Origin of the sequence: Pseudomonas sp. NPDC089547, assembly GCF_050280665.1 — a bacterium.
GTDB lineage: Bacteria > Pseudomonadota > Gammaproteobacteria > Pseudomonadales > Pseudomonadaceae > Aquipseudomonas.
Genome location: NZ_JBNNVS010000033.1, coordinates 1 through 55,463, shown reverse-complemented (window position 1 = coordinate 55,463; position 55,463 = coordinate 1). Strand labels below are relative to the sequence as shown.

The following is a 55,463-nucleotide window of genomic DNA, read 5'->3' as shown; positions in this document are numbered from 1 at the left end:
CCGTTGCTGGTGATGGGCGCCCGCACCTGGAAATTCATCTGCTGGACTATGCCGGCGACCTTTACGGCCGGCGCCTGACGGTGGAGTTCCACCACAAGCTGCGTGAAGAGCAGCGATTCGCCTCCCTGGAGGCGCTGAAGTCGGCGATCGATGCGGATATCGCCGCCGCACGTGCACATTGGCACGCTCAACCGCTAACGAAGAGCCTGAAATGACCGACTACAAAGCCACGCTTAACCTTCCGGACACCGCCTTCCCCATGAAGGCCGGCCTGCCTCAGCGCGAACCGCAGATCCTGCAGCGCTGGGACAGCATTGGCCTGTACCAGAAGCTGCGCGAAATTGGCAAGGATCGTCCCAAGTTCGTCCTGCACGACGGCCCGCCCTATGCCAACGGCAAGATTCACATCGGTCATGCGCTGAACAAGATCCTCAAGGACATGATCGTCCGTTCCAAGACCCTGGCCGGCTTCGACGCGCCGTATGTACCGGGCTGGGACTGCCATGGCCTGCCGATCGAGCACAAGGTCGAGGTAACCCACGGCAAGCACCTGTCTGCCGACCGCACCCGCGAGCTGTGCCGCGAGTATGCCGCCGAGCAGATCGAAGGGCAGAAGACCGAGTTCATCCGCCTGGGCGTGCTGGGTGACTGGGACAACCCGTACAAGACCATGAACTTTGCCAACGAGGCCGGCGAAATCCGCGCCCTGGCCGAAATGGTCAAGCAAGGCTTCGTGTTCAAGGGCCTCAAGCCTGTGAACTGGTGCTTCGATTGCGGTTCGGCGCTGGCTGAAGCCGAAGTCGAGTACGCCGACAAGAAATCGCAGACCATCGACGTGGCCTTCCCGGTTGCCGACGAGGCCAAGCTGGCTGCCGCCTTCGGCCTGGCTTCGCTGGCCAAGCCTGCTGCCATCGTGATCTGGACCACCACCCCGTGGACCATCCCGGCCAACCAGGCGCTGAACATCCACCCGGAGTTCAAATACGCCCTGGTCGACACTGGCGAGCGCCTGCTGGTGCTGGCCGAAGAGCTGGTCGAGTCGTGCCTCAAGCGCTACAACCTGGAAGGCTCGGTCATCGCCACCGCCCAGGGTTCGGCGCTGGAGCTGATCAATTTCCGCCACCCGTTCTACGATCGCCTGTCGCCGCTCTACCTGGCCGACTACGTCGAACTGGGCGCCGGTACCGGCGTAGTGCACTCGGCGCCTGCCTACGGTGAAGACGACTTCGTCACCTGCAAGCGCTATGGCATGGTCAACGACGACATCCTTACCCCGGTGCAGAGCAACGGCGTGTATGTCGAGTCGCTGGAGTTCTTCGGCGGCCAGTTCATCTGGAAGGCCAACCCGGCCATCGTCGAGAAGCTGAGCGAAGTCGGTGCGCTGATGCACACCGAAACCATCAGCCACAGCTACATGCACTGCTGGCGCCACAAGACCCCGCTGATCTACCGCGCCACCGCGCAGTGGTTCGTGGGCATGGACAAGCAGCCAAGCACTGGCGAGCCGCTGCGTGAGCGCGCGCTGAAAGCCATCGAAGAGACCAAGTTCGTGCCGGCCTGGGGCCAGGCGCGCCTGCATTCGATGATCGCCAACCGCCCGGACTGGTGCATCTCGCGTCAGCGCAACTGGGGCGTGCCGATTCCGTTCTTCCTGCACAAGCAGACCGGCGAGCTGCACCCGCGCACCGTCGAGTTGATGGAAGCGGTGGCCAAGCGCGTCGAACAGGAAGGCATCGAAGCCTGGTTCAAGCTGGACGCCGCCGAGCTGCTGGGCGCTGAAGCCGACCAGTACGACAAGATCGCCGACACCCTCGACGTGTGGTTCGACTCGGGTACCACCCACTGGCACGTGCTGCGCGGCTCGCACGACATCGGCCACGCCACCGGCCCACGCGCCGACCTGTACCTGGAAGGCTCCGACCAGCACCGCGGCTGGTTCCACTCTTCCTTGCTGACCGGTTGCGCCATCGACAACCATGCGCCTTACCGCGAGCTGCTGACCCACGGCTTCACCGTGGACGAAAACGGCCGCAAGATGTCCAAGTCGCTGGGTAACACCATCGAGCCGGAGAAGGTCAACAACACCCTGGGTGCCGACATCCTGCGCCTGTGGGTTTCCGCTACCGACTATTCCGGTGAAATGGCGGTTTCCGAGCAGATCCTGCAGCGCAGCGCCGACGCCTACCGCCGTATCCGCAATACCGCACGCTTCCTGCTGTCCAACCTGTCCGGCTTCGACCCGGCCCGCGACCTGCTGGCCCCGCAAGACATGCTGGCACTGGACCGCTGGGCGGTGGACCGTACCCTGCTGCTGCAGCGCGAGCTGGAAGAGCATTACAGCGAGTACCGGTTCTGGAACGTCTACTCCAAGGTGCACAACTTCTGCGTGCAGGAGCTGGGCGGCTTCTACCTTGACATCATCAAGGACCGCCAGTACACCACTGGCGCCAACAGTGTCGCCCGCCGTTCCTGCCAGACCGCGCTGTACCACATCAGCGAAGCGCTGGTGCGCTGGATTGCGCCGATCCTGGCGTTCACTGCCGATGAAATCTGGCAGTACCTGCCGGGCGAGCGCAACGAGTCGGTGATGCTCAACGGCTGGTACCAGGGCCTGAGCGAGCTGCCGGAAGGCACCGAGCTGGACCGCGGCTACTGGGACCGCGTGATGGCCGTGAAGGCATCGGTCAACAAGGAGCTGGAAAACCAGCGTACCGCCAAGGTCATCGGTGGCAACCTGCAGGCCGAAGTTACCCTGTACGCCGACGAAGGCCTGAGCGCCGACCTGGGCAAGCTGGGCGACGAGCTGCGCTTCGTGCTGATCACCTCGGCCGCCAGCGTGGTGCCGTTCGTACAGGCACCGGCTGATGCCGTGGCCACCGAAGTCGAAGGCCTCAAGCTGAAAGTGGTCAAGTCCGGCCACGCCAAGTGCGGCCGTTGCTGGCACTTCCGCGCCGACGTTGGCAGCCACCCGGAGCACCCGGAAATCTGCAGCCGTTGCGTCGACAACCTGACCGGCTCGGGCGAGGTGCGTCACTATGCCTAACCCGGCAGTGGGGCGCTTCGGGCGCCTTGCATGGCTTTGGCTGAGCTTGCTGGTCCTGGTCGTTGACCAGGCCACCAAGCTGTATTTCAACAACGCCCTGACCATGTACCAGCAGATTGTGGTCATCCCTGACTACTTCAGCTGGACCTTGGCCTACAACACCGGCGCAGCCTTCAGCTTCCTGGCTGATGGTGCTGGCTGGCAGCGCTGGCTGTTCGCCCTGATCGCCGTGGTGGTCAGTGCCGTACTGGTGGTGTGGCTCAAGCGCCTGGGGCGCAACGAGACGTGGCTGGCCGTGGCGCTGGCGCTGGTGCTGGGTGGCGCCATTGGCAACCTGTACGATCGCATCGTGCTGGGCCATGTGGTCGACTTCATCCTGGTGCACTGGCAGAACCGCCATTATTTCCCGGCCTTCAACGTGGCCGACAGCGCCATCACCGTTGGTGCGGTGATGCTGGCGCTGGATATGTTCAAGAGCAAGAAGTCCGAGGATCCGGTCCATGACTGACACCCGTATCGGCCAGAACACCGAAGTCACCCTGCACTTCGCGCTGCACCTGGAAAACGGCGATACCGTCGACAGCACGTTCGACAAGGCCCCTGCCACCTTCAAGGTGGGCGACGGCAACCTGCTGCCAGGCTTTGAAAGCGCGCTGTTCGGCTTCAAGGCCGGTGACAAGCGCACTGTGGTGGTGGCCCCGGAGAACGCCTTCGGCCAGCCCAACCCACAAAATGTGCAAGTCATGCCGCGGTCCAATTTCGAAGGCATGGAGCTGTCCGAAGGGCTGCTGATCATTTTCAACGACGCCGCCAACACCGAGCTGCCGGGTGTGGTCAAAGCGTTCGATGACGACCAGGTCACCATCGACTTCAATCACCCACTGGCTGGCAAGACCCTGACCTTCGAGGTGGAGATCCTCGAGGTGAAGGCCCTGTAAGCCTGGAGCCGAGCATGCAAATCAAACTCGCCAACCCTCGCGGCTTCTGCGCGGGGGTCGACCGGGCGATCGAGATCGTCAACCGCGCGCTGGAAGTCTTCGGCCCGCCGATCTATGTGCGTCACGAAGTGGTGCACAACAAGTTCGTGGTGGAAGACCTGCGCAACCGCGGTGCCATCTTTGTCGAAGAGCTGGACCAGGTGCCGGACGACGTCATCGTCATCTTCAGTGCCCACGGTGTTTCCCAGGCCGTGCGCCAGGAAGCTGCTGGCCGTGGCCTGAAAGTGTTCGATGCCACCTGCCCGCTGGTGACCAAGGTGCATATCGAGGTGGCCAAGTACAGCCGCGACGGCCGTGAGTGCATTCTCATTGGCCACGAGGGGCACCCGGAAGTCGAAGGCACCATGGGCCAGTACGACGCCAGCAACGGTGGTTCCATCTACCTCGTCGAAGACGAAGAGGATGTTGCCAAGCTGCAGGTGCGTGACCCGGACCATCTGGCTTTCGTGACCCAGACCACGCTGTCGATGGACGACACCAGCCGCGTCATCGACGCCCTGCGCGCACGCTTCCCGAACATCGGTGGCCCGCGCAAGGACGACATCTGCTACGCCACCCAGAACCGCCAGGACGCCGTGAAGCAACTGGCCGGTGAGTGCGACGTGGTGTTGGTGGTGGGCAGCCCGAACAGCTCCAACTCCAACCGCCTGCGCGAGCTGGCCGAACGCATGGGCACCCCGGCCTACCTGATCGACGGTGCCGAGGACCTGCAGCAGGGCTGGTTCGAGCAGGCCGCGCGGATTGGCATCACCGCTGGCGCTTCGGCCCCCGAAGTGCTGGTGCGTGGCGTGATCGAGCAGCTCAAGGCCTGGGGCGCTACCGGCGCTGAAGAGCTGGACGGGCGTGAAGAGAACATCACCTTCTCGATGCCCAAAGAGCTGCGGGTTCGTTCGCTGATCTGATCAGAATCCTGCGCACAGGGAGCCTTTATCGGGTTCACCTGTGCGCAGCCTGATTCGCCCGGTGGACGCCATCACCACCTGAGTAAAACTGGTGGCGGCGTTTTTCTCGCAGAGCTCCAGCGTGCCACCTGTCTTGCCCAGTGGGACACCCAGTCCGCTGAACCTGATCTGATCGCCTGTATTGGCCATGATCCTTATGGGCCTCGAAAGACGTTGCTCACGCAATACCTGCTCATTGTGCTCCAGCAACACTCGCCACCCTTTTCCCCAATCGCTCTCAACTCCCTGGACCAGCACGTTCTGGCCCTGCAGCAGCGCATGGCTGCGAGCACTGCGCAGTGCCTGTGCCAAATCTCGGGCAGCTGCTGCCCTGTGTAGGTCATCAGTCATTCTGGCGTAAGCCGGCATACCGAGCTGTGTCAGCAAGACGGCCACGGCCAAGGCCGACAACATTTGAATCAGTGTTACGCCTCGTTGCTTCACCGTGCATTCCTCCCTGGAAGTGCTTGGCTATAGCTTCACGTTCATCGGCCAAGCCGTCTAGTCGGCCGGGTTCAGGGCTATTGCAGGAAAGGTCGCGGGAGGTGTAGGGATGCGCGCAAGGCAACGGGGCATGACGCTCCTGGAAGTGTTGTTGGCAGTCGTGGTTGTGGCCGTGGGCATGTTCGCAACGGCAGCGATGCAGTTGCAGGCATTGCAGGCTGCGGACGGCGCACGTCGTGATGGGCAGGCCGCGATGGCGGTGCACAGCGAGCATGAGCGGAGGCGGCGATGAGGCGCCGCCAGATTGGGTTCGGTCTTGTCGAGATGGTGATGGCGCTGGCCATCGGGTTGATGCTACTGGCCGCGGCCAGCCAGCTCTTTACCTCCGCACACCAGACCTGGCGTCTGCAAAGTACGGCAGTGCGCATGCAGGATGAGGCACGGCTTGCTTTGCTGCGCATGGCGCAGGATATCCGCATGGCAGGGATGTTTGGTTGCCTGCGGATTAAACCTGACGACTTTGAGGACCCGGCTGCGCGGCAGGCTTTTGCCCGCCCCTTAGAGGTTGAAGCCTCTACCCTCAGCCTGGTTGTGGCGGAGTTGTCCGCAAAGGCTGGCAAAGGTGACTGGGTTTTGCAGACGGACTGTATCGAAAAAGTGCGTGTGGATGAAAAGCCAGTAGAGGGTTACCCACTGACGTTCCCCATCAGCCAGTACGTTTATCAGTTCCATGACAATAAGCTGAGGTTCAAGCGAAAAGGCAACTTCCAACCGCTGGTCGAGAATGTGCGAGAGGCGCGCTTCAAACGTGTGCAAACGCCGCAAGGGGAGAGGGTAGACATCACGCTGATGTTGTACGAGCCCACGCTTAAACTCGAACAGCGCCATGAACTGAGCGTGGCGCTGCGCAATCGGGTGCCGGGGCCATGAAGCGTCAACGCGGTGTCGTGTTGCTGTTGGCGTTGGTACTGAGCCTGCTGCTCGGCTTGCTGACTGCCTCCGCCCTGCGTGATGCCTTGATGGAGACGCGAATGGCTGGTTACCTGCGCGATGGCCTGCTGGCGTTTGAAGAGGCAGAGGCCACATTGCAGGCCGGGGCAGATGAACTGCTGCGGGCACCTCCAGGCAAATGTCAGATGTGCCTGCCCCCGCCACACCCGCACGATTTGACTGGGCAGTGGCAGGGCAGCAAAAGCGGCTACTTCCAGATCCAGCATCTAGGCATGAGCGAGCGCGCTGCGCACATGCCGGAAGGGCCGCACGTTGCTCTGTACCGGGTGACTGCCGTCAGCCAGCAAGCACAAGCCCGGCAGGTACTGGAAGCCGTCTACGCCGTAGCCGGCGACACAGTCCAACGCATCACCTGGCGCCAAAGACTGAGAGGAGACTGACATGCAGCAAGGCTTGAGCCTGATCGAGTTGTTGATTGTGCTGGCCGTGACCGGCATTCTGGCAGCCATTGCCTACCCCAGTTACAGCGACCAGCTTCGGCGAGCCGCACGCAGCGAAGTGGTTGGCCTGCTGCATGATGCCGCCCTGCGCCTGGAGCGCCACCGCGTGCGCACCGGCCAATACGCCGAGGGCGACCCGGCCTTGCCCGACGGTACCCGCTTTTACAGCCTGCAGGCCCAACGCGACAGCGACACCTTCACGCTGCGCGCACGGCGGCTGCCGCATGGGCTGATGGCACAGGATGGCTGTGGCGACTTCCAGCTCGACCAGGCCGGCGTGCGCAGCAATCCCGGTGCCGTTGGTGGCAGCGGGCACTGCTGGGGAAGCTGAAGGTTGAATGATGCCCGGTGCATCGCGGTTTTACTTCAGGTGTTGGATCGACAGATGAGCAAGCAAGTAGTGGTGGTCGGTGGCGGGGTGATCGGCCTGCTGACGGCGTTCAACCTGGCGGCCAAGGTCGGCCAGGTGGTGGTGTGTGACCAGGGTGAAGTCGGCCGTGAGTCGTCGTGGGCCGGTGGTGGCATTGTTTCGCCGCTGTACCCGTGGCGCTACAGCCCGGCAGTGACCGCCCTGGCGCACTGGTCGCAGGATTTTTATCCACAGCTGGGCGAGCGCTTGTTCGCCAGCACCGGCGTCGACCCCGAAGTGCACACCACGGGCCTGTACTGGCTTGACCTGGATGACGAAGCCGAAGCGCTGGCCTGGGCCGAGCGTGAGCAGCGGCCACTGAGTGCAGTGGATATCTCGGCGGCCTACGACGCGGTGCCGGTTCTGGGCCCTGGCTTCAAGCGCGCCATCTACATGGCTGGTGTGGCCAACGTGCGCAACCCGCGCCTGGTGAAGTCGCTGAAAGCGGCGCTGCTGGCATTGCCGAACGTGACATTGCGCGAGCATTGCCAGATTACCGGCTTCGTTCAGCAGGGCGGGCGTGTGACCGGTGTGCAGATGGCCGATGGCGTGCTGGCGGCGGATGAGGTGGTGCTCAGTGCGGGGGCCTGGAGTGGCGACCTGCTGAAAACCCTTGGTCTTGAACTGCCGGTTGAGCCGGTGAAGGGCCAGATGATCCTGTTCAAGTGCGCCGAGGACTTTTTGCCGAGCATGGTGCTGGCCAAGGGGCGTTATGCGATCCCACGGCGTGATGGGCACATTCTGGTGGGCAGCACGCTGGAGCATGCCGGGTATGACAAGACCCCGACCGGTGATGCGCTGGAAAGCCTGAAGGCATCGGCGGTGGAATTGTTGCCAGAGCTTGAAGGGGCCACGGTGGTGGGGCATTGGGCCGGGCTGCGGCCGGGGTCGCCGGAGGGTATTCCTTATATAGGGCCGGTGCCGGGGCATGCGGGGTTGTGGCTGAACTGCGGGCATTACCGCAACGGCCTGGTGCTGGCGCCGGCTTCGTGCCAGCTGTTTACCGATTTGCTGACCGGCGCCGAGCCGATCATCGACCCGGCGCCCTATGCCCCAGCGGGGCGCCTGGGCTGAGAATGCCGGGGCCGCTTTGCGGCCCTATCGCGACACAAGGCCGCTCCTACAAAGAATACGCGATCCCCTGTAGGAGCGGCCTTGTGTCGCGATAGGGCTGCAAAGCAGCCCCAGCATGTCAACGCGGTGCCTGCAGGTGCCGGCTTGGGTAATGCTGCTCATACACCTTGCACACCCGCAGCACCTGCTGATCGGCAAAGCGCCCGGCCACCACTTGCAGCCCCACCGGCAACCCCTCGCGAGTGAACCCGCACGGCACCGAAGCTGCCGGCTGCTGGGTGAGATTGAAGGGGTAACTGAACGGCGTCCACTCCATCCACTGCGCCATCCCCGACCCAGGCGGCACATTGTGGCCTGCCTCGAACGCCGCCAACGGCAACATCGGCGACACCAGCACGTCATAGCGCTGGTGGAAGGCATTCATCTTCGCGATCAGATCTGCCCGAGCCTCCAGCGCCTGGGTGTATTCGCTCAGGCTGATCTGTGCACCTTGCTCCGCAATCCAGCGCAACCCTGGGTCGAGCACTGCCCGTTGTTCACCGCTGAGTGCACTGGCCAGCCGCGCCGCGCCCGCAAACCACAGGGTATTGAAGGCTTCCAGCGGGTCGCCGAAGCCGGGGTCGACTTCCTCAACCTGCGCGCCCAGCCGCGCCAGGCGCTGCACTGCCTGGGCCACCAGTGCCTGGACCTGCGGGTCGACTTGCACGTAACCGAAGTTGGCGCTGTAGGCGATCCGCAGGCCGCTCAGGTCTTGCTCCTGACCCAGCCACGGCGCTTGCCGTGGCGCCCCGGCCAGGCCGTCTCGTGCGTCGGGCCGGGCCACGCAGTCGAGCATCAGCACCGAGTCGTCCACGGTGCGCGTCATCGGCCCCAGATGCGACAACACCGTCATGGCGCTGGCTGGCCATTGCGGTACGTAACCGAAGGTTGGTTTGATCCCGAAGGTGCCGGTAAAGGCACAGGGGATGCGGATCGAGCCACCCGCATCGCTGCCCTGGTGCAGCACGCCCAGGTTCAGCGCGGCGGCGGCGGCCGCGCCACCTGACGAGCCGCCTGCGGTCAGGCGGGTATCCCAGGGGTTGCGGGTAATGCCATACAGCGGGTTGTCTGTCACGCCTTTCCAGCCGAACTCCGGCGTGGTGGTCTTGCCCACCAGCACCGCGCCGGCTTCGCGCATGAAGGCGCTGAAGGGCGCATCAATGTCCCAAGGGCCTGCACCCGAGGTCGTACGCGAACCTTTGCGTGTGGGCATGCCGCGGGTCAGGGTCAGGTCCTTGATCGAGGCCGGTACGCCGTCCAGCCGGCCACAGGGCTCGCCACGTTGCCAGCGCTGTTCGCTGGCGCGGGCGGCGGCGCGGGCACCTTCGCCGTCGACATGGCAGTAGGCGTTGACTGCCGGGTTGTGCAGGTCGATGCGCGCCAGCACATCGTCCACGACTTCTACCGGGGACAGTTGGCGCCGCTGGTAGAGGTCGAGCAGTTCGACGGCGGTGAACTCGCCAATCGCGGTTTTCTGGGTCATCTCAACGGGCTCCCGGGTTGGCGGCCTGGAACATGGCGCGCAGCAGCACGTCGCAGCCATCGGCCAAGTCCTGTGGCGCTGCGTTTTCGATTTCGTTGTGGCTGATGCCACCCTCGCACGGCACGAATATCATCCCGGCCGGGCCCAGTTCGGCAAGGAAGATAGCGTCGTGGCCGGCGCCGCTGACAATGTCCATGTGGCTCAGGCCCAGCTCGCGCGCGCCCTGACGCACGGCGTCCACGCATTGCTCGGCGAAGTACAGGGGTGGGAAGTCGGCGGTCGGCGTCAGCTCAAAACTCAGCCCGTGCTTTATCGTGCTGGCCTCGATGGCTGCGCGCACTTCGCTGACCATGGCAGCGAGGTGCTCGGGGTCGAGGTGGCGCAGGTCGATGGTCATGTGTACCTGGCCGGGGATGACGTTGCGCGAACCCGGGTGCAGCGTCAGGCAGCCGACCGTGCCGCAGGCGTGCGGCTGGTGGGCGTGGGCCACGCGGTTGATGGCTACCACTACCTCGGCCGCGCCGACCAGGGCGTCTTTGCGCAGGTGCATCGGAGTAGGGCCGGCGTGCGCCTCGACACCGCTCAGCACCAGGTCGAACCATTTCTGCCCTAGGCAGCCTTGTACCACGCCGATGGTGGTGCGCTGGTCCTCCAGTACCGGGCCTTGCTCGATGTGCGCTTCAAAGTAGGCACCCACAGCATGCCCGGTGGGCACACGCGGGCCGGCGTAGCCGATGCGTTGCAGCTCGGCGCCGACCGACAGGCCCTGGTCGTCGACCTTGTCCAGGGTTTCCTGCAGGCCGAACTTACCGGCGAACACGCCCGAACCCATCATGCAGGGCGGGAAGCGCGAGCCTTCTTCGTTGGTCCACACCACCACTTCCAGCGGGGCCTCTGTGGTCAGCTTGAGGTCGTTGAGGGTGCGGATCACCTCCAGGCCGGCCATGACGCCGTAGCAGCCATCGAACTTGCCACCGGTAGGTTGGGTATCGATGTGGCTGCCGGTCATTACCGGTGGCAGGGCAGGGTTGCGACCGGGGCGGCGGGCGAAGATGTTGCCGATGGCGTCGATGCTGACGGTGCAGCCGGCTTCTTCGCACCAGCGCACGAACAGGTCGCGGGCCTGGCGGTCGAGGTCGGTCAGGGCAAGGCGGCACACGCCGCCCTTGGCGGTGGCGCCGAGCCGGGCCAGGTCCATCAGTGATTGCCACAGGCGTTCGCGGCTGACCAGTGAGCCTTGGCCTAGCATGTGCTGCGATGGATCGATGCGGGTGTTCATGGTTCATCTCTCCTGAAATTACTGGGTTGCTTGTGCCGGCCTCTTCGCGGGCTTGCCCGCTCCCACAGGTACTGCGCAGTTCTGAGGGAATTGATGCCCCTGTGGGAGCGGGCGAGCCCGCGAAGAGGCCGGCGCAGGTAAACAAGCTCGCTATCAGGCGCTAAGGGCCAGGTAACGGTTCTTGATCCTCGGGTCCTCACGGAACTGCGCCGCACTGCCCTGATAGGCAACCCGACCCTGCTCCAGCACGTAATGGCGGTCAGCAAGTGCATCGCAGACCATCAGGTTCTGCTCCACCAGCAGGATCGACAGGCCTTCCTCCTTGATCCGCCGCAAGATCTTCACCAGTTCATCAACAATGACCGGTGCCAGGCCTTCGGTCGGTTCGTCGAGAATCAACAGCTTGGGGTCATTGAGCAGGGCACGGGCGATGGCCAGCATCTGCTGCTCGCCGCCGGATAACGCGAAGCCGCCGTTGCTGCGCCTTTCCTGAAGCCTTGGAAACATGGCGTACACGTCCCCCAGCTGCCAGCGGCTACCCTTGCGCAGGGCAATCTTCAGGTTTTCCTCCACGCTGAGCTGGCGGAAGATGCCGCGGTGCTCCGGCACCAAGGCAATGCCCAGCCGGGCGATATCGAATATTTCGCGGCCGACCAGTTGCTGGCCGTTGAAGCTGATTTGCCCCTGACGAGGTCGGACAATGCCGAGGATGCTGCGCAGGGTGGTGGTCTTGCCGGCACCGTTGCGCCCCAGCAGGGTCACCAGCTCGCCGCTTTCAACCTTCAGCGACACGCCTTCGAGCACGTGGCTTTTGTCGTAGTAGGAGTGGATCGAATCGACGTTGAGCATCAGGCGGCCTCTCCAAGGTAGGCGGTGCGCACGCGCTCGTCGTTGCGCACCTGTTCAGGGGTACCTTCAACCAGGATCTGGCCGTGGCTCATCACGGTGATGCGCTGGCTGATCGACATGACGATGCTCATGTTGTGCTCGATCAGCAGCACGGTATGGTCGCGACCCAGGTCGCTGATCAGGTCGGTCATCACCGGAATGTCGTCGATGCCCATACCCGAGGTGGGCTCGTCGAGCATCAACAAGGTGGGTTGCGCACAGATCGACATGCCCACCTCCAGCACCCGTTGCTGGCCGTGCGACAGCTCGCCAGCCAGGGTGTCGGCACGGGCGGTGAGCTTGAGGCGCTCCAGTACCTGGTCGGCGGTGTTCCAGTGGCTGCGCTTGTGCTCTACGCTGCGCCAGAAGTTCAGCGCGCCCAGGCCATCGCGGCCCTGGGCGGCCAGGCGCAGGTTTTCGCGTACCGACAGGTTCTGGAACAGGCTGGTCAGCTGAAACGACCGCGCCATGCCCAGCGCCACTCGCCCATGGGAAGGTTTGCGAATGATGTCCTTGCCGTTGAACAGGATCTTGCCGCCAGTGGCCTGGCGCTCGCCGGTCAGGCAGTGGAACAGGCTGGTCTTGCCGGCGCCATTAGGGCCGATGACCGTGTGGATGGTGCCGGCGCGGACTTTCAGGTCCACACCTGCAACCGCCTTGAACGGCCCGTAGGCCAGTTCCAGCTGACGGGTTTCCAGGAGGTAGTCGCTCATCACAGGGTCTCCTTGGCTTTGGCCTGGGGCTTGTCGTTGGTGTTGCGCATTGCCAGCAGGCGCTTGCCCAGTTCAGCCAGGCCACCCCACAGGCCACCACGCATGAACACCACCACCAGGATCAGGATCACCCCCAGCAGCATCAGCCAGCGCGGCCATAGCTCAGACAGCACATCGCCGAGCATCACGATGGCACCGGCCCCCAGCAGCGAGCCGAACAGCGAGCCTGTACCGCCGACAATGGTCATGATCAGGATGTTTTCACTCATCATCAGGTCGATGTTCGACAGCGGCGCAAAGTGCAGCAGCATGGCGTACAGCGCCCCGGCGATACCGGTGATGGCGCCCGACAGCATGAACACCAGGATCTTGAAGTGGCGGGTGTCGTAGCCGATGGCGGCAGCGCGGGTTTCGTTTTCACGGATCGCCAGCAGCGTGCTGCCGAACGGCGAGCGGATCACCCGCAGGGCACCGGCGAAGATCAGCAGGAACAGCACCGCGACAAACACGTAGAAGTGCCGCGGATCGGCCAGGTCGACCAGCACGTGGCCGGCGATTTCGATATTTGGCCGCGGTACGTCGAGCAGGCCGTTGTCACCGCCGGTCCAGCCGCTGAGGGTGTAGGCCAGGAAGTAGGCCATCTGGCTGAAGGCCAGGGTCAGCATGACGAAGTAGATGCCCGTGCGGCGGATCGCCAGGGCGCCTACCAACAGCGCAAGGAAGGCGCCGAACACGGCTGCGCCCAGCAGTGCGGCGAACATGCCCCACTGCAGGTGGATCATCAGCAGCGCTGCGCCATAGGCGCCCACGCCAAAGAAGATACCCTGGCCGAACGACAGCAGGCCGGTGTAGCCCAGCAGCAGGTTGCAGGCCAGCGCCGCCAGGGCAAAGATCAGGATCTCGGTGGCCAGGGTGGCCGACGGTAGCACCAGCGGCAGCGCCACCAGGCTGGCGACAACCAGCAACAGCAGCGCTGGTGCGCGGCCCTTGGCCAGGGGCAATGGGTTTTTATCGCTCATCTCAAGCTCTCCCGAACAGGCCATAGGGGCGGACCAGAATCACCGCAGCCATGGCGCCGTAGATCATCAGGCTGGCGCCTTGCGGCCAGAGGCTGGTCATCATGCTTTGCACCACACCCACCAAAAGCCCGCCGACCAGTGCGCCGCCGAACGAGCCCATGCCGCCGATCACCACCACCACGAAGGCTATGCCGAGGATTTCCGGGCCGACGAACGGCTGGGCACCGCGCAGTGGCGCGAACAGCACACCGGCTACGCCGGCCAGGCCTACGCCCAAGGCGAAAGTCAGGGAGAACAGGCGGAAGATATTGGTGCCCAGCAGCGACACGGTTTCGGTGCTTTCGCTGCCGGCCCGCACCAAAGCGCCGAAGCGGGTGCGCTCCAGCAGCAGCCACAGGCCAAGGCCGATCAACGCGGCGAAACCGATCAGGAACAGGCGGTAATAGGGGTAGATGAAGTCACCAAGTATCAGCACCCCGCGCAGCTCCGGCGGTACGGCAATGTTCTTGCCCACCGGCCCCCAGATCAGCACCGAGGCTTCCTGGATGATCAGCGCGATGCCGAGGGTGACCAGGATCTGGAAGGTGTGTGGCAGGTGGTAGATGCGCTTGATCAACAGGCGCTCCACCACCCAGGCCAGCGCGGCCACCACCAGGGGTGCTATGAGCAGTGCCAGCCAGAAGTTGCCGGTGATGGCCACGGCGGTGTAGCACAGGTAGGCCCCCAGCAAGAAGAACGCGCCGTGGGCGAAGTTGACGAAGTTGAGCAGGCCGAAAATGATTGTGAGGCCCACGGCGATGAGGAAGTAGATCATCCCCAGGCCCAGGCCGTTGAGCAATTGGAACAGGTACAAATCGAGCATGAGCGTGCCCTCGACAGCGCGCGGCGCGGCTGCCTGTACGAGTGTCTGTTTTCAGCGCCGGGGCTTCAGGCCAGGGCGCAACCGGTGTGGTCGACCTCTACGAACGAACGGCCCGAGCTGATGACTTCGGCCAGGTCGTCCTCGTCGCGCATCTGCCCCTGGGGCTTGCCGCGCAGCAGGTAGTAATCCTTGAGCACCTGGTGGTCGCCCGGGCGGATCAGCTCTTCGCCGGTCGGGCCCTGGAAGCGCATGCCCTGCAACGCCGCAGACACGGCGGCGCCGTCCAGGCTGCCGGCCTTGACGATGGCTTCGAGCATGACCTTGGTGCCGATGTAGTCAGCGGCCAGCGGGTAGTTGGGGTTGATGCCGTAGGCTTTGCGGGTGGCGGCAACCAGTTGCTGGTTCAGCGGGGTATCGACCTGGTGCCAGTACTGTGCGCCCAGATACACGCCTTCGAGCACGTCGCTGCCCAGCTCCTGGAACTGGTCGAGGCCGGCCGACCACACCATCAGCACTTTCATGCGGTCCTTGATACCGAAGTTGACCGCCTGGCGCAGGGCGTTGGAGGCCTGGCTGCCGAAGTTGAGCAGTACCAGCACGTCCGGTTTGGCGGCGATGGCGTTGGTCAGGTAGCCGGAGAACTCCTGCTCTTGCAGCGAGTGGTAGCTGTTGCCGATGTGTTCCACGCCCAGTTCGGTGAACACCTTGCGTGCGTTGTCCAGCAGGGCATCGCCGAACACATATTGCGGGGTGATGGTGTACCAGCGCTTGGCCTGCGGCAGCTGGCGGATCATCGGCACCAGGGTTTCGCGGATGGCGCCGTAAGTGGGCACCGACCAGCGGAAGGTCGAGGCGTTGCAGTCCTTGCCGGTGATTTCGTCGGCGCCGACCGGGGTCATGAACACGCCGCCGGCCTTGTGGATTTCCTTCGACACCGCCAGTGCCGAGGACGACAAGGTGCAGCCCTGGAAGAAGCGTGCGCCATCCTGGCCGATGGCTTCCTGCACCTTGCGCACGGCCTTGCCGGCGTTGCCTTCGGTGTCGATGACTTTGTACTTGAGCGGCTGGCCGAGCAGTTGTGGGTACTCGGCAATGGCCAGGCGCGAGCCCATGTCGGCGTACCTGCCGTAGCTGGCGAAGGCGCCCGACATGGACTTGAGGCCATAGAAGGTCAGCGGTTGGTCGGCGAATGCCCGGTGCGCTCCCAGCGGGAGGCTACCTAGGGCACCCAGGGCAAGGCCTGCCTTGAGCAGGGTACGTCTTTGCATGAGTAACTCCTTGGTTGTGGTTATTAGGCAGGAGTGGCAATGACAAAGCGGGTACGGCCGGGCCTGTGTGCAGGCCTCTTTCCAGGCGCATCAGTGGTGGTGGTTGAACTCCAGCAGGAAGTTACGGGCAACCTCGCCTTCCAGCGCGGTCATGTGGTGTTCGGCGTCGCACATGTGCTCGTGCATCAACCGGCGTACGGCGGGTTCGTCGCTGGCGCGCAAGGCCGTCAGCAGTTGCTTGTGGTAATCGATGTTGGCGGCCGCGAATTGCTGGCGCTTGGGCAGGTAGGCCTTTTTCAGCACCACCAGGTCGCGCAGCAGGTCGTTGAGGAACACCGCCATGAAGCGCAGCAACGGGTTGGGGCAACGGTCGGCCAGCAGGGTGTGGAACTCCAGTTCGGCCAAGCGCTGCTCGCGCTGGCCTTCTTCGCTGTCTTCCGGCGCGCTGCAGAAATCGATATTGGCTTGCAGCGCGGCATAGTCGGCTTCGCTCAGCTTGCCCATGACCGATACCGCCAGCTCAACCTCGATGACCTTGCGCAGCTGGTACACCTGCTCGCCATCCAGGTGCTGGAAGTGCAGGTAGTTGCGTAGCGCGCGGCTGGCCGGCTCGGTGCCCACTTCATTGAGATAGGCACCGCCTGTCGGCCCGGTGCGTGTGCTGACCAGGCCCTCGACTTCAAGCGCCTTGAGCGCTTCGCGGGCAGTGCCCTTGGAGCATTCGAAGTGCTCCATCAGTTCGCGTTCGGTGGGTAGGCGATCGCCCGGGTGCAGCGCCTCGGTGACGATCGAGCGCTTGACCGATTCGACGATCAGATCGGACAGCTTCTGGCGCTTGCGTTTGGGTTTGAGCATTTCGCTATTTTTCATATTTATGCGGATAAATAGGATTTAGCGAGTTTTGGTGGGAGGGGTCAATGCTGGAGGAGGGGGAGAGGTCGTAAATGATGCGAAAGGGTCGGGGAGGGATAAGCAGGCTGGTACATCTGTGGGAGCGGGCGTGCCCGCGAACACCGGCGCAGCCGGTGCCATTCACCGCGTTGAATTCTTCGCGGGCACGCCCGCTCCCACAGAGACCGTGTCGCTCTTACAAGTTCAGTTTTGGCGGCCGGGGCCTTGCTGAAGGTGGGCCTGGCTGCAATACCACTCTTTGCCCTGCTGCAGCGCCCGGTCGTTGGGCAGGTGCACGCCGCAATGAGCGCAGCGCACCATCTGCAGCGGCGCATCCAGCTTTGCCTCGGGGTGTGACTGTTGGCTGACTTTGAACTTGCGCCACAGCCAGAACGCGGCGGCGATCAGGGCGATCCAGAAAAGTAGGCGAACCATGGTGTCCAGCTTGTCGGTTGAATAAACCGACAGTCTAGGGCGCGGCCAATAAAAAAGGGAGGCCCATGGCCTCCCTTTCATTCACCGCTGTGTATCAGTCAAACATGCCAAAGGTCATGTAGCTGAACCAGGAGCGGTCTTTCTCGGCTTCTTTCGGGCCTTCCGGCACGATCGGGTCGCCATTCTCGTCCTTCGGCAGCAGCTCTTGCGGCATCTCGTCACGCGCGTCCTGGAACTGCTTGACCACGTCCTGGTTGGCGCGGGTTTCGCCCGGCGGCAGCGGGGTATCAGTCTCGATCAGGCCCAGAGTGGCCTTGGACAGCCAGCCGCGGCCGTCAGACTCGGTCTGCTTGGGCTGGAACTCGCCATCGACCAGGCTTGGGTGGTCCGGGTAGTTGAGCTTGAGGGTTTCCAGGCTGCTGGCGGCCAGTTCGTCCAGGTGCATCTTCTGGTACGACTCGACCATCACCGCCAGGCCGTCGCCGACCGATGGGGTTTCCTGGAAGTTTTCGACCACGTAGCGGCCACGGTTGGCGGCGGCCACATAAGCCTGGCGGCTCAGGTAGTAGTCGGCCACGTGGATTTCATACGAGGCCAGCAGGTTGCGCAGGTAGATCATGCGCTGCTTGGCGTCTGGCGCGTAGCGGCTGTTGGGGAAGCGGCTGGTCAGCTGGGCAAACTCGTTGTACGAGTCGCGGGCGGCACCCGGGTCACGCTTGGTCATGTCCAGCGGCAGGAAGCGCGCCAGCAGGCCACGGTCCTGGTCGAACGAGGTCAGGCCTTTGAGGTAGTAGGCGTAGTCGACGTTCGGGTGCTGCGGGTGCAGGCGGATGAAGCGCTCGGCCGCCGACTTGGCAGCCTCGGGCTCGGAGTTCTTGTAGTTGGCGTAGATCAGCTCGAGCTGCGCCTGGTCGGCATAGCGGCCGAACGGGTAGCGCGACTCCAGGGCCTTGAGCTTGTTCACGGCGCTGGTGTAGCTGGAGTTGTCCAGGTCAGCTTGCGCCTGCTGGTACAGCTCGGCTTCGCTGAGGTTCTCGTCAATGACCTCTTTATTGGAGGAACAGGCCGCGGTAAGCCCGAGGATGGCGATCAGCAGCAGGTGTTTCACTTGCATGGCGGCTTGCGTCCCTTTGACGGCCGCTGTCTTGGGCGGTGCCGTCCTGTTATGATGAGCGCCCCGGCCAACCCCGGGACAAAAGAAGCCGTATTTAACCACAAGCTCGCAGCCGAAACCAAAGGCTGTGCGCCCGCCGAATCGAGCATGTCCGAGATCATTCAACTTAGCGCAGAGGTACCGTCCGATCTGGGCGGTCAACGCCTCGACCAGGTCGCCGCCCAATTGTTCGCCGAGTACTCGCGTTCGCGGCTTACTACGTGGATCAAAGAAGGCCGCCTGACGGTCGATGGCGCCGTCGTGCGCCCTCGCGATACCGTCTATGGTGGCTCTGTCCTGGCTCTGCAGGCCGAACAGGAAGCCCAGGGCGAGTGGATCGCAGAAGACATCGAGCTGGATATCGTCTTTGAGGACGAGCATATCCTGGTGATCAACAAGCCAGCAGGCCTGGTTGTACACCCGGCCGCCGGCCATGCCAGCGGTACCCTGCTCAATGCGCTGCTGCACCACGTGCCAGACATCATCAACGTACCGCGTGCCGGTATCGTTCATCGCCTGGATAAAGACACCACGGGCCTGATGGTAGTGGCCAAGACCTTGCAGGCGCAGACCAAGCTGGTTGAGCAAATGCAAGCCCGCAAGGTCAGCCGCATCTACGAGTGCATCGTGATTGGCGTGGTGACCTCCGGTGGCAAGATCGATGCACCTATCGGGCGCCACGGCGGCATGCGCCAGCGCATGGCCGTTACCGACGGCGGCAAGCCGGCGGTCAGCCATTACCGCGTCCTCAAGCGCTTCCGCTCGCACACGCACGTGCGGGTCAAGCTGGAAACCGGCCGTACCCACCAGATTCGCGTGCACATGGCCCATGTTGGTTTCCCGCTGGTCGGCGACCAGACGTACGGTGGGCGCTTCCGCATTCCGCCGGCTGCCAGCCCAACCATGGTCGAGGCGGTGAAGACCTTCCCTCGCCAGGCACTGCACGCGCGTTTCCTTGCGTTGGCCCACCCGATTACCGGTGAAGTCATGAAGTGGGAGTCGCCACTGCCGGATGACTTCCTCTGGCTGCTGACGCTGCTGAACGAAGACCGCGAGAGCTTTATCGGATGAGCGGCCTGACGCAGTCGCTGCTGTTCCCCGACTGGCCGGCCCCGGCCTCGGTTCGCGCCTGCGTCACCACCCGTCAGGGCGGCGTCAGCCTGCCGCCCTACCAAACCTTCAACCTTGGCGACCATGTAGGGGATGACCCCGCAGCAGTGGCCGAGAACCGTCTACGACTGAGCAGCGAATTCGACATCCAGCCGGCCTGGCTCAAGCAGGTGCATGGGCTGGTAGTGGCCGATGCCGACCCGGCCGTGGTGGCCGAGGCCGACGCCAGCTGGACCGACCAGCCGGGCATTGCCTGCACTGTGATGACTGCCGATTGCCTGCCTGCGCTGTTCTGCGACCGGGCGGGCACTCGTGTGGCAGCGGCGCATGCCGGCTGGCGCGGGTTGGCCGGTGGCGTGCTGGAAGCCACGCTGGACCGCCTGGCGCTGGCGCCAGAAGAGGTGCTGGTGTGGCTGGGCCCGGCCATCGGCCCGCAGGCTTTCGAAGTAGGGCTGGAGGTGCGTGATGCCTTTACGGCAGTGCACCCTGAAGCGGCACGGGCCTTTGTCGAAGGTGAGCGGCCGGGCAAGCTGATGGCCGACATCTATGAGCTGGCGCGCATTCGCCTGGCGGCCCGTGGGGTGACGGCTGTTTATGGCTGTGGCTTGTGCACGGTCAGCGACGAGCGGTTCTTCTCCTATCGCCGTACCCCGCAGGGTGGGCGGTTTGCTTCCCTGGTGTGGCTGGATCCTCGCTAGCCTGTACCGGCCCTTTCGCGGGCTCGCCCGCTCCCACACGTACTGCATCGCTCTCAGGGCCTGTGACGATCCTGTGGGAGCGGGCATGCCCGCGAACGGCCCCCCGCCAATCCAACAGGTTGACCCCGGTCAACCCCGCTACGCTTGAATCTTCCAGAATCAGCCTTATCTATAAGGTCATCTCAGGCAGGTTTCTTTATAAACAGGCGCTGTCCATCGCTCCGACCTGCCCTTTAAAGGAAGGTACACCATGCGAATAGACCGTTTGACCAGCAAGCTGCAACTTGCAATATCCGATGCTCAATCCCTGGCCGTAGGCATGGACCACCCTGCCATCGAGCCCGTGCACCTGCTACAGGCACTGCTTGAACAGCAGGGCGGTTCGATCAAGCCGCTGCTGATGCAGGTAGGCTTCGACATCAACAGCCTGCGCCAGGCACTGGTGAAAGAACTCGACCAGCTGCCAAAAATCCAGAACCCCACCGGCGACGTGAACATGTCGCAGGACCTGGCGCGCCTGCTTAACCAGGCCGACCGACTGGCCCAGCAGAAGGGCGACCAGTTCATTTCCAGCGAACTGGTAGTGCTGGCCGCCATGGACGAGAACAGCAAGCTCGGCAAACTGCTGCTGAGCCAGGGCGTGACCAAGAAGGCCCTGGAAAACGCCATCAACAACCTGCGTGGCGGTGCGGCAGTGAATGACGCCAATGCAGAAGAGTCGCGCCAGGCCCTGGACAAATACACCGTCGACCTGACCAAGCGTGCCGAAGAAGGCAAGCTGGACCCGGTGATCGGCCGTGACGACGAAATCCGCCGTACCGTGCAGGTGCTGCAACGCCGTACCAAGAACAACCCGGTGCTGATCGGTGAACCTGGCGTGGGTAAAACCGCCATCGCCGAAGGCCTGGCCCAGCGCATCATCAATGGTGAAGTGCCCGATGGCCTCAAAGGCAAGCGCCTGCTGGCGCTGGACATGGGGGCGCTGATTGCCGGTGCCAAGTACCGTGGCGAGTTCGAAGAGCGCCTGAAGTCGCTGCTGAACGAACTGTCCAAGCAGGAAGGCCAGATCATCCTGTTCATCGACGAACTGCACACCATGGTCGGCGCCGGCAAAGGCGAGGGCGCCATGGACGCCGGCAACATGCTCAAGCCGGCCCTGGCTCGCGGTGAGCTGCACTGTGTGGGTGCTACCACGCTGAACGAGTACCGCCAGTTCATCGAGAAGGACGCCGCCCTGGAGCGCCGCTTCCAGAAAGTGCTGGTAGAAGAGCCGAGCGAAGAAGACACCATCGCCATCCTGCGTGGCCTGAAAGAGCGTTATGAAGTGCACCACAAGGTGGCCATCACCGACGGCGCCATTATCGCTGCGGCCAAGCTCAGCCACCGCTACATCACCGACCGCCAGCTGCCGGACAAGGCAATTGACCTGATCGACGAAGCGGCCAGCCGCATCCGCATGGAGATCGACTCCAAGCCCGAGGTGCTGGACCGCCTTGATCGCCGCCTGATCCAGCTGAAGGTGGAGTCGCAGGCGCTGAAGAAAGAAGAAGACGAAGCGGCAAAAAAACGCCTTGAGAAGCTGACCGAGGAAATCGAGCGGCTGGAGCGTGAATATTCCGACCTGGAAGAGATCTGGGCTTCGGAAAAGGCCGAAGTGCAGGGCTCTGCGCAGATCCAGCAAAAGATCGAGCAGGCCCGTCAGGAGCTGGAAGCTGCCCGTCGCAAAGGCGACCTGAGCCGCATGGCCGAGCTGCAGTACGGGGTAATCCCGGACCTGGAGCGCAGCCTGCAGATGGTCGACCAGCACGGCAAGACCGACAACCAGTTGCTGCGCAACAAGGTGACCGAGGAAGAAATTGCCGAAGTGGTGTCGAAGTGGACCGGCATCCCCGTGGCCAAGATGCTTGAAGGCGAGCGCGAAAAACTGCTGAAGATGGAAGAACTGCTGCACCAGCGCGTGATCGGCCAGGGCGAGGCGGTAACCGCCGTAGCCAACGCCGTACGCCGCTCGCGTGCCGGGCTGTCCGACCCGAACCGGCCAAGTGGTTCGTTCCTGTTCCTCGGCCCGACCGGCGTGGGCAAGACCGAGCTGTGCAAGGCGCTGGCCGAGTTCCTGTTCGACACCGAAGAGGCGATGGTGCGCATCGACATGTCCGAGTTCATGGAGAAACACTCCGTGGCTCGCCTGATCGGTGCCCCACCAGGGTATGTAGGGTATGAAGAGGGCGGTTACCTGACCGAGGCCGTACGGCGCAAGCCTTACTCGGTGGTGCTGCTGGACGAGGTGGAGAAGGCCCACCCGGATGTGTTCAACGTGCTGTTGCAGGTGCTGGAAGACGGCCGCCTGACTGACAGCCACGGGCGCACGGTGGACTTCCGCAACACCGTGATCGTGATGACTTCCAACCTGGGGTCGGCGCAGATCCAGGAACTGGTGGGTGACCGCGAGGCGCAACGCGCGGCGGTGATGGATGCGGTGGGTGCGCACTTCCGTCCGGAGTTCATCAACCGTATCGACGAAGTGGTGGTGTTCGAGCCACTGGGCCGCGAGCAGATTGCCGGCATTACCGAAATCCAGCTGGGCCGCCTGCGCAGCCGTTTGCTGGAACGCGAACTGTCGCTGAGCTTGAGCCCTGAGGCGTTGGACAAGCTGATTGCCGTGGGTTACGACCCGGTTTACGGCGCACGGCCGCTGAAACGGGCCATCCAGCGCTGGATTGAAAACCCGCTGGCGCAGCTGATTCTGGCAGGCAAGTTCCTGCCGGGTTCGGCGATCACCGCCAAGGTGGAAGGCGACGAAATCGTCTTTGGCTGATCTGCTTCACCAAGAGCCCCGCATTTGCGGGGCTTTTTTATGCCTGGTTGCCTGCACTGGCTTCTTCGCGGGCATGCCCGCTCCCACAGGGTTTGTGCAAATTTCGAGGGCAACACCGTACCTGTGGGAGCGGGCGAGCCCGCGAAGAGGCCTGCACAGCCCCAGCAATTCCGGGCCTTTGCAGGCTATCTTGATAACTCGCTGAAATTTTTGAAATTTTTGCTTGCATCAAAAAACGAGTGCCCCTAATATACGCCGCGTTGTCAGGCACTAAGCGAATCACCAGCAATATCGGTGACCGCAAAACAACTTACAAATCAGTAAGTTGAATGAAAAAAAGTGGTTGACAAGCAAAACGAAGAATGTAGAATAGCCGGCCTCAGCAGCGACAACGCGAAAGCAGCGAAGCTAAAGAGTCCGAAGCGAACACACTCTTCGGAGTAGCAAATCGGAAAGTAGTACCGAAGTTCAGTTCCGCGATAGCTCAGTCGGTAGAGCAAATGACTGTTAATCATTGGGTCCCTGGTTCGAGTCCAGGTCGCGGAGCCATCTCGGGGTGTAGCGCAGTCCGGTAGCGCGCCTGCTTTGGGAGCAGGATGTCAGGAGTTCGAATCCCCTCACCCCGACCATTTTCCGGGTCGTTAGCTCAGTTGGTAGAGCAGTTGGCTTTTAACCAATTGGTCGTAGGTTCGAATCCTACACGACCCACCATGTAGAAAAGGGCATCTCCAGTTGAGATGCCCTTTTTTTTGAAAGACCCGGGGTGTAGCGCAGTCCGGTAGCGCGCCTGCTTTGGGAGCAGGATGTCAGGAGTTCGAATCCCCTCACCCCGACCATTTTTGGGTCGTTAGCTCAGTTGGTAGAGCAGTTGGCTTTTAACCAATTGGTCGTAGGTTCGAATCCTACACGACCCACCATGAACAAAGGGCATCTCGCATGAGATGCCCTTTTTCTTTGCCTCGGATTTATCCTGGCAGATCCTTGGGCCTGCTTCGCAGGCCTTTCGCGACACAAGGCCGCTCCTACAGGTGTCGGCGCATGGCAAATACTGCGCGGTCTCGTGTAGGAGCGGCCTTGTGTCGCGAAAGGGGCGCAAAGCGCCCCCAGCAATCTTCAGTGCAGCTTCAATCGCGGCTCAGTGCCCCGGCCAATCTTGCTCCCCAGCATCATCAACGCCGTGCGGAAGAACCCGTACAACGCCATCTGGTGCATGCGGTACAGCGACACGTAGAACATCCGCGCCAGCCAGCCTTCCAGCTTAACGCTGCCCATCAAGTTACCCATCAGGTTGCCCACCGCCGAGAAGCGCGACAGCGACACCAGCGAGCCGTAGTCCTTGTACTCGTAAGTTGGCAGCGCCTTGTTCTCCAGGCGCGCCTTCAGGCTTTGCGCCAGCATCGAAGCCTGCTGGTGCGCGGCTTGGGCGCGTGGCGGCACGTTGCGGTCGCTGCCTGGTTGCGGGCAAGCGGCGCAATCGCCAAAGGCAAAGATGTTGTCATCGCGGGTGGTCTGCAGGGTAGGGCGCACGACCAGCTGGTTGATGCGGTTGGTTTCCAGGCCATCGATGTCCTTCAGGAAACCCGGCGCGCGAATACCAGCCGCCCACACTTTCAGGCTGGCCTGGATCACTTCACCATCCTTGGTTTTCAGGCCATCCTCGGTCACTTCACTGACCGCAGCGTTGGTCATCACCTTCACGCCGAGTTTTTCCAGGGTCTTGTGCACCGGCACGCTGATGCGCTCTGGCAGCGCTGGCAGCACGCGAGGGCCCGCCTCGATGATAGTGATGTGCATGTCCTTGGGCTGGATGCGGTCCAGGCCATAGGCTGCCAGCTCGTGTGCGGCGTGGTGCAGTTCGGCCGCCAGTTCCACACCGGTGGCACCGGCGCCGACGATGGCGACGCTGATTTTTTCGCTGGCCACGTCGCCGGCATGGGCGCGCAGGTAGTGGTTCAGCAGCTGCTGGTGGAAACGCTCGGCCTGCTTGCGGGTGTCCAGGAACAGGCAGTGCTGCGCCGCGCCCAGGGTACCGAAGTCGTTGGTGTTGGAGCCCACGGCAATGACCAGGGTGTCGTAACCCAAGGTGCGCGCAGGCAGCAGTTCGCGGCCATCTTCATCGAGGGTGGCGGCCAGCTGGATCTGCTTGCCTTCACGGTCCAGGCCGCTCATGCGCCCCAGCTGGAAATTGAAATGGTTCCACTTGGCCTGGGCCACGTAGTTCAGTTCGTCTTCCGAGGAGTTCAGCGAGCCGGCAGCCACTTCGTGCAGCAGGGGCTTCCAGATGTGCGTGAGGTTGGCGTCGACCAGGGTGATTTCGGCCTGCTTGCGCTTGCCCAGGCTTTTACCCAGGCGGGTCGCCAGTTCCAGGCCGCCGGCGCCGCCGCCGACAATCACGATGCGATGAGTCATGGGGATATCTCATAAGGTTTACGGAATTCGTGGCCCAGGGGGCCGGCCGCAAACTGCACGAGGGGAGGGCGAGCGCAAAGCAGCTCATAGCACCAGTCCACTCAGCAGGCGGCTGATAAGACCCAACCCGATGGTTACGGCCACCACCAGCGCAAGGAGCAGCCACGGCCGGAAGGGCCTGCGCTCGACCTGGTGCTGGGGGGCTCGCAGATACTCATCGACACGACGCTGATCTTCAGGATTCAGGCGGCTGGTCATGGTGGGGCCTCGTCAGGTAGACGTCTGTGACTGCGCAAACGCTACAGCGTTCGCGCAAGGGCTTGAAACAAATGATAATGCTTTCTATCCCCGGCGCCGAGTGTACGCCATCGCAAACACTCGGTGCAGTGGATCAAAGACTGATGCCTACATCAAATACAATGCTGCGCCCCAGGTTGCCGCGCAGAAAATCCGAGGCGTCGGGGTGGGCAAACAGCACCCGGGCAAAGGTCGGCCCCACCAGCGACAACGAGCGCCAGCCCTGGCGCAGGTATTCGGTGGGCGGGGGGAAATGGGTGTTGAGGTCGAGCACTTCGCGCTTCAGGCTGGAAAAGGCGATGATGTCCAGCTCATTCAGCTCCAGGCCGCGTTCCCGGTAATTGTGCGCCTTTTTACGCAAGGTCGGCGCCAGGCGCCCCAGCAGCTCGGTGGCACTGATGCGCCGCGGGCGTGCTTCACGGCGCACCAGTTGCGCCAGGGAAAACGCACTGCGCCGGCGCTGCAACTCTTCGCGCCATTCATCGTTGAGCCGGCGGCCCTCGTCCAGCACAAAAAACACCTCGAACGCTGCGTCGCGGAACAACACGTCTGGCGGCTCTTGCCCGGCCGGGGTGAAGTCTTCGCTGCGATAGGGAATGTTCAACCCCTGCAAAAGGCGCTGGCACACCCAACGCTCCCGTTCCCACTTGCGGGCGTTGGAGAGAAAGGCATTGGCTTGTTCGGCCTGGATGGTAAGCAGGCGCAGGTAGTCTGAGTCATCCATGCCAAGAAGCTTAGCCGCTAATCGATGACGGTAAGATGCTGTTCAAGCGTGGGAATCAGCCAGCACCGGCCATCACTGCTTCCTGCATCGTACGAGGGCGCCAGCCTGACGCAGCCGAAGCAATGGCAGAATGGGTATAGACTTGATTTAACCCACATGGCAGCAAGGGGTATTGTTCAGGTGATCAGCGCGCAGGTGTTGTCCGGCACCACCCTTACCCTTGGCTGGCTGGGTTATGTGCCGCTGTTGGTGTGGGCGGTCAGCCGCGTGCGCTGGGTTGAGCTGTTTACCGACCGCCGCCGCCAGCACCTGTTGTTTGGCACCGTGTTTTGCCTGTTTGCGCTGTGGTTGGTCAGGCGTGATTTCGATACCGGGGTGTCGTACCACTTTATCGGCATGACGGCGGTTACCCTGTTGCTGGACTGGCCGTTGGCGGTGCTGGGTGGGTTCATGGCCCAGCTCGGTTTGCTGGCATTGGGGCGGCAGGACCTGGCGGCGCTAGGGGTGAATGGCTTGTTGCTGGTGGGCTTGCCGGTGCTGGTTACCGAGGTGTGCGCGATAGTGGTCGAACGGGCGCAGCCGCGGAACCTGTTCGTTTATATCTTCTGTTCGGGGTTCTTCCCCGCAGCGCTGACCGTGCTGGTTTGCGTGCCTGCGGCGCTAGGGTTGCTGTGGCTGGATGGGCGCTTTGCCATGCCGGAGTGGCTCAGCGACTTTGTCGGTTACCTGTGGCTGATGATGTTCCCCGAGGCGTTCATCAACGGCATGGTGATCAGTGCGCTGGTGGTGTTTTGCCCGGAGTGGCTGGAAACGTTCAACCGCACGCGGTATTTGCAGGCGCCTTGGAAGGAAGATGAGAGGTAAAGCCCTGCAGGTTACGGGGGCCTTGTAGGAGCGGCCTTGTGTCGCGAAAGGGCTGCGCAGCAGCCCCGGCGATCTCTGCATTGGCGCTAAAATCGGGGGCCGCGTTGCGGCCCATCGCGACACAAGGCCGCTCCTACAGGTACCACGTCAGTCTTGAGGTTTGTGAAGGACATTGCAGGAGCGGTTTTATCCGCGAGGCGGCCAGCACAGCCACTGTGTCAATGGATCAATGCCGCGGTTCCAGGTCCCCCGAATACAGCTCATCCTCAGACTCTTCAGCCCCCGGAATCTTGTGTTCCTCAGCCGCCCAGGCCCCCAGGTCGATCAGCTTGCAACGGTCTGAACAAAACGGCCGGAACGCGCTTTTTTCGCTCCATTCCACAGGTGCGCCACAAGTCGGGCAGTCGACGGTCAATGGCTGGCTCATGGCTGGCCTCCTTTCAATGTCAGGTAAAAGTGGTGCAGGCGATCAATCTGCTCGTGCAGCGCGGCCAGGTCGCCGTCATTGACCACCACATCATCGGCATGACGCAGGCGCTCATCACGGGCCAACTGGGCCTGCAAAATGGCCTGCACCTGCTCGGCACTGGTGTTGTCCCGCGCCAGGGTACGGGCTATTTGCAGCTCCTGCGGCGCATCGATCACCAGCACGCGCTGGGTCTTATGGTATTGCCCCGACTCGATCAGCAACGGCGACACATATACCGCGTATGGCGACTGTGCCTTGGCCAGATAGCTGAAAATCTCCTGCCCGATCAGCGGGTGCAGCAGTTGCTCCAGCCATTTGCGGTGCGCCGGGTCGGCGAAGATCAGCTGGCGCAGGGCGGCGCGGTCGAGCTGGCCGTCCGCCTGCAGCACGCCAGGGCCGAAACGCTCGACGATGCTGGCCAAGGCCGGGCGGCCAGGTTCAACCACCCAACGGGCTGCCTGGTCGGCGTCGACCAGGTGCACGCCAAGCTCGACAAAGCGCTCGGCAGCGGCGCTCTTGCCGCTACCAATGCCGCCGGTGAGGCCGAGAATCCACGGGGTAAAGGCTGCAGTGGCCATCAGTATCCAAGCAGTTGCATGTAAGAGGCGACTATTTCATCACCCCAGAGCACAGCAATCCACCCCGCAATCGCCAGATAAGGCCCGAACGGCATCGCAGTGCCCATGGCATGCCGACGTAAACGCAGCAGGCACAGGCCAACCAGCGCCCCCACCACCGACGACAACAGCAGCGTCAACGGCAACACCTGCCAGCCACCCCAGGCCCCGATCAGCGCCATCAACTTGAAGTCGCCATAGCCCATGCCTTCCTTGCCGGTGACCAGCTTGAACAGCCAGTACACCGACCACAGGCTGAGGTACCCGGCCACCGCGCCCCACAACGCGTCGGTCAACGGCACATAAAGGCCGAAGGCGTTCACGATCAGCCCCAGCCACAGCATCGGCAGCACTAGCACATCCGGTAACAGCTGGTGCTCGGCATCGATCAGGCTCAGCGCCAGCAGGCACCAGGTGAGCGGCAGTGCCAGCAAGGCCTCGGCCGAAGCGCCAAAGCGCCACGCCACCACCAGCGAAAGAAGCGCGCTGGCGACTTCGACCACCGGGTAGCGCGGGCTGATGCGGGTTTTGCAGGATGAACAGCGCCCTCGCAACGCCAGGTAACTAATGACCGGAATATTCTCCCAGGCGCGAATCTGATGCGCACACTGCGGGCAGCGGGAGGCCGGCAGGCACAGGTCGAACCGTTCATGTTGCGCAACCGGCAGCCCCAGTACCTCCTGGGCCTCACGCTGCCATTGCCGTTCCAGCATGATCGGCAGCCGATACACCAACACATTGAGAAAGCTGCCCACCAGCAGGCCCAGCAGCGTGGCCAAGGTGAGGAAGTACGCCGGCTGCTCAGCCAGCAAAGTCCATAAAGTCATGTTCAGATCAAACTACCCAACTGGAAGATCGGCAGGTACATCGCCACCACCAGGCCACCGACCAGCACGCCCAGGATCAGCACGATGGCCGGCTCCAGCAGGCTGGTCAACTGGTCCAGCGCCTGGCTGACCTGTTCCTCGTAATGGCTGGCGGCCTTTTCCAGCATCTGGTCCAGTGTGCCGCTGGATTCACCGATGGCGGTCAGTTGCACCAGCAGCGGCGGAAACAGCGGCTCAGCCGCCATCGCCACGTTCAGCCCCTGCCCATTGGCCATGCCCTGGCGCAAGCGCAACACCGCCTGCTCGTGCAGGTCGCCCCCGGTTACACCAGCCACCGTACCCAGTGCATCAAGCAACGGCACCCCGGCACCGTAGGCGGTTGCCAGGCTGCGCGCGAACCGCGCCAGTGCTGCCTGCCCCAGCAACTTGCCGAACACAGGTAATGCCAGCACGCGTCGAGATACCCACAGCCGTGCTGGCGCATGCTGCCGGTAAAGCTGGCGCACGGCAAAACCTAGCACCACCCCCATCGCCAGCAACAGCGGCGCAAACCGACTCAGCCCTGTGGACAAGTCGATCACCCACTGGGTAAAGGCTGGCAACGCAGCGCCCAGGCCCGAGAACATGCTCTCGAATTTGGGGATAACCTCCAGCAACAAGATCGCCGACACCCCCAACCCGGTAAGCAACAACAGCAGCGGGTAGATCATCGCCTTGCGCACCTTCTTGTGCAGCGCCCGCCGGTTTTCCAGCATGTCCGCCAGTTGCTCCAGCTGCCGATCAAGCGTGCCAGACTGCTCGCCCACCCGCACCTGGTTGCAATACAACGCATCGAACCACGCGGGGTGACGCTGCAACGCATCCGCCAGCCCCAGGCCCGAAGCCACATCCTGTTTCAATCTTTGCAGCAACGCCGCCTGCGCCGCATCGCAGCCACTGCGCCCCATCACCTCGAACGCCTGCAACAGCGGCACCCCGGCCTTGAGCAAGGTCGCCAATTGCCGGCTGAACCCCGCCGGGTCAGCCTTCGCCCGTTGCTTGGGCAGGCTGAGTTTCAGCCCACTGGCCGGGCGCAAACTGGCCACCGTGATGCCCTGGCGAATCAGCCCCGCACGCACATAAGCCGGGCTGCGCCCGGGTGTTTGGCCACTGACCGGCGTGCCGTTGGCGTCAGTGCCGTGCCAGCTGTAAAGGTGTGTGGATGAAGTCATGCAAAGGTCCTTTTTGTGCCCGTACGACAAGCCTGGAAACAGCTTGCCGCGTCCATGCAGGGGCGTACGTCCGTGATGCTCACTAGAGTAGTTCAGCGAAGATGACGCCCAAGCGGGCAGGGGTGACAAAAGGTGTCTGTTCAGGCCTACTGCGCCGCTGCCGCATGGGGCGCGACCGACCTCAATGCGTAAGCGAACACACAAGGGAAATACGTTCATGAAAGGGCAACGCGGTATCACCCTGATCGAACTGATGATCGCCATCGCGATCATCGGCATTCTGACCACCATCGCCTTACCGATGTACACCAACCACCAGGCCCGCGCGAAAGCCGCGGCAGGGTTGCTGGAGATCAGCGCGCTGAAGACGGCGATGGATTTGCGGTTGAATGACGGGAAAGACGTGGCGGATGTGGCAGCGCTGGGTGGCCAGCCGAAGACGACGCATTGTGCGATTACCGCGAGCGGCAAGGCGGCGGATGGCACCGCAAGCATTGCGTGCACGCTGGTGGACGCGCCGGCCAATGTGATGGGCAAGTCACTGACCCTGACGCGCTCGGCCAGCGGGTGGGCGTGTACTACCGATATTGAGGAAGACCTGGCGCCCAAGGGGTGCAAAGGGGCCTGAGGGTAGGGCATTACACTAGTGGAAACAGGGGTTTGCGTTGCGGGTGTGAGCAGTGGTACGTTGCGCTACACGCCGGTGTAGCTCAGTCGGTAGAGCAGCGCACTCGTAACGCGAAGGTCGCAGGTTCGATTCCTGTCTCCGGCACCAGTTCAGGTTCCAGCGAAGGCTACCAAAATCTCTGGAACCCCCGTAAAACCCGCCTTCTGGCGGGTTTTTTCGTTATGGCGTTCCGTCGGATTCCGACAGCTGCCAGCCGATTTAGGGGTAACGTTTGGGATAAAGTCGATTCGATAAAGGGGTTTACCCTTATGGCTCGTACTACTGCTCCCCTGACCGACACCGCATGCCGTTCGGCCAAACCTACTGACCGCCCCTACAAGCTTTTTGACGGTGACGGTCTTTACCTCCTCGTTTACCCCAATGGACGCAAAGGCTGGCGCTTTCGGTATGTGAAACCGGATGGGCGAGAGGGGCTGACCTCGTTTGGCAACTATCCCGTCATTGGTCTCGCAGATGCTCGGCAGAAGCGTCTGGAGACCAAGCGGATGCTGGCTGAGGGCATCGATCCGATTGAATCCAAGCAACAGGCCAAGGCCGAGGCGGTTGTCAGAGGCCACACATTCGAGCGCGTTGCCTTGGACTGGCATAAGGAAATGTCCGTGAAGTGGGCGCCTGGCCATTCCAGGACCGTGCTGAGTCGTTTGAAGACTCACGTATTCCCGCTGCTAGGCGCACGCGCCATCGTTGATCTGGATACCTTCGATCTCATGCAGCCGCTTGAGGCAATCAAGAAGCGCGGCACGATCGATGTGGCGTTAAGGGTACAAAACTACCTTCAGAGCATCATGCGTGAGGCGAAGCGGCTACGGCTGATCACGGTGAACCCAGCATATGACCTTGAAGGCTTCATCAGCGCGCCACGGGTTACGCACCGGCCTGCACTCCCGCTGTCACGTCTGCCTGAGTTGATGGACCGCATCGAGAACTACAAAGGGCGCACGCTCACTCGGCTGACAGTCATGCTGTCGCTGCATGTGTTCGTACGCTCCAGCGAATTGCGCTTCGCACGTTGGAGTGAGTTCGACCTGAAGCGCGGTATCTGGGAAATACCTGACACGCGGCCCGCGTTGGACGGTGTTCCGTATTCGACCAGAGGAACGAAGATGGCAGGCGACATCCATCTGGTTCCCCTATCACCACAAGCGGTGGCGTTGCTCGAACAGATTCATGCGATCACGGGATACTTCGATTTGGTATTCACCAGTGACGCTCGCTCGTGGAAGCCTATGTCCGAGAACACGGTCAACAGCGCTTTGCGGAACATGGGCTACGACACCAAGACCGAAATCTGCGGGCATGGCTTCCGGTCCATGGCTTGCAGTGCCTTGGTTGAATCCGGGCTGTGGTCGGAGACGGCTATCGAGCGGCAGATGAGCCACAGGGAGCGCAACAACGTTCGAGCGGCGTATATCCACAAGGCCGAGTTCCTGGAGGAACGTCGAATGATCATGAGTTGGTGGAGCCGCTACCTCGAAGCGAATCGGCAGGAGCATATCTCGCCGCATGAGTTCGCGAATCAGACCGGGGCAAACGTTTCTAGCCTAAGAGCAAGGCGTGGCGCAGTCGAGTGAGCGCACGGCTTTGAAATTTCGATGATCCGCTTTTCATGCAGGTCCATCCAAACAGGGCTGCAAAGCCGCCCTGTTTGGATGGACCTCACCTAAAAAATCAAAAGCACCCAATTGGCCACTGGAAACCACGTGATTCCGTACACGCCCAATGCCATTTTTAGTCGAAAATTCCAGCGGGCGTGTCGCTTGACCCTCTCGGATTGCGGGCGTAGAAAAGACAGTGCAAAGGCTGTCGTTGACAGCACCCCAGGTGACCCGAACCTTCAAGGTCACGCCGCTCCCGCGGTGGTTCTCCCCAAGGGCGATTCGCATCCGGCAGCTCGCCCGGTCACTACCCATGTGATGGATGCTCTTACACATATGGCGCTCGTGCGCCAGACACAACGTACCTCGCTGCCCTGCAGCAACCTATCCGCTTGGCCGAATCTTGCGCCAAGCTGTGCCCGTCTCTTTTCCTGAAAAGAGACGGGCACTTCTACCACTGCTGCAGCCCTGATAGCACATGGCTTTGCGGCAATCCCCCTCGTGACAATCGGTGCGACAAACGCCGATGTCACCAGCAACAGCGATGCAGATGATGGTGCTGCAGACCACGGAATGGACTGCACCTGACTGACAGTCAGGCATGCCCCAGTCATCGCATTGCTGCTTGCACTTGGCTCAGGATCTTCAGGCGCTGGTCTCGTCAGCTAGTGCTGCCTCCACCCGCCCACCGGTAACGGTGTTCAGGAGGCCAGATCATGAGATGCCCTTGCTCCCGGTTGTAAGGAGCCGCCAGTCCCGCGTAGTGGACATTCCCCACAGGCCGCAGGGGCCTTGATCCCTGATAACACTCAGCATTCTTGGCGGGATGACGTGGGGCAAGGACTGGAGAGCAGTAGGTGAGGTGATCGATATGGCATTGGTGGGTAGACGCGATGGCCGCAATTTCGGCTACGGTAGGCAGTTGAGCTACGCGGGGCCGCAAGCGTTGAAAGTTATGTTTGGCGGCGGTCACTACGGCACGGTCAAGGCGCACAGTGATAGGTGGTTGGCATTCGTGAACTGGTGCCGCTCCAAGTAGGGGCCCGGCATTAATGATGCGCGGCAGATTGATCGGAAGGTGTTGGCCGACTATGCGGCGTATCTGCGCGACGTGGTTGGGCGCGGTGACGTCGCCGTCAGCGCCGTACAAAATCGGCTATCCAGCGTTAACAGGGCCATGGCGGCGCGCCAAAAGATGGCCCAAACTAGAGGCGATTCTTCCCACCATATGACTCTCATCGATGTCACCCAGGTTTGATAGCTACTCTTCGCTTTAGTTTTTTTGAGATCTGCATGCCCAATATACAAAAATCTTACTTTTGTGTTGAGGAGGCACGAGCGGCTCCTTCATGACCTCAGTCGGAGCCGAACGGGCTGATAAATTGCTGTTTTCACGAGTTCCTTCTCGCAGCCCTCTGCAGTTGCTCCGAAGCGAGCATGGAACATGTTGAGTTCTGCGCGATAAACATTTAAATGTCAAGAAAAATACAGAGCACTCTTCACTAGCGACGTCTCAAATTCCGTCAGATAAGGAAGGTCCCCTCCTAAAGCCGTCTTAATTTCTTCCAAGTACTGATCTATGTTCATGCCATCAAAGTCATTGTGCGTTAATATTTTTTTTGTGATCTGATTAGGAATCCCAAACTCTTCCAAAGAACTTACGGGCGCTGGGAAGTAGAAATTTTCTAATGTTGAGGCAAAAGACTTATAGTCGCCAAAAGGATAAGAAAACCGCTTAAATATCAGTTCCTGAACGTCACTAATTGCGTAAATCAATTTTGGCAGGTTGTAGCTTACTAAATTTTTCTTGAAATTAAATACAGACTGTATTGCGTCATCAATGTTGTAGTTGCTTGTACCTTTCCTCCAGAATTCATAATCCTGCAGGATCAGGGCTTTGTCGTCTACCTTGTTTATGACATCAATCAGTTTTCTGTTAAGTTGCTTCTGAGTGCGTACAGTTCCGCCGCCCATTGCAGACACATTGAAGTACTCAAATAGTATCATCGACAAATGCTGCAGTTGATATTGGTCTGGATAAATACCATCCCAGCACATGAGTCTGTTCCAAGCACCGCATTTATCAATCAAGCTGCTGGCAAAGTTAATTAGCTTGCTTGGATTTATTCCTTGATGCTTTAGAAGTAATGGGACTGGAATGACATCCTGTTCATAATATCTTCTAATTTTCTCTCTGTTTGGCTCGTTTACTTCTGCTCCCATGTGGAGCAAGAGGGAGTCAGATGCATTATCACTTTGTGTGACAATAGGCATGTCTATAAAAGGTAATTCAGTTTGTGGTTTGTCACCAAGAATGTATACATTTCCTACGAAATGCTCAAACATCCTGCCGGATCTTCCAGATATGTTGTTGAATGTGAACATGTCAAGCTTGGTTCTTTTTGTTATGCAGTCATCGTATATTATGATATTTTTTGCGTTGGTATTCACACCTTCAATTAGTGTGGATGTGCAGATAAGAATGTTGATTTTTGAATCGTTGAAGTAATCAACTATCAGAGCTGCTACCGCTCTGGGTAATTGAGCATGGTGATAAGCAATGCCATGGTTAAGCCCATCAATCAGCGACCATTCATGATGAAAGTTTTCTGCAAGCCAAGTTGAAAATTCTTTGTTGCTTGGGGTGGGGGCAAATAAGTCGGAATCGAGCAGCTTTACCAACAAAGAACTCGCCCTTTTTGGTGACTTGCAGTAAATTACAGTTTGCTCATTACGCGCTTTTGACTTCAAAATTTTTAAAAGAATTTCGTCTCTTTCTAAGTCTACTTCCGAGTCTTTGCCCTTGGTGTTCAGCGGATAGAAAAACTCGTTGGTTGCTACCGTAGCATACGAGTCAAACTTCAAGAATGTGCATCTAAGCTCCTCTTCAATCCCAGATGCCAGGCCATTTATCCTGGGCCCAAGCATGTAGAAACGCTTGCATCTAGCGTAGAGTTTTTTGAATGCCAAGTTCAAGCGATCACATCTTTCATCATTGCTACTAGTTGGCGCTAGTTTGTAAAATTCGTCTACGATGAAGAAGTCAGTCGAGCTTAAATCGTTATGTTCAAGCACTCGTTCCTGGGTCAGGATATAGATGTTTTTTAAGCTTGCTTCTTGTGCTACTTGAGTAATAATTTTGTAATGGTCGCAGTATTTGTGCAGCTTTTTCTTTAATTCATCCATTAATGCGATGGTAGGTACGACAACTACAATATTGTCGAACTCGTGAGTGGCAACCAAAGCTTCAATGATTAAGCTTTTCCCAAAGCTGGTTGGCGCACTCAGAATAATGTTCTCACCATTGATTATTCTGTGGAAAACCTCGGCCTGACGAATATGAAACGTCTTGCTTTCGTCTTGAGGTGTAGTAAACAGAAGGCGTCGCAGCTTATCTTTGCTAGAATTTTTTTTGTCATCAATGTATGGGTAGAGCCCTAACTCACCTAATAGGTGATCTAGGATGAAGGCATTTTGTATTTCATCCTTTCTTTCTAAAGCTCTGATGACAATGTCTTGAACGAGATGGATATGCTTGTGACCATTATATTCATTTACAAGAGATGCAAGGAAGCTATCCCACTGGTTGTAGTTAGGGTCGTCGATCTTAGATTTTGATTCTTGGTACCAGGTGCTCATGAGTTTAGCTCCTGCAACAGCGCGGAATGCACGATAGAAATATCTGACACAGGAAAATAAAAAATCCTTAAATCTATCAGGTCTATTAAGTTGGGGTTTATGCCGTCCGCAAGAATACTTCTGCAATACTGTATTTTTCTGTTAAATAGTTCGATAAATAAGCTTTTGTCGTATTCTTTTATTATCAAGCTATCATGCATGAGGAAGACCGGTATAATTATTTTATCGAAGCGGTCGTCTAGGCTTAGATTTGAGTTTGCCAGTCTTTTCAGTTTATCAACGTGCGGCCATGAGTCATCAATTTCTGCCGTGAGTGTGTATAATCGGTGCTTTAAAGTTGTTATGTTTGCAATGTATTCTATGTTCTCAATAGCAATCTTTACTGCATCTTCAATATTCGTACTAACTGATGATGCACCGATCCATAGCTCTATGGTGTCAAGGTTTAATACTGCATGCGTGCATGAAAATGTTTTATTGTTGGCGTCAAAAACTTTATTCATGACAGGGATGGTTTTATACGAGTCCCGGATAGCGATATGTAAGAAAAGATCGCCAAGAGCATTTATGTCGTGACTGGGGTAATTGGCTCTGGCATACTTAAATAGGCTTCTCTTGGCTCCAGTGAAGTTGGCTTTCTCTTTGTGTGATAAGCAGTAGTCTATTATCCAATCGTATACTGCTTCTGTAAGGTTATTTATGTTCCAAGTTTTCATAGTAAACCCAATATCAACTCCTTTGATATTTGGCTGTTCTACATTGCAATTTATGCAGTATTTGAATGGGGAGGGAGGGTGCTTAGGAGGCTCATAATTTATGCCATCTTGGATTTTTATGTTGGTTATTGATTTTGTTATTATTTTGTGTGCGGAAGTATCGCTAAGGATATCTTTAAGTGATACTGCGTAAAGCGTGTTGGTACCTTGCTGCACCAACAAAACGCCAATGCATGATCCATCGTATAATACAGGTGATCCCGACATTCCTCGATACGCGCTAATGGTATCGGACTGAGAGACCTCGAAGCTATACTCCCTGCTAGTTATGTTTTCAAATGAATTGGTAATTCTAACTTTTATTGGCGCGTGATAGTGTTCTTTCTCAATTGGGTATCCACAAGATTTGACTTCGGTATCTAAATTAACGCTGGCTGAATATAGGTCGATAAAACTACCTGCAGAGCTCTCTATTTCCAGAATGGCAAAGTCGCTATTCTCATTCCAGTGAATGCATTTTGCGCAAATGTATTGTCCACGAGCATAGTCATCACTTGAGAAGTATATTTTTATCTTGCCTTCGTTGGAGATGACATGGTACGCAGTAAGAAGTAGGCTTGGAGAGATCGAGAAACAAGTTCCTCTCGCCACTTTTCTTGTTTGCTCTTCATCGCTTTCGACAGATTCGATGATATAAATTGAGCTTAAGTTGTATTCGCTAGGAATTCCGGTGCTCATAACTCAATCTCGTAGATGTCCATTTCAAGAGTTATATTTGAATAATTTGCCTTGAGCTGCTCTGTAAACCATGCTGGAATGTTGTCAAGGTTATAGTTGACCATGATTGTTGTGTTTCTTGCTCTATTTTCCTCAGCAATTCTAGCTAACGTTTCTAAATTCGGGTGCCCATGTGATTTACCGTTAGTGCTAATCATATACCTAGGGCTGTCGATTCTTTTTAGTAACGTCCTGCTGGTGTTATTCTTGCTACCATGATGAGATATTTTCACAGCATCTACTTTTATTGTTTCTATCCCGCAACTGTCTAGCCAAGAAATAACAGTCTCTGCATGGCAGTCCCCAAGATATAAAATTCTTTTCCCTTGGTGCTCTATTAAAAACGAAAAGCTACTTCGGTTGGTCGCTGACGTATCCTCTGCAAACGGCTCATTGGCTAATGATTCGATGGTATATAAATCTGTGTTTGATATTTTGCTAATGGGCGCCAAGTCTTTAATGCTGGTAATATACGTTTCAAATGCGTCATAATACACCTTGTTTATTATTTTTGGCTTGATTCGTCTTTCGTTTAGTTTATTCTCCCAGCTTTCTGTGATTTCAGGTAGTGAGGACTTTTCTGGGCCGATGGTGGTGAATTTAATATCCCCTGTTTCGAAGCTTTTCAGGTTCTCTCTGTAAATGGCTTGTCCTCCGACTATATGATTGCACTTTAAGTTCTTAGAGCTAAGCAGATAGGATAGTGATGTTCCTTCAGCATATCCTATTTTCGTCTTATCATCGGATACAGATAATTCACTAGCTAGAGCTTGCAGCTTCCGGTCTATATGAGGGGTCGTGGGGTTGTTAATTTCCAGGCTACCGATCAATTGCTCGGCGCCGTTGAATAAGATGCTTTCAATCTCAGGGCACTGCGCATGCTCGAGAAGTTTGATTACCCCATTTACATGGTCGTTATCTATGTGCGTGACAATTAGCTTTGTTATTTTGGTTGTCTGTCCAATAACTTGATCTTTCCAGTTGTCAAATGATTGTGCAGTACCACCATCAATCAAAATAAATTCAGATTCGGTAATTATAGAGATGCAGTCTCCATTTCCCGCCTTATGCATTCTTAGTTTTAACATTTTCGCCATTCGTGATGCCTTGGTGCCATCATTGTAGCACTACGGGCATTGAATTTGTTGTGATGACGAGCCAGCTCTGGATGCCGCAAGATCTGTGATGATCTCGTTGAGGTTGATCAGAGTCGTGGTCACGACCCGGTGGCGGCGACCTAACAATAGGGTGTCGAGATCACCTAGATTAGAACGTATGAGGCGGGTGTTTGGCTATATTAGATAAGTTGTTAATACGTCATGTTCAATCATAAGTTACAAGCAGCATGGCCATCGATGCATTGCTGAAGCGGTGTAGAGACGCAAGTCGACAGGAGCTAATGGTTCGATTGAAACTTCTGCCAACGCAGCGCTCCTGTTATAAACTTAATAAGAATTCAGTTGGTCATTCCGGTTATTGCTCCTGCCGCCCCCATTTGGTGTGCGGACACATGACCTTATGGAGGCGGGTTAGTTATTTTTTGTCAGATATTGCATTAATTGGGCGGATTTGGAACTTCTTGCTGTAGCGCGGAGACTCGAAGTAACGGCCAGCCTTCACAGCTGTATCGATCAAAGCATCCATTGCTTCCTCTAGGCCCTCTTCCTTGTACGCAATCGACTCTTCGTTAGAGTGAATGCCAATATCGTCGTTGATTGTCCTGCACGGTACAAACGGATGAGCAATCTCTTCTAAATAGCTATAGAACGCACCTTTGGCTATGACCAGCCCGAATCGTCGCCAAGCGTATTTTCGCCCCCAATAATATCCATCGGTTGCCCTATGTCTTACGCGATCGTCATTCTTACCCTTGTTCTCTACCAACTTATCTTGCGAAAAGTGTTTGGCCGCAGAATAGCTAAGTAGCTTGTTCACGGTGTCCGCTCTTCCGAGGGCAGAAGGCTCGATGATATTTCTTCCATCAGTGTCAGTGGTGAATCCAATATTGTAGCGGTCGCCATTGACTAGCTCGACATTACTGCTGTTGGTTTCAAACTGGTAAAGAGTATCTGTCGTCTGAGGCTTGAACTGGTGCAGAAATTTTCCAGTTGGAAGCTGGCTAACCGAATAGTCTCGGACGATCACATCATGGATTGTGTATAGGTTTCTAGATTTCACTATGCTGTCCTTGTTTGAGAAATTCGTGACTGTCTAAGGTAGTGGCAAATTGCCTTTTCCACAAGCCGTACGAAAAACCCTCTTGTCGGCGTCATAGGTGTACGGTCACGGAATTAGATGATGCAGATTCATAGTGATTCGCTCGGAACTTTTCGTTCAGGCCTACAGATAACCTTGACGGGAGTGCTCCATCGCAAGACCCTGAGGTGTCTGGCGAAGTTGGAAGCTGTCATGGAGGCCAGCATGCTCGCCCTCAGCGCAGCGAAGTCAGGATAGTGGACGATTCTTAATCGTGGCGTCCTTGATCGTGCGGTTCAAGCACTCGACCTGGCCAGTGGTGCAAGGGTGGTAGGCTTTGGTCAGTCGATGTGATGGCGTGTTGCGTGGTAAACGCGATCAAAAATGATAGCTACGGGGTAATTTTAGAGATAAAGAATTTTAACCCACTAGATAATATCTAATAAATTCAGTATGTTTTGTTCTGATACGACTCCTGTCTCCGCAACGCTCAAATTGTCAATTTTGGCACCTCAGCATGCACTCCCTTCGACTGTCTTTTGCCTACAGATCTCCACGACCATTCACACAACACGAACCTTGCATCAGAGCTCTCACAGCGATACCTTTCTACAGTCGCGGCCAATTCCGCGACCGGGTTTGGCGACCCGAACGAAAAGGCGCATCGGCGCCCCCGACCACGATTGCAGGCGCTTTTTTTGCGTCCGCAGTTTCGTGTAATGGCGGCTGTGCGTGGGAGACCTTCGGGTCTGCCGAGTTCCTTTTCCTCGGTTCGCCAACCTGCGTACAGCTGCCACCCTAACCGTTTGGCGACGGTCAGCGTGGTGCTTCAATCGAAAAGGACCGCATGCATGCTCACTTCAAGTCTGTTCGGGATCCCCGCATTCGTTCTCCACCGTCGTTTTTCGGCGGCCCTCAGTGACGTCACCATCAGCAACCCGCGCCTTGTCTCCACAAAACCGGAGGCCCGCCATGTCTGACCAAGAACGCCTATCCACGATCCAAAGCTACGCCTGGACCCTAGAACTGCTAGGCGAAGCCCTGGTCCAGCACGATGAAATGCTGGAATGCGAACACAACCCGCGGCTGAGCTTTCGCAACACGGCCGGGATTCATCAGGCGATACGGATCATCAGCCGGTTGGCCAGTGAGCAGTGCGGGAAGGTGATGGAGCGGCACGGTCAAGAGTTGGAGGGGTAGGCGAAGACCGTCGATGGAGGGGCCAGATATCGGAGTTCCGATTGGCCCGTTCCTGTTGAGGGCCGCTAGCGGGTTCTTCCTGCCGGCTCGGAGTACGGGGCTGCTGCGCAGCCCATCGCAGGCAAGCCAGCTCCTACACCAACCGCGTATGTCTGGGCGGGGCGTTACCTGTGGCAGGTCGTTTCCTACGGCGCGGGCAGCCCTTTCATACCTTGAGAAACTTGCGAAAACGGCCACCCAGGAATAAAGTCCCTCCGTCGCCGAAGCATCGGTGATGCGACCTTGGCCGGTCGGAATCGAAAGGCGCATCAGCTCCCCATCTTCATCGCAGGCGCTTTTTTTGTGCCCGCGATGTCGCGTTATGGCGGTGGTGCGCGGGACACCTTCGGGTGTGCCGGGCTCCTTTCGTCCCGGTCGGCCAACCCGCGTACTGCTGCCACCTTAACTTGCTTGGCCGCGAGCGGTGGCAGTTCCATCACGAAAGGAACTCATGCATGACCACCGTAAATCCGTTACAGATCCTCGCATCCGTTCTCCTCCGTCGTTACTCGGCGGTCCCCAGTGGTTTCACTATCAGTGAACCCCACGCTGTCTCCGCCCAACCGGAGGCCCGCCATGTCTGACCAAGAACGCCTATCCACCATCCAAAGCTACGCCTGGACCCTAGAACTGCTAGGCGAGGCCCTGGTCCAGCACGACGAAATGCTGGAATGCGAACACAACCCGCGGCTGAGCTTTCGCAACACGGCTGGTATCCATCAGGCAATCCGGATCATCAGCCGGTTGGCCAGTGAGCAGTGTGGGAAGGTGATGGAGCGCAATGGCCAGGCGACGGAGAGTTAGGCGCTGGTGTTGATGAGCGATGGGCCAGAGAGCACTGTTGCAGCTGGCCCGTTTTGCTGTAGGCCGCTATAGGGGATTTCTGTCAGGGCGGGGAATGGGGCTGCTGCGCAGCCCATCGCGACGCAAGGCCGCTCCCACAGGGACCGTGCAGGTCATCATCAGCGTCCACTTGAAAATGGCCCAAGTGCGTTGATGCATGGCGTATCGAGAGCGGGTGGCCTTTATGGGCGAAGCTTCATGAGCATTTAGGTTGGCTGGCCCAAGGCCCTGTATTGGCGCCTCGCAACCCGCACAACGCCAGGCTGCAATCCTGCACGCTCAAACCGCAACGACCTCGGCAAGGTTGCGGTATTGGCCCTTGAAGTACAGCAATGGCTGCGAATCAGCTGCTTTCTGCAAGTTGAACGCCTTCACCTCACCAATCACGATCAGGTGGTCGCCCGCTTCGTGCTCAGCGTGAATTTCGCAATCGAGCCAGTACAAGCTGCCAGCGATTACCGGATTACCCAAAGGCGATTGCTGCCACTCCACGCCGTGCCACTTGTCCGTGCCTCGCCGGGCGAATTGGTTGGAGACATTGACCTGTTCACCGGACAGGATGTTGACCGCGAACCGACCGGCCTGGCGAATTCGAGGGTAGCTGGCCGAGCTGCGCATGACGCTGAATGACACCAACGGTGGGCTCATCGACACGCTGTAGAACGACTGGCAAGTAAAGCCAATCGGCTCGTCGTCGATGTGCGTTGTAATCACCGTGATGCCAGAGGCGTAGTGCCCAAGCGCTTCGCGGAAGCTCAACGGCTCGATAGCAGTACTGGGGAGTGACATAGTGGGTCCTGGGTATTGATTACCGCTCGAAAGTGCAGGGGTAAGCCAAGTCAGCCCGATCACTCGGGCTGTACTTCATCTGAACCTTCGCTGCTTTAGGCTCAGCGCTTGTTCAGTAGCTCTTGACGGACAATCTCTGCGCCGGCGCTCAGCGCGTTGAGCTTGCCTCTTGCCACGTGACGCGGCAGGGGCGCCATACCGCAGTTGGTGCATGGGTAGAGCTTGTCGGCGTCTACAAATTGCAGGGCCTTGCGAAGTGTGTTTGCCACTTCTTCCGGGGTTTCGATGCCGTGGTTGGCCACATCGATGGCGCCGACCATCACTTTCTTGCCACGGATCAGCTCGATCAGGTCCATGGGCACGTGGGAGTTGTGGCACTCCAGCGAGACGATATCAATGCTGGACTTCTGCAGCTTGGGGAAGGCTTCTTCGTATTGACGCCATTCCGAGCCCAAGGTCTTTTTCCAGTCGGTATTGGCCTTGATGCCGTAGCCGTAGCAGATGTGCACGGCGGTTTCGCACTTGAGGCCTTCGATGGCGCGCTCCAGCGTAGCGACACCCCACTCGTTCACTTCGTCGAAGAAGACGTTAAAGGCAGGTTCGTCGAACTGGATGATGTCGACACCGGCCGCTTCGAGTTCGCGAGCTTCCTGGTTGAGGATCTTGGCGAACTCCCAGGCCAGCTTTTCGCGGCTTTTGTAGTGCGCGTCATACAGCGTGTCGATCATGGTCATGGGACCTGGCAGTGCCCATTTGATCGGTTGCGAGGTTTGCTGCCGCAGGAACTTGGCGTCTTCGACGAACACGGGCTTGCGACGGGCAACGGCGCCCACCACCGTTGGCACGCTGGCATCGTAGCGATCGCGAATCCTGACGGTTTCACGTTTTTCAAAATCCACGCCATTGAGGTGTTCGATGAAGGTGGTGACGAAATGCTGACGTGTTTGCTCGCCATCGCTGACGATGTCGATACCGGCGTGTTGTTGCTCTTGCAAGGCCAAGCGCAGCGCGTCTTGCTTGCCTTCGATCAGTTCATCACCTTGCAGTTTCCACGGTGACCAAAGTTTTTCAGGTTCTGCGAGCCAGGAAGGTTTAGGCAAGCTGCCAGCAGTGGACGTGGGGAGCAATTTTTTCACAATAAAAGACCTTGTACGTGGGCGATTCAGGCGGCGTAACGGGTAGACCACTGCTCAAGGATGGCGTGGTAAGGTTTGATGAAGTGCTCTTCGGCAAACTTCCCCTGCTCAATAGCGAGCCGGCCACGTTCTTCTCGATCATAAACAATTCGCGTCAGCGAATAATCCTGGTGTTGCAAGCTGGGCTGATAGGACTTACCAGCTACGGAGTTCGCATTGTAGATTTCAGGGCGGTAAATTTTCTGGAACGTGTCCATCGTGCTGATGGTGCTGATCAGTTCCAGGTTGGTGTAGTCACCCAGCAAGTCACCGGCAAAGTAGAAGGCCAGGGGGGCAACACTGTTCGGTGGCATGAAGTAACGCACCTTCAGGCCCATCTTCTTGAAATACTCATCCGTCAGGGAGTATTCATCCTGCTGGTATTCAGCACCGAGTACCGGATGCTGGTTCTCCGTGCGCTGATAGGTCTTGGCACTGGAGACACTCAGGCAGATTACAGGCGGCTTGTTGAAGTGCGCCTTGTAAGCGTCCGAGCTGACAAAAGACTTGAACAGCTTGCCGTGCAGGTCGCCAAAGTTATCCGGTGTGCTGAAATCAGCCTGCCCCTTGTTATGGCCCAGCAACAGCACGCTGAAGTCATAGTCCCGTACGTACGATGAGAAGTTGTTACCCACCATTCCGGCGATGCGCTCGTTGGTTTGACGGTCAACCACGGTGGTTTTCAGGATTTCAATCAAGGGTAGGGCATGATCGCTGTGTTCGGCAGCAATATTCATTTCGACAGAGATGATTTCAAGCTCGACCGAGTACCGGTCAGCCTTGGGGTTGTCCCAGTGCGCCAGCGCATTGAAGCGGTTATCAATCATGTTCAATGTGTTGCGCAAATTCTCCTGGCGGCTGGCCCCTCTCGCCAAGTTGGCGAAGTTGGTGGTTATGCGCGTATTGTTCGATGGTTGATAGTTTTCATCGAAACAAATGCTCTTAATGGCAAATGCAAAGTCATTGCTCATTTTGGCCTGTTACCCTGATCTCGTAATGGATTCAGTGCGTCTTGTAGCGCTATTGTTCAGCTAACCAGAACTACACTGCCTATTTGAGATACATTTTAGGAGGCGCTATAGAGCGATAGCTAATGAATTGAATTCAGAGATTTTTTAGCGCTGCTCATGATGAGGCTAGGTTTGATTGAAAAATTCTCACCACCCTGTGCGGGGGGGCCTGAAAGAGCGTTCATTCGTGCTGGAGGCTGGCGCCACCAAGAAATACCGTATCTCGATTGATACCAGCATGAGCATGGATCTCTCGCCTACAGCTATCTAGCCAGTCAGCGCCTTTCGCTGCCTCGCGTCACGAATCCAACCTTGTGCCGGCGGGTGGTTTTTCCTGTCGGGCAGGTTTATCGGGGCTGCTTTGCAGCCCTTCGCGGGCTTGCCTGCTCCCACAGGGACAAGCTTTGGTGGCACCTATGCGGGCAGGCTCAGTCGCAACGCCAGGGCGGCCAGGGTCACAAGCAGGATCGGCAGGGTAAGCAGGGTGCCCACCTTGAAGTAGTAACCCCAGGTGATGCGGATGTTCTTCTGCGCCAGTACGTGCAACCACAGCAAGGTGGCGAGGCTGCCGATGGGCGTGAATTTCGGGCCCAGGTCGCAGCCGATCACGTTGGCGTACACCATCGCGTCATGGATCACGCCTGTGGCATTGCTGCCCTGGATTGAAAGCGCGCCGATAAGCACGCTGGGCAGGTTGTTCATGACCGAGGACAGCAACGCTGCCGTAATACCGGTGCCCAGCGTGGCAGCCCACAGGCCCTGCCCGGCGAAGTAGCTGAACAGTGTGGAAAGGGCATCGGTAAGGCCTGCGTTTCGCAAACCGTACACGACCAGGTACATCCCCAGCGAGAACACCACGATGTGCCAGGGGGCGTGCCTGATGACCTTGCGTGTAGAGATGATGTGGCCCTTGCCAGCGATGACCAGAAGGATGACGGCACACAGCGTCGCGACAACGCTGACGGGTACACCGAGCGGCTCCAGCGCAAACAGGCCGGCCAACAACAGGGCCAGCACCCACCACCCCGCAAGGAATGTGGCCTGGTCCCGAATGGCCCGCTTGGGGGCGGCCAGTTGTTCTGGGTCGTACTGGGCGGGGATGGCCTTGCGGTAGAACAGCCACAGCATCAGCAAGGTGGCGGCCACGCTCACCAGGTTCACTGGCCACATGACAGCGGCGTACGCACCAAAGCCCACCCCGAAGAAGTCGGCAGAGACGATGTTCACCAGGTTGGACACCACCATGGGCAGGCTTGCCGTGTCAGCGATAAAGCCCGCAGCCATGACAAAGGCGAGTGTGGCAGCAGGGCTGAAGCGCAGGGCGGTGAGCATTGCGATAACGATGGGGGTGAGGATCAGCGCCGCGCCGTCGTTGGCGAACAGTGCCGATACCGCAGCGCCCAGCAGCACCATCAGCGCGAACAAGCGCCCGCCGTTGCCCCGGCCCCAGCGGGCCATGTGCAAGGCCGCCCATGCGAAAAACCCGGCCTCGTCCAGCAACAGGCTGATGATGATGATCGCGATGAAGGTGGCCGTGGCATTCCACACCACGTGCCATACCACTGGCACATCACCCAGGCTGACCACACCGGTGAGCAGCGCCAGGGTTGCGCCTGCAGCAGCACTCCAGCCAACGCCAAGGCCTTTGGGTTGCCAGATGACCAGTGTGAGGGTGAACACGAAGATCAGGGCAGCGATGAGCATGTGTGACCCTCAGCAGCACGAAGCCTGGCGGATGGGGCGGTCTTGCGTGCAGGCAAGCCGACCTTGGTCGTTTTAGTCTGCTTTAACCCACAGTGATAGCTGCATTCAACACCAGCACCACAATCAAACCGACCACTGCCACGATGGACTGCACCACCGAAATGGTCTTGGTGGCTTCGCCCATGGTCATGCCGAACGACTCCTTCACCATCCAGAAGCCGGCATGGTTGGCATAGTTGAAGAACAACGAACCGCAACCGATGGCCAGGGCCAGCAATGGCAGGTTGAGGCTGGGGTCTGCACCTGCAAGCGGTGCCAGCAAGCCGGCAGCGCCAACGATACCCACGGTGGCGGACCCGGTAGACACCGAGAGCAACATCGCAATCAGCCACCCCAGGATCAAGGGCGGGAAGGCCGATTGCTGGGTCAGGTGCACAATGGCATCGCCCACCTTGGCGCTGGTCAGCAGCTCCTGGAAGGCGCCGCCGCCGGCGATGATCATGATGATGGAGGCAATAGGCTTGAGGCTTTTGCCCAACGCATCGCGCAGTTGTTCGGCGTCACCGCCACGGGCCAGTACCAGGCTGGCGCCGGCGAACAGCACGCCCAGCAGCATGGCGATCAGCGGGTTACCGAGGAAGCTGGCCAGCTCCAGCAGTGCATTGCCTTTGGGCAGCAGCATTTCGGCCACGGCATGCACCAGCATCAGGATTGCCGGCAGCAACGCGGCCAGCATGCCGATGAACACGCCGGGGCGGGGTTGGTCGCCGGCTTTTTCAGTCAGCGTGAACTGGTCCAGCAAGGCCTGGTCGGGCCGTGTGCTCATACGTTTGGAAATGAACATGCCATACAGCGGGCCACCCAGGATCATTGCCGGGATAGCCGCAAGGAAGCCGTAGAGCATGGTGGGGCCAACCGACGTCTTGAGCACGGCGATGGCGGTGAGGGGGCCAGGGTGCGGCGGGACCATGCCGTGCATGGCGGCCAGCGCCGAAATTACCGGCACACCTACATACACATACGCCGAGCCTTTGAAGCGTGCCTTGCCTTCCAGCTTGCGCGCCACGCTGAAGATCAGCGGCAGCATGATCACCAGGCCCACTTCGAAGAACATGGGGATGCCGATGACAAAGGCAACCAGCATCATGGCCCACGGGATCATGCGGTCTGACGTGCGTTTGAGGATCACATCAGCGACCTGCTCCGTGACGCCTGCGTCAGCCAGGATCTTACCCAGCATCGCGCCAAGCGCGATCACCACCCCGACTGCGCCCAGGGTCTTGCCGGCGCCGGTGATCAGGTGGGCGACGATGCTGCCGGGCTCCATGCGGGTTGCAAAGCCAACGCCGATGGACACCACCAGCAAGGCCAGCAGCGGGTGCATCTTCAGGCGCGACACGATAAGCGCCACCAGTACCAGGACACTGACCAAGGCAGTCAGCAACAGCTGTATATCTAAAGGAGTCATGCAAGGAATCTCGGTTGGGCAGGCGCTCTTGCGGCACTCAGGATTTGAAGGCGAACGGTTCGACGTCGAGAGGAATGGCACTGATGCCTACGGATGGAGGTTCCGCACACGGCAAATGAACATGGTTGGGTGGGGTATGCATGGAGCGATTCACCTTGTTATTTGGTCATCTATATGAATCGTTTCAAAGTATTTCGGTTGCGACCGGGCACTGTCAAGGGCAGGTGGTCGTCTCTGGAGGGGCGCGCGGTTGTCAGCCATCACCTTCGGGTGGCCTTTTAGCCCCGGCGGGCAATACTTCCCTGTATACGCAGGCGTGTTCCTGGTGGCGCGCGCCGCTGGGAGGTGTCAGGTGAACAAACTTTCAATCATAGGTGCCGGCCTGGTCGGCGAAGCGGCGGCGCAGATCATCGCCCGCGATGAGTTGTGCCGTGAGCTGGTATTGATGGATGTGCAGGGTGAGCTGGCGCAGGGCAAGGCGCTGGACGTGTGGCAGGCTGCTGTGGAATCCGGCTCGGATACCCGCGTTTACGGCGGCGCCAAGGCCGAAATGCTGGATGGCTCCGAGCTGGTGGTGATTACCGCAGGCGTGCCGCGCAAGCCCGGCCAGTCGCGCCAGGATGTGTTGAGCATCAACCTGCCGATACTGGATGGCATCATGGCCGACATCAAACACCATGCCCCAACGGCCACGGTGCTGGTGGTGTCCAACCCGGTCGACGTGCTCACCTACCGCGCCTGGAGCCTCAGCGGCCTTGGCCGCGACAAGGTGTTCGGGCAGGCGGGGGTGCTGGATACCGCACGCATGAAGTGTTTCATCGCCGAGCAAACCGGGTTTTCTGCACGGGACATCACGGCACTGGTGCTGGGCGGGCATGGCGACAGCATGGTGCCGTTGATGCGCTATTGCCAGATCGGCTCGGTGCCGTTGTCCCACTTCCTGTCCAGTGACCAGATCGAGCAAATCGTGGAGCGCACGCGCAAAGGCGGCGGCGAGATCCTGGGGTTGAAGAAGATGGGCAGCGCCTGTGATGCACCGGGCGTGGCCATTGCGCAGATGGTGGATGCCATCGCCAATCAACGAAACCGTATCTTGCCAGCGGTGGCGATTCTGGAAGGGGAGTACGGGCGCAAGGACATCGCCATGGGCGTGCCCTGTGTACTGGCGGGCGCGGGGCTTACGCGGGTAATCGAGTTGCCGCTGGATGCGCAGGAGCAGGCGATGTTTGACCATTCTGCCGATCAGGTGGCACGGGATATTGCCGAGATGAAGGCCCTTTGAGCGAAGGGCATGGCTTTATCGCCGGCGTGAGGGCGCCCTGACAGCGCGGATTGCCCCTCGGAATGCATCCAAGCTACCATTGCTAATAATTCCTATTAGCACAATGGCGTCCCCCCATGAATGCCCCTCCCAGTGCTCCAGCCCCTGGTTTCGAACTGGAGGCACTCTACCGTGCCCACCACGGCTGGATCCGCCAGTGGCTGCAGCGCAAGCTCGGCAACGCCCATGATGCGGCGGAGCTGGCGCAGGATGTGTTCGTGCGGTTGCTGACCAAACCCCGTGCCTTCAACGACCACGAGCACGCGCGCGCCTACCTCGGGCGCATGTCGCGCAATGCCTGTGTGGACTTCTGGCGGCGGCGGCGAGTGGAACAGGCCTACCTGGAGGTGCTGGCAGCCCAGCCAGAGCACCTGGTGCCATCGTTGGAGCACCAGGCCGTGATCCTCGAAACACTCGAGCAATTGCAGGCGATGTTCGAGCGCATGCCCAAGCGGGTGGCCGAGGCGTTCTTCATGGCGCAGCTACAGGGCATGAAGCAACGCGAGATCGCCGAGCAGTTGGGCGTGAGCGAGCGCAGCGTTAACACATACCTCGCCCAGGCGATGTACCAGTGCCTGCTGCTGGAAGTGGACCTGGACGACGCGCTGACGTGAGCCGGGTCCAACTCGACCATGCCGTGCTGCAAGCGGCTGCCGGCTGGTTCGCGCGGTTGCACGCAGCGCCGGGCGACCCCGCCACCCAAGCACAGTGGCGTGCCTGGTTGGGCGAAGATGCGCGCCATCGCCTGGCTTGGTCCTATGTGGAAAACATCAACCAACGTTTTGGCAACCTCGACGGCCAGGCCGAGCAGGCGCGGCAAGTGTTCGACAGCGTTCGCCGTGGCCAGCAGTCTCGCCGGGCCGTGCTGGGCAGCTTTTGCGTGGCCGGTGCTGCCGGGTTGTTGGGGTGGGGCAGCTGGCAGCGGGGCTGGGTGGACTCGCCGCGCGCCTGGTTTGCCACCTACCGCACTGGCCTGGGCGAGGTGCGCCCGCTGACACTTGCCGATGGCAGCCAGCTGTGGCTGAACGGCGAAACGGCGCTGGATGTGCAGTTTGATGAGGGCGTGCGGCAGCTGCGCCTGTACCGCGGCGAAATCCTGATCGAAACCGGCAACGACCCTCGGCCCCTTGCCGTCACGACGCGCGCGGGGCGCATGCAACCGCTCGGCACGCGCTTCAGCGTGCGGGATCAGGGGCTCACAACCACCTTGAGTGTGTTCGAAGGCGCCGTGCAGGCCACCTGCTCCGGCAGCGGTGTGCAAACCACGCTGGGCGCCGGGCAAATGCTGGTGTTCGACGCGCATCAGGCGGGTGCGTCGACGGCTGCACAAGCCCTGCGCCAGGACTGGAGCCGTGGTGTGCTGGTGGCAGAAGACATGCCATTGGGCCAGGTAGTCGACGTGCTGCGTGACTACCGCCGTGGCCACCTGGGCATCGACCCCGCGCTGAACAGCTTGCGTGCGGTGGGTACATTCCCGTTGCTGGACACGGACCGCACCCTGGCGATGCTCGAGCGTGCGTTGCCCATTCAGGTGGTGCGCACCTTGCCTTGGTGGGTCTCGATCGAGGCGCGCTGAAAAATTTTCAAAATTCTTTTTCTGGTTTTGCGACGCTCATGCGCTTGGTGGGATGACGCTACTTCATCCTGCTTACGGAAGGACCCCTTCATGCTGCTTCGCGACCCTGCTTACCTGCGCCGCCATCCGCTGGCCCTGGCCATTCTCCTTGCCCTTGGTGGCCACGTTGCCGCCGCCCAGGCCGACAGCAACAGCGTAGCGGCGCAAGGCGTGGTGTTTGACATTCCTGCCGGGCCGCTGGCGCGGCAACTGAACCTGCTGGCCAGTCAGGCCGGGCTTTTGATCGGCGGTGATGCCACACTCACCGCCAACAAGCAGAGCCAGGCAGTCAACGCTACCAGTGTGGAACAGGCGCTGGCGCAGATGCTGGCTGGCAGCGGCGTGGAAGCCGTGCGCACGGGCGAACGGGAATTCCAGCTGGTGCGCCAGGCCGAGGCCGCAGCAGGTGCGCTGACACTGGGCACCACCACCATCTCTGGCCAAGGCCTGGGCGACTTGACCGAGGGCACCGGGGCTTACGCCACGGGGCGTTCGTCCACTGCCACCAAGCTGCCGATGAGCCTGCGCGAAACGCCGCAATCAGTTACCGTGGTCACGCGCCAGCGCATGGATGACCAGAACATGAAAAACCTCGATGACGTGATGCGCAATGCCACCGGCGTCACCATCATCAAGAACGGCAGTGAGCGCTCGCTGTACCAGGCTCGTGGGCAGACAGTGGAAAACCTGCAGATCGATGGCGTGCCGACGAACATTGGCAACCCGTACTCGATGGACACCATCTCCAAGCCCAACACCGACATCTACGACCGCGTGGAAGTGGTACGCGGCGCCACCGGCCTGATGGAAGGCGCGGGTAACCCGTCGGCCTCCATCAACCTGGTCCGCAAGCGGCCCACGGCCGAGCCCCAGGCATTGATCGAAACGTCGGTTGGCTCCTGGGACGACTACAAGACCATGGTCGACCTGTCTGCGCCGCTGAACGACGCGGGTACCCTGCGCGGTCGCTCGGTCATCACCTACAACAACGCCAACAGCTACCTGGACACCGCCCAGAAAGAAAACCAGCTGTTCTACGGCATTGTCGAGGCCGACCTTGATGAGTCCACCCTGGCCACCATCGGGTTTACCTACCAGAAGGACCGCAACTCCGGGTACGACTGGTCGGGCCTGCCCAGCCAGCAGAGCGGCGCCTTCTACCCGATCTCGCGTTCCACCTCGCTGACCGGCGACTGGAACCACCTGGACAAGCGCAACACCACCCTGTTCGCCGACATCCAGCACACCTTTGCCAACGGCTGGAAGGGCGTGGTGGCCGTAAACCAGATGTGGGCCAAGTCGGACTTTCTGGGCAACTACACCTACCCGGGTGGTGGCACCGACCTGTTCACCCTCAACCCGCGCCACTTTCACTTCGACGACACCCAGACCAGCATCGATGGTTATTTCACCGGCCCGTTCCAGCTGCTGGGCCGCCAGCATGAGCTGATCGTGGGCGGCAACTGGAACAAGGACGACTTCGACTACCACGGCGGGCGCGATGCCACCTACCGCTACATTGTCGACATGAACAACCTGGCCGCGTTCGACCCGCCCAAGCCGACCGCACTAAACGTCAACCAGTGGCAATACAACCGTACCCAGGAGCAGAAGGGTGTGTATGCGGCCAGCCGCTTCAGCCTTACCGACAGCACCACGCTCATCCTCGGTAGCCGCTGGAGCTGGTACAGCCACGATTCGCTGGACGACACCAATGGCGTGCGTGAACCCACCGACCACAAGCACTTCTCCGAAAGTGGCGAAGTCACCCCGTATGCGGGCCTTGTGCAGGACCTGAACGAAAACTGGTCGGCCTATGCCAGCTACACCGAAATCTTCAAGCCGCAGAGTTCGCAGGATGTGGATGGCAACACGCTCCTGCCGATGACGGGCAGCAACTACGAGGTCGGCTTGAAGGGTGAGTTCCTGGACAAGCGCTTGCAAACCTCCATCGCGCTGTTCCAGGCCGACCAGACCGGCCGTGCCGAACGGGTGACCTGTGCGCAGACCTTTGCTTGCTACCGTGCCTCCGACAAGGTGCGCAACAAAGGCATCGAGCTGGAGTTGACCGGCGAGGTGCTGCCGGACTGGAACGTGTCGGCGGGGTATACCTATACCCAGTCCAAGTACATTGCTGGTGAGCAGAAAGGCGAAGACTTCAACGGCGCCTCGCCACGCCACCTGTTCAAGGTCGCCACCGACTACCGCCTGCCGGGGGCGCTCAACCAGCTGCGAGTGGGCGGCAGCTTCTACGCCCAGAGCAAGATGACCCAGACCGAGGCCGGCGCAAGCTACAAGATCCAGCAGGACGCCTACCACCTGACCAACCTGCATGCGATCTACGAGATCAACAAGCACCTCGAAGTGCAGTACAACCTGGATAACGTGTTCGACAAGAAGTACTACCAGACCCTGGGCAACCTCAACTACTGGAACTTCTACGGTGAGCCGCGCAATTTCAACCTGGCGTTGCGGGCGAGGTTCTGATGCAGGGTCCTGAACCTGGCGCTGGCCTTGTAGGCGCAACTGTCTTGCTCAAAACCTGAGAGCTGACGCGATCCCTGTGGGAGCGGGTTCACCCGCGAAGAGGCCGGCTCAGGTAGCACAAGGCAGTTGCTCCCACAGGCGAAGAGGGCGCAGTCACGACCGGTTGTAAATGAAAACCCTTATCGTTAAAGTCAGCGCCTTCTTCCCCTGCCCGGGTTGCCCTCACGCATGAAGACCGAAGAGCTGGAACTGGCTTTCAAGGCCCATGCCGGGGAGTTGCGCGCCTTCCTGTACCGGCAGCTGCGCAACACCGACACCGCCGCCGACCTGGTGCAGGAAACCTACCTGCGCATGCTGCGCCAGCCGCCTCGCGGCCCGGTGTTGAACCTGCGCAGCCTGCTGTTTCGCATTGCCCGCAACCTGGTCATCGACCACACCCGCAGCCGCGGCACGCGGGGGCAGCATGACGAGGGCATGGCTTACCTGTACGAAGTCACTGGCGAAAGCCCGGAGCCCTTCGCCGAGGTTGCCGCCCGGCGTGAGCTGGCGTTGATGGCCGAGGCGCTGCAGCGCCTGCCGCCACGCTGCCAGCAGATATTCCTGCTATGCCGCCTGGAGGGTATGGCGCACAAGGCGGTGGCCGAACAGTTGGACGTTTCCGTGAGCACGGTCGAGAAACAGCTGGCCATCGCGCTGGACTTTCTGGGCCAGAGTTTGCAACGTTGACGGTTATGCACAAGCCCTCTGCTCCCCTCGACCCTTCACCTGACGTACGCCGGGCTGCCTATGCCTGGGTGGTGCGTTTGACCTCGGGTGATGTGCAACCAGGCGATGTGGAGGCGGCGCGGGCCTGGTGCGCGCAGGCGCCGGAGCATCAGCAGGCGTTTGTCGAGGCGCGCCAGCTATGGGCGTTGAGTGGGCAACTTCAGGCCCCGGTGCGGCGGCGTGCGCCGGCCCGGCAATGGGCGCTGGCCAGTGCGGCGGTGCTGGTGCTGGGCGTCGGCGTGGCGTTGGCCTGGTACGGGCAGTGGGGGGCGGATTACCGGACCGGGGTAGGGGAGCGCCGGGTTGTCGCGTTGAGCGATGGCTCGCGTATCAGCCTGGATGCCGAGTCGGCGGTGGATGTCGAACTGAGTGAGCGTTCGCGGCGTATCGTCTTGCGCAAGGGCGAAGCGGTGTTCGAAGTGGCGCACGACCCGGCACGGCCGTTTACCGTGCAGGCCGGCGAGGTGCAGGCCACGGCGCTGGGAACCGTGTATGCGGTGAGCCGCGAGGGCTCGGCGGTGGATGTGGTGGTGCAGCGTGGGCGGGTGGCGGTCAGCGATGCGGCGGCCCGGGTTGAGCTTGCTGCCGGCGAGGCGGTTGGCAGTGATGCCGGTCGAATGACCGCCAGATATGGGCTGGACGTGGACAGTGCGCTGGCCTGGCAGCAGGGGCGGCTGGTATTCGAGCAGGCCCCGCTGGCGCAGGTGCTGAAGACGTTGGAGCGCTATCGGCCCGGGTTGCTGGTGATTGGCGATGAGCAACTGCGTGGGCTGAAAGTCAGCGGCACGTTCCAGCTGGACCGGCTGGATGAAGGTTTGGCAACCCTCGAACAGGCGTTTCCACTGAGCATTCGGCGGTACACAGGTTACCTGCTGGTGTTCAAGGCCCGTGACTGAGGGCTGGCGCTATCCCTGTAGGAGCGGCCTTGTGTCGCGAAAGGGCTGCAAAGCAGCCCCAGCAATTTGTGCATCTGCGCTGAAACCCCGGGGCTGCTCTGCAGCCCTT

Annotated in this window: 51 protein-coding genes, 6 tRNA genes and 1 pseudogene (1 of these 58 running past the window's edge); 31 read left to right on the top strand and 27 right to left on the bottom strand. The window is 59.7% G+C overall.

Going from position 1 to position 55,463, the window contains the following annotated elements; all coding sequences use genetic code 11:
- The 5 genes in view from ribF to ispH are tightly spaced (at most 14 nt apart) and all read left to right on the top strand, a layout consistent with a single transcriptional unit that may run on beyond the window.
- Positions 1 to 215, top strand: partial view of a bifunctional riboflavin kinase/FAD synthetase gene (ribF, locus tag ACQKPZ_RS20495; protein WP_391132413.1) — the final stretch only. Its footprint begins 736 nt before the window's first position; only the last 215 of its 951 coding nucleotides appear in the window; the start codon falls outside the window, past its left edge; the stop codon is at positions 213 to 215.
- Complete coding sequence (gene ileS, locus ACQKPZ_RS20490; protein ID WP_427541580.1) at positions 212 to 3,043, top strand: isoleucine--tRNA ligase; 2,832 nt, start codon at positions 212 to 214, stop codon at positions 3,041 to 3,043. The genes ribF and ileS overlap by 4 nt, the downstream gene beginning before the upstream one ends.
- Positions 3,036 to 3,551 carry a signal peptidase II gene (lspA, locus tag ACQKPZ_RS20485; protein WP_119368747.1) on the top strand — a complete coding sequence of 172 codons (516 nt, stop codon included), beginning with the start codon at positions 3,036 to 3,038 and terminating at the stop codon, positions 3,549 to 3,551. The genes ileS and lspA overlap by 8 nt, the downstream gene beginning before the upstream one ends.
- Entirely contained in the window at positions 3,544 to 3,981 is a 438-nt protein-coding gene (gene fkpB, locus ACQKPZ_RS20480; RefSeq protein WP_012270371.1) for an FKBP-type peptidyl-prolyl cis-trans isomerase, read from the top strand. The genes lspA and fkpB overlap by 8 nt, the downstream gene beginning before the upstream one ends.
- A 14-nt stretch (positions 3,982 to 3,995) precedes the next feature.
- On the top strand, positions 3,996 to 4,943 hold the full coding sequence (gene ispH, locus ACQKPZ_RS20475; RefSeq protein ID WP_427541577.1) for a 4-hydroxy-3-methylbut-2-enyl diphosphate reductase: 948 nt from the start codon (positions 3,996 to 3,998) through the stop codon (positions 4,941 to 4,943).
- On the opposite strand, the gene ACQKPZ_RS20470 is transcribed toward ispH, so the two are convergent.
- On the bottom strand, positions 4,944 to 5,426 hold the full coding sequence (locus ACQKPZ_RS20470) for a GspH/FimT family pseudopilin (RefSeq protein WP_427541574.1): 483 nt from the start codon (positions 5,424 to 5,426) through the stop codon (positions 4,944 to 4,946).
- 109 nt (positions 5,427 to 5,535) lie between these two features.
- Between ACQKPZ_RS20470 and ACQKPZ_RS20465 the strand changes: the two genes are divergently transcribed.
- The 5 genes from ACQKPZ_RS20465 to thiO are packed head-to-tail and all read left to right on the top strand — an operon-like array spanning position 5,536 to position 8,360.
- Positions 5,536 to 5,718, top strand: coding sequence for a prepilin-type N-terminal cleavage/methylation domain-containing protein (locus ACQKPZ_RS20465; RefSeq protein WP_427541571.1), 183 nt, complete (start codon positions 5,536 to 5,538; stop codon positions 5,716 to 5,718).
- Positions 5,715 to 6,356, top strand: a complete 642-nt coding sequence (locus tag ACQKPZ_RS20460; RefSeq protein ID WP_427541568.1) for a PilW family protein — start codon at positions 5,715 to 5,717, stop codon at positions 6,354 to 6,356. The genes ACQKPZ_RS20465 and ACQKPZ_RS20460 overlap by 4 nt, the downstream gene beginning before the upstream one ends.
- A complete protein-coding gene (locus tag ACQKPZ_RS20455) occupies positions 6,353 to 6,817 on the top strand; it encodes a hypothetical protein (RefSeq protein ID WP_427541565.1) in 465 nt (154 codons plus the stop codon). Before ACQKPZ_RS20460 ends, ACQKPZ_RS20455 begins: the two co-directional genes overlap by 4 nt.
- 1 nt (position 6,818) lies before the next feature.
- Positions 6,819 to 7,208: a type IV pilin protein gene (locus ACQKPZ_RS20450; protein ID WP_427541562.1), complete on the top strand. Its 390-nt coding sequence runs from the start codon at positions 6,819 to 6,821 to the stop codon at positions 7,206 to 7,208.
- Positions 7,209 to 7,262: 54 nt separating this feature from the next.
- Positions 7,263 to 8,360 (top strand): glycine oxidase ThiO, encoded by a 1,098-nt coding sequence (thiO, locus tag ACQKPZ_RS20445; RefSeq protein WP_427541559.1) that lies wholly within the window; start codon positions 7,263 to 7,265, stop codon positions 8,358 to 8,360.
- Between the two features lie 118 nt (positions 8,361 to 8,478).
- Here the strand turns inward: thiO and ACQKPZ_RS20440 are convergent, their stop codons facing one another.
- The 10 genes from ACQKPZ_RS20440 to ACQKPZ_RS20395 form a co-directional block, all read right to left on the bottom strand.
- Positions 8,479 to 9,882: an amidase gene (locus ACQKPZ_RS20440; RefSeq protein ID WP_427541556.1), complete on the bottom strand. Its 1,404-nt coding sequence runs from the start codon at positions 9,880 to 9,882 to the stop codon at positions 8,479 to 8,481.
- 1 nt (position 9,883) lies between these two features.
- Positions 9,884 to 11,161: a Zn-dependent hydrolase gene (locus tag ACQKPZ_RS20435; RefSeq protein ID WP_427541553.1), complete on the bottom strand. Its 1,278-nt coding sequence runs from the start codon at positions 11,159 to 11,161 to the stop codon at positions 9,884 to 9,886.
- Positions 11,162 to 11,314: 153 nt separating this feature from the next.
- A complete protein-coding gene (locus ACQKPZ_RS20430) occupies positions 11,315 to 12,010 on the bottom strand; it encodes an ABC transporter ATP-binding protein (RefSeq protein ID WP_427541550.1) in 696 nt (231 codons plus the stop codon).
- On the bottom strand, positions 12,010 to 12,762 hold the full coding sequence (locus tag ACQKPZ_RS20425) for an ABC transporter ATP-binding protein (protein ID WP_427541547.1): 753 nt from the start codon (positions 12,760 to 12,762) through the stop codon (positions 12,010 to 12,012). The genes ACQKPZ_RS20430 and ACQKPZ_RS20425 overlap by 1 nt, the downstream gene beginning before the upstream one ends.
- Positions 12,762 to 13,781, bottom strand: a complete 1,020-nt coding sequence (locus ACQKPZ_RS20420; RefSeq protein ID WP_427541539.1) for a branched-chain amino acid ABC transporter permease — start codon at positions 13,779 to 13,781, stop codon at positions 12,762 to 12,764. Before ACQKPZ_RS20420 ends, ACQKPZ_RS20425 begins: the two co-directional genes overlap by 1 nt.
- Position 13,782: 1 nt before the next feature.
- Complete coding sequence (locus ACQKPZ_RS20415) at positions 13,783 to 14,643, bottom strand: branched-chain amino acid ABC transporter permease (RefSeq protein WP_391132383.1); 861 nt, start codon at positions 14,641 to 14,643, stop codon at positions 13,783 to 13,785.
- A 65-nt stretch (positions 14,644 to 14,708) separates the two neighbouring features.
- Entirely contained in the window at positions 14,709 to 15,911 is a 1,203-nt protein-coding gene (locus ACQKPZ_RS20410) for an ABC transporter substrate-binding protein (protein ID WP_427541536.1), read from the bottom strand.
- A 90-nt stretch (positions 15,912 to 16,001) separates the two neighbouring features.
- The gene (locus ACQKPZ_RS20405) at positions 16,002 to 16,766 is read right to left on the bottom strand and encodes a FadR/GntR family transcriptional regulator (protein WP_427541533.1); all 765 of its coding nucleotides are present in this window, start codon (positions 16,764 to 16,766) and stop codon (positions 16,002 to 16,004) included.
- A 240-nt stretch (positions 16,767 to 17,006) separates the two neighbouring features.
- A complete protein-coding gene (locus tag ACQKPZ_RS20400) occupies positions 17,007 to 17,237 on the bottom strand; it encodes a PP0621 family protein (protein ID WP_019473253.1) in 231 nt (76 codons plus the stop codon).
- A gap of 94 nt (positions 17,238 to 17,331) precedes the next feature.
- Positions 17,332 to 18,351, bottom strand: a complete 1,020-nt coding sequence (locus ACQKPZ_RS20395) for an outer membrane protein assembly factor BamD (RefSeq protein WP_427541530.1) — start codon at positions 18,349 to 18,351, stop codon at positions 17,332 to 17,334.
- A gap of 147 nt (positions 18,352 to 18,498) precedes the next feature.
- Between ACQKPZ_RS20395 and rluD the strand changes: the two genes are divergently transcribed.
- From rluD to ACQKPZ_RS20355, 8 genes are all read left to right on the top strand, one after another.
- Positions 18,499 to 19,461, top strand: a complete 963-nt coding sequence (rluD, locus tag ACQKPZ_RS20390; RefSeq protein ID WP_427541527.1) for a 23S rRNA pseudouridine(1911/1915/1917) synthase RluD — start codon at positions 18,499 to 18,501, stop codon at positions 19,459 to 19,461.
- On the top strand, positions 19,458 to 20,198 hold the full coding sequence (pgeF, locus tag ACQKPZ_RS20385; protein ID WP_427541524.1) for a peptidoglycan editing factor PgeF: 741 nt from the start codon (positions 19,458 to 19,460) through the stop codon (positions 20,196 to 20,198). The genes rluD and pgeF overlap by 4 nt, the downstream gene beginning before the upstream one ends.
- 250 nt (positions 20,199 to 20,448) lie before the next feature.
- Positions 20,449 to 23,013 (top strand): ATP-dependent chaperone ClpB, encoded by a 2,565-nt coding sequence (gene clpB / locus ACQKPZ_RS20380; RefSeq protein WP_427541521.1) that lies wholly within the window; start codon positions 20,449 to 20,451, stop codon positions 23,011 to 23,013.
- Between the two features lie 473 nt (positions 23,014 to 23,486).
- A tRNA-Asn gene (locus ACQKPZ_RS20375) sits at positions 23,487 to 23,562 on the top strand.
- Positions 23,563 to 23,565: 3 nt separating this feature from the next.
- Positions 23,566 to 23,642: transfer RNA gene (locus ACQKPZ_RS20370), tRNA-Pro, on the top strand.
- 6 nt (positions 23,643 to 23,648) lie between these two features.
- Positions 23,649 to 23,724 (top strand) — tRNA-Lys (locus ACQKPZ_RS20365).
- A 48-nt stretch (positions 23,725 to 23,772) separates the two neighbouring features.
- Positions 23,773 to 23,849, top strand: a tRNA-Pro gene (locus ACQKPZ_RS20360).
- A 5-nt stretch (positions 23,850 to 23,854) separates the two neighbouring features.
- Positions 23,855 to 23,930 (top strand) — tRNA-Lys (locus ACQKPZ_RS20355).
- 196 nt (positions 23,931 to 24,126) lie between these two features.
- Here the strand turns inward: ACQKPZ_RS20355 and ACQKPZ_RS20350 are convergent.
- From ACQKPZ_RS20350 to ACQKPZ_RS20340, 3 genes are all read right to left on the bottom strand, one after another.
- Positions 24,127 to 25,422 (bottom strand): NAD(P)/FAD-dependent oxidoreductase, encoded by a 1,296-nt coding sequence (locus ACQKPZ_RS20350; RefSeq protein WP_427541518.1) that lies wholly within the window; start codon positions 25,420 to 25,422, stop codon positions 24,127 to 24,129.
- An 84-nt stretch (positions 25,423 to 25,506) separates the two neighbouring features.
- Positions 25,507 to 25,680: a DUF3094 domain-containing protein gene (locus ACQKPZ_RS20345; RefSeq protein WP_144170447.1), complete on the bottom strand. Its 174-nt coding sequence runs from the start codon at positions 25,678 to 25,680 to the stop codon at positions 25,507 to 25,509.
- 133 nt (positions 25,681 to 25,813) lie between these two features.
- Entirely contained in the window at positions 25,814 to 26,443 is a 630-nt protein-coding gene (locus ACQKPZ_RS20340) for a DUF1780 domain-containing protein (RefSeq protein WP_427541515.1), read from the bottom strand.
- Between the two features lie 156 nt (positions 26,444 to 26,599).
- Between ACQKPZ_RS20340 and ACQKPZ_RS20335 the strand changes: the two genes are divergently transcribed.
- Positions 26,600 to 27,307, top strand: coding sequence for an energy-coupling factor ABC transporter permease (locus ACQKPZ_RS20335; protein WP_391132363.1), 708 nt, complete (start codon positions 26,600 to 26,602; stop codon positions 27,305 to 27,307).
- Between the two features lie 226 nt (positions 27,308 to 27,533).
- On the opposite strand, the gene yacG is transcribed toward ACQKPZ_RS20335, so the two are convergent.
- The 4 genes from yacG to ACQKPZ_RS20315 are packed head-to-tail and all read right to left on the bottom strand — an operon-like array spanning position 27,534 to position 30,431.
- On the bottom strand, positions 27,534 to 27,734 hold the full coding sequence (yacG, locus tag ACQKPZ_RS20330; RefSeq protein WP_391132361.1) for a DNA gyrase inhibitor YacG: 201 nt from the start codon (positions 27,732 to 27,734) through the stop codon (positions 27,534 to 27,536).
- Complete coding sequence (gene coaE, locus ACQKPZ_RS20325; protein WP_427541512.1) at positions 27,731 to 28,354, bottom strand: dephospho-CoA kinase; 624 nt, start codon at positions 28,352 to 28,354, stop codon at positions 27,731 to 27,733. The genes yacG and coaE overlap by 4 nt, the downstream gene beginning before the upstream one ends.
- On the bottom strand, positions 28,354 to 29,220 hold the full coding sequence (locus ACQKPZ_RS20320; protein ID WP_427541509.1) for a prepilin peptidase: 867 nt from the start codon (positions 29,218 to 29,220) through the stop codon (positions 28,354 to 28,356). The genes coaE and ACQKPZ_RS20320 overlap by 1 nt, the downstream gene beginning before the upstream one ends.
- Positions 29,221 to 29,222: 2 nt before the next feature.
- On the bottom strand, positions 29,223 to 30,431 hold the full coding sequence (locus ACQKPZ_RS20315; RefSeq protein ID WP_427541506.1) for a type II secretion system F family protein: 1,209 nt from the start codon (positions 30,429 to 30,431) through the stop codon (positions 29,223 to 29,225).
- Between the two features lie 217 nt (positions 30,432 to 30,648).
- Between ACQKPZ_RS20315 and ACQKPZ_RS20310 the strand changes: the two genes are divergently transcribed.
- From ACQKPZ_RS20310 to ACQKPZ_RS20295, 4 genes and pseudogenes are all read left to right on the top strand, one after another.
- Positions 30,649 to 31,059, top strand: coding sequence for a pilin (locus ACQKPZ_RS20310; protein ID WP_427541503.1), 411 nt, complete (start codon positions 30,649 to 30,651; stop codon positions 31,057 to 31,059).
- A 71-nt stretch (positions 31,060 to 31,130) separates the two neighbouring features.
- Positions 31,131 to 31,206, top strand: a tRNA-Thr gene (locus tag ACQKPZ_RS20305).
- A 161-nt stretch (positions 31,207 to 31,367) separates the two neighbouring features.
- A complete protein-coding gene (locus tag ACQKPZ_RS20300; protein WP_427541500.1) occupies positions 31,368 to 32,690 on the top strand; it encodes a tyrosine-type recombinase/integrase in 1,323 nt (440 codons plus the stop codon).
- Positions 32,691 to 33,585: 895 nt separating this feature from the next.
- A pseudogene (locus ACQKPZ_RS20295) lies at positions 33,586 to 33,900 on the top strand (integrase domain-containing protein); the annotation flags it as partial.
- 290 nt (positions 33,901 to 34,190) lie between these two features.
- Here the strand turns inward: ACQKPZ_RS20295 and ACQKPZ_RS20290 are convergent.
- The 4 genes from ACQKPZ_RS20290 to ACQKPZ_RS20275 form a co-directional block, all read right to left on the bottom strand.
- Entirely contained in the window at positions 34,191 to 36,353 is a 2,163-nt protein-coding gene (locus tag ACQKPZ_RS20290; RefSeq protein ID WP_427541497.1) for a DEAD/DEAH box helicase, read from the bottom strand.
- On the bottom strand, positions 36,350 to 37,807 hold the full coding sequence (locus tag ACQKPZ_RS20285) for a Hachiman antiphage defense system protein HamA (RefSeq protein ID WP_427541494.1): 1,458 nt from the start codon (positions 37,805 to 37,807) through the stop codon (positions 36,350 to 36,352). The genes ACQKPZ_RS20290 and ACQKPZ_RS20285 overlap by 4 nt, the downstream gene beginning before the upstream one ends.
- Positions 37,804 to 38,943 carry a ComEC/Rec2 family competence protein gene (locus tag ACQKPZ_RS20280; RefSeq protein ID WP_427541491.1) on the bottom strand — a complete coding sequence of 380 codons (1,140 nt, stop codon included), beginning with the start codon at positions 38,941 to 38,943 and terminating at the stop codon, positions 37,804 to 37,806. Before ACQKPZ_RS20280 ends, ACQKPZ_RS20285 begins: the two co-directional genes overlap by 4 nt.
- A 436-nt stretch (positions 38,944 to 39,379) precedes the next feature.
- Positions 39,380 to 40,024 (bottom strand): hypothetical protein, encoded by a 645-nt coding sequence (locus tag ACQKPZ_RS20275; protein WP_427541488.1) that lies wholly within the window; start codon positions 40,022 to 40,024, stop codon positions 39,380 to 39,382.
- A gap of 990 nt (positions 40,025 to 41,014) precedes the next feature.
- Here ACQKPZ_RS20275 and ACQKPZ_RS20270 point away from each other — a divergent pair.
- Together ACQKPZ_RS20270 and ACQKPZ_RS20265 are read left to right on the top strand one after the other, a co-directional pair.
- Positions 41,015 to 41,242, top strand: coding sequence for a hypothetical protein (locus ACQKPZ_RS20270; protein ID WP_391132335.1), 228 nt, complete (start codon positions 41,015 to 41,017; stop codon positions 41,240 to 41,242).
- A 615-nt stretch (positions 41,243 to 41,857) separates the two neighbouring features.
- Positions 41,858 to 42,085: a hypothetical protein gene (locus tag ACQKPZ_RS20265; protein WP_427541485.1), complete on the top strand. Its 228-nt coding sequence runs from the start codon at positions 41,858 to 41,860 to the stop codon at positions 42,083 to 42,085.
- 318 nt (positions 42,086 to 42,403) lie between these two features.
- Here the strand turns inward: ACQKPZ_RS20265 and ACQKPZ_RS20260 are convergent, their stop codons facing one another.
- The 5 genes from ACQKPZ_RS20260 to ACQKPZ_RS20240 all read right to left on the bottom strand — a co-directional run bounded on the left by ACQKPZ_RS20260 (position 42,404) and on the right by ACQKPZ_RS20240 (position 48,270).
- Complete coding sequence (locus tag ACQKPZ_RS20260; RefSeq protein ID WP_427541482.1) at positions 42,404 to 42,913, bottom strand: flavin reductase family protein; 510 nt, start codon at positions 42,911 to 42,913, stop codon at positions 42,404 to 42,406.
- 101 nt (positions 42,914 to 43,014) lie between these two features.
- Positions 43,015 to 44,049 carry a methionine synthase gene (locus tag ACQKPZ_RS20255; protein ID WP_427541479.1) on the bottom strand — a complete coding sequence of 345 codons (1,035 nt, stop codon included), beginning with the start codon at positions 44,047 to 44,049 and terminating at the stop codon, positions 43,015 to 43,017.
- A gap of 26 nt (positions 44,050 to 44,075) precedes the next feature.
- Complete coding sequence (locus ACQKPZ_RS20250; protein ID WP_427541476.1) at positions 44,076 to 45,059, bottom strand: DUF1852 domain-containing protein; 984 nt, start codon at positions 45,057 to 45,059, stop codon at positions 44,076 to 44,078.
- Positions 45,060 to 45,512: 453 nt separating this feature from the next.
- Positions 45,513 to 46,802: an arsenic transporter gene (locus tag ACQKPZ_RS20245; RefSeq protein ID WP_427541473.1), complete on the bottom strand. Its 1,290-nt coding sequence runs from the start codon at positions 46,800 to 46,802 to the stop codon at positions 45,513 to 45,515.
- Positions 46,803 to 46,884: 82 nt separating this feature from the next.
- On the bottom strand, positions 46,885 to 48,270 hold the full coding sequence (locus tag ACQKPZ_RS20240) for a GntP family permease (protein WP_427541470.1): 1,386 nt from the start codon (positions 48,268 to 48,270) through the stop codon (positions 46,885 to 46,887).
- Between the two features lie 352 nt (positions 48,271 to 48,622).
- Here ACQKPZ_RS20240 and ACQKPZ_RS20235 point away from each other — a divergent pair, with 352 nt between their 5' ends.
- The 6 genes from ACQKPZ_RS20235 (at position 48,623) to ACQKPZ_RS20210 (ending at position 55,354) form a co-directional block, all read left to right on the top strand.
- The gene (locus tag ACQKPZ_RS20235; RefSeq protein ID WP_427541467.1) at positions 48,623 to 49,552 is read left to right on the top strand and encodes a malate dehydrogenase; all 930 of its coding nucleotides are present in this window, start codon (positions 48,623 to 48,625) and stop codon (positions 49,550 to 49,552) included.
- A 116-nt stretch (positions 49,553 to 49,668) separates the two neighbouring features.
- Positions 49,669 to 50,205, top strand: coding sequence for a sigma-70 family RNA polymerase sigma factor (locus ACQKPZ_RS20230; protein ID WP_427541464.1), 537 nt, complete (start codon positions 49,669 to 49,671; stop codon positions 50,203 to 50,205).
- Positions 50,202 to 51,167 (top strand): FecR domain-containing protein, encoded by a 966-nt coding sequence (locus ACQKPZ_RS20225; protein ID WP_427541461.1) that lies wholly within the window; start codon positions 50,202 to 50,204, stop codon positions 51,165 to 51,167. The genes ACQKPZ_RS20230 and ACQKPZ_RS20225 overlap by 4 nt, the downstream gene beginning before the upstream one ends.
- Positions 51,168 to 51,257: 90 nt before the next feature.
- Positions 51,258 to 53,693, top strand: coding sequence for a TonB-dependent siderophore receptor (locus ACQKPZ_RS20220; RefSeq protein WP_427541458.1), 2,436 nt, complete (start codon positions 51,258 to 51,260; stop codon positions 53,691 to 53,693).
- A 228-nt stretch (positions 53,694 to 53,921) separates the two neighbouring features.
- Entirely contained in the window at positions 53,922 to 54,419 is a 498-nt protein-coding gene (locus ACQKPZ_RS20215; RefSeq protein WP_391132304.1) for an RNA polymerase sigma factor, read from the top strand.
- Positions 54,420 to 54,424: 5 nt separating this feature from the next.
- Complete coding sequence (locus ACQKPZ_RS20210; protein ID WP_427541455.1) at positions 54,425 to 55,354, top strand: FecR family protein; 930 nt, start codon at positions 54,425 to 54,427, stop codon at positions 55,352 to 55,354.
- The last annotated feature ends 109 nt before the right edge of the window (positions 55,355 to 55,463 follow it).

What these genes read in the sequence shown, in the direction of transcription:
- ACQKPZ_RS20420 (WP_427541539.1), bottom strand. Translation starts at nt 13,781, where the DNA reads ATGAGCGATAAAAACCCATTGCCCCTGGCCAAGGGCCGCGCACCAGCG.
- ACQKPZ_RS20345 (WP_144170447.1), bottom strand. Translation starts at nt 25,680, where the DNA reads ATGACCAGCCGCCTGAATCCTGAAGATCAGCGTCGTGTCGATGAGTAT.
- ACQKPZ_RS20410 (WP_427541536.1), bottom strand. Translation starts at nt 15,911, where the DNA reads ATGCAAAGACGTACCCTGCTCAAGGCAGGCCTTGCCCTGGGTGCCCTA.
- ACQKPZ_RS20290 (WP_427541497.1), bottom strand. Translation starts at nt 36,353, where the DNA reads ATGAGCACCTGGTACCAAGAATCAAAATCTAAGATCGACGACCCTAAC.
- ACQKPZ_RS20240 (WP_427541470.1), bottom strand. Translation starts at nt 48,270, where the DNA reads ATGACTCCTTTAGATATACAGCTGTTGCTGACTGCCTTGGTCAGTGTC.
- ACQKPZ_RS20430 (WP_427541550.1), bottom strand. Translation starts at nt 12,010, where the DNA reads ATGCTCAACGTCGATTCGATCCACTCCTACTACGACAAAAGCCACGTG.
- lspA (WP_119368747.1), top strand. Translation starts at nt 3,036, where the DNA reads ATGCCTAACCCGGCAGTGGGGCGCTTCGGGCGCCTTGCATGGCTTTGG.
- ACQKPZ_RS20245 (WP_427541473.1), bottom strand. Translation starts at nt 46,802, where the DNA reads ATGCTCATCGCTGCCCTGATCTTCGTGTTCACCCTCACACTGGTCATC.
- ACQKPZ_RS20250 (WP_427541476.1), bottom strand. Translation starts at nt 45,059, where the DNA reads ATGAGCAATGACTTTGCATTTGCCATTAAGAGCATTTGTTTCGATGAA.
- coaE (WP_427541512.1), bottom strand. Translation starts at nt 28,354, where the DNA reads ATGGCCACTGCAGCCTTTACCCCGTGGATTCTCGGCCTCACCGGCGGC.
- ACQKPZ_RS20280 (WP_427541491.1), bottom strand. Translation starts at nt 38,943, where the DNA reads ATGGCGAAAATGTTAAAACTAAGAATGCATAAGGCGGGAAATGGAGAC.
- ACQKPZ_RS20415 (WP_391132383.1), bottom strand. Translation starts at nt 14,643, where the DNA reads ATGCTCGATTTGTACCTGTTCCAATTGCTCAACGGCCTGGGCCTGGGG.
- ACQKPZ_RS20425 (WP_427541547.1), bottom strand. Translation starts at nt 12,762, where the DNA reads ATGAGCGACTACCTCCTGGAAACCCGTCAGCTGGAACTGGCCTACGGG.
- ACQKPZ_RS20340 (WP_427541515.1), bottom strand. Translation starts at nt 26,443, where the DNA reads ATGGATGACTCAGACTACCTGCGCCTGCTTACCATCCAGGCCGAACAA.
- ACQKPZ_RS20315 (WP_427541506.1), bottom strand. Translation starts at nt 30,431, where the DNA reads ATGACTTCATCCACACACCTTTACAGCTGGCACGGCACTGACGCCAAC.
- ACQKPZ_RS20335 (WP_391132363.1), top strand. Translation starts at nt 26,600, where the DNA reads ATGGCAGCAAGGGGTATTGTTCAGGTGATCAGCGCGCAGGTGTTGTCC.
- ACQKPZ_RS20405 (WP_427541533.1), bottom strand. Translation starts at nt 16,766, where the DNA reads ATGCTCAAACCCAAACGCAAGCGCCAGAAGCTGTCCGATCTGATCGTC.
- ACQKPZ_RS20230 (WP_427541464.1), top strand. Translation starts at nt 49,669, where the DNA reads ATGAATGCCCCTCCCAGTGCTCCAGCCCCTGGTTTCGAACTGGAGGCA.
- rluD (WP_427541527.1), top strand. Translation starts at nt 18,499, where the DNA reads ATGTCCGAGATCATTCAACTTAGCGCAGAGGTACCGTCCGATCTGGGC.
- ACQKPZ_RS20450 (WP_427541562.1), top strand. Translation starts at nt 6,819, where the DNA reads ATGCAGCAAGGCTTGAGCCTGATCGAGTTGTTGATTGTGCTGGCCGTG.
- ACQKPZ_RS20210 (WP_427541455.1), top strand. Translation starts at nt 54,425, where the DNA reads ATGCACAAGCCCTCTGCTCCCCTCGACCCTTCACCTGACGTACGCCGG.
- ACQKPZ_RS20455 (WP_427541565.1), top strand. Translation starts at nt 6,353, where the DNA reads ATGAAGCGTCAACGCGGTGTCGTGTTGCTGTTGGCGTTGGTACTGAGC.
- ACQKPZ_RS20460 (WP_427541568.1), top strand. Translation starts at nt 5,715, where the DNA reads ATGAGGCGCCGCCAGATTGGGTTCGGTCTTGTCGAGATGGTGATGGCG.
- ACQKPZ_RS20220 (WP_427541458.1), top strand. Translation starts at nt 51,258, where the DNA reads ATGCTGCTTCGCGACCCTGCTTACCTGCGCCGCCATCCGCTGGCCCTG.
- ACQKPZ_RS20270 (WP_391132335.1), top strand. Translation starts at nt 41,015, where the DNA reads ATGTCTGACCAAGAACGCCTATCCACGATCCAAAGCTACGCCTGGACC.
- ACQKPZ_RS20260 (WP_427541482.1), bottom strand. Translation starts at nt 42,913, where the DNA reads ATGTCACTCCCCAGTACTGCTATCGAGCCGTTGAGCTTCCGCGAAGCG.
- yacG (WP_391132361.1), bottom strand. Translation starts at nt 27,734, where the DNA reads ATGAGCCAGCCATTGACCGTCGACTGCCCGACTTGTGGCGCACCTGTG.
- ACQKPZ_RS20395 (WP_427541530.1), bottom strand. Translation starts at nt 18,351, where the DNA reads ATGCAAGTGAAACACCTGCTGCTGATCGCCATCCTCGGGCTTACCGCG.
- ACQKPZ_RS20400 (WP_019473253.1), bottom strand. Translation starts at nt 17,237, where the DNA reads ATGGTTCGCCTACTTTTCTGGATCGCCCTGATCGCCGCCGCGTTCTGG.
- fkpB (WP_012270371.1), top strand. Translation starts at nt 3,544, where the DNA reads ATGACTGACACCCGTATCGGCCAGAACACCGAAGTCACCCTGCACTTC.
- ACQKPZ_RS20215 (WP_391132304.1), top strand. Translation starts at nt 53,922, where the DNA reads ATGAAGACCGAAGAGCTGGAACTGGCTTTCAAGGCCCATGCCGGGGAG.
- ileS (WP_427541580.1), top strand. Translation starts at nt 212, where the DNA reads ATGACCGACTACAAAGCCACGCTTAACCTTCCGGACACCGCCTTCCCC.
- pgeF (WP_427541524.1), top strand. Translation starts at nt 19,458, where the DNA reads ATGAGCGGCCTGACGCAGTCGCTGCTGTTCCCCGACTGGCCGGCCCCG.
- ACQKPZ_RS20265 (WP_427541485.1), top strand. Translation starts at nt 41,858, where the DNA reads ATGTCTGACCAAGAACGCCTATCCACCATCCAAAGCTACGCCTGGACC.
- thiO (WP_427541559.1), top strand. Translation starts at nt 7,263, where the DNA reads ATGAGCAAGCAAGTAGTGGTGGTCGGTGGCGGGGTGATCGGCCTGCTG.
- ACQKPZ_RS20320 (WP_427541509.1), bottom strand. Translation starts at nt 29,220, where the DNA reads ATGACTTTATGGACTTTGCTGGCTGAGCAGCCGGCGTACTTCCTCACC.
- ACQKPZ_RS20310 (WP_427541503.1), top strand. Translation starts at nt 30,649, where the DNA reads ATGAAAGGGCAACGCGGTATCACCCTGATCGAACTGATGATCGCCATC.
- ACQKPZ_RS20350 (WP_427541518.1), bottom strand. Translation starts at nt 25,422, where the DNA reads ATGACTCATCGCATCGTGATTGTCGGCGGCGGCGCCGGCGGCCTGGAA.
- ACQKPZ_RS20440 (WP_427541556.1), bottom strand. Translation starts at nt 9,882, where the DNA reads ATGACCCAGAAAACCGCGATTGGCGAGTTCACCGCCGTCGAACTGCTC.
- ACQKPZ_RS20465 (WP_427541571.1), top strand. Translation starts at nt 5,536, where the DNA reads ATGCGCGCAAGGCAACGGGGCATGACGCTCCTGGAAGTGTTGTTGGCA.
- ACQKPZ_RS20300 (WP_427541500.1), top strand. Translation starts at nt 31,368, where the DNA reads ATGGCTCGTACTACTGCTCCCCTGACCGACACCGCATGCCGTTCGGCC.
- ACQKPZ_RS20435 (WP_427541553.1), bottom strand. Translation starts at nt 11,161, where the DNA reads ATGAACACCCGCATCGATCCATCGCAGCACATGCTAGGCCAAGGCTCA.
- ACQKPZ_RS20285 (WP_427541494.1), bottom strand. Translation starts at nt 37,807, where the DNA reads ATGAGCACCGGAATTCCTAGCGAATACAACTTAAGCTCAATTTATATC.
- ispH (WP_427541577.1), top strand. Translation starts at nt 3,996, where the DNA reads ATGCAAATCAAACTCGCCAACCCTCGCGGCTTCTGCGCGGGGGTCGAC.
- clpB (WP_427541521.1), top strand. Translation starts at nt 20,449, where the DNA reads ATGCGAATAGACCGTTTGACCAGCAAGCTGCAACTTGCAATATCCGAT.